The 57,671-nt window shown below is 72.6% G+C and carries 48 protein-coding genes (1 of these 48 running past the window's edge); 28 read left to right on the forward strand and 20 right to left on the reverse strand.

Features of this window, described 5'->3' with window-relative positions:
• Nucleotides 1–123: 123 nt before the first annotated feature.
• From serS to AB0924_RS34570, 12 genes are all read right to left on the reverse strand, one after another.
• On the reverse strand, nt 124–1,401 hold the full coding sequence (serS, locus tag AB0924_RS34515) for a serine--tRNA ligase (protein WP_358940105.1): 1,278 nt from the start codon (nt 1,399–1,401) through the stop codon (nt 124–126).
• A complete protein-coding gene (locus AB0924_RS34520) occupies nt 1,385–2,866 on the reverse strand; it encodes an APC family permease (RefSeq protein ID WP_358940106.1) in 1,482 nt (493 codons plus the stop codon). Before AB0924_RS34520 ends, serS begins: the two co-directional genes overlap by 17 nt.
• A gap of 113 nt (nt 2,867–2,979) precedes the next feature.
• Entirely contained in the window at nt 2,980–4,200 is a 1,221-nt protein-coding gene (locus tag AB0924_RS34525; RefSeq protein WP_351666680.1) for a beta-ketoacyl-[acyl-carrier-protein] synthase family protein, read from the reverse strand.
• On the reverse strand, nt 4,200–4,430 hold the full coding sequence (locus AB0924_RS34530) for a phosphopantetheine-binding protein (RefSeq protein ID WP_358940107.1): 231 nt from the start codon (nt 4,428–4,430) through the stop codon (nt 4,200–4,202). Before AB0924_RS34530 ends, AB0924_RS34525 begins: the two co-directional genes overlap by 1 nt.
• A 69-nt stretch (nt 4,431–4,499) precedes the next feature.
• Complete coding sequence (locus AB0924_RS34535; protein WP_366913574.1) at nt 4,500–5,507, reverse strand: beta-ketoacyl-ACP synthase III; 1,008 nt, start codon at nt 5,505–5,507, stop codon at nt 4,500–4,502.
• Entirely contained in the window at nt 5,504–6,484 is a 981-nt protein-coding gene (locus tag AB0924_RS34540; protein WP_366913575.1) for a VlmB-like protein, read from the reverse strand. The genes AB0924_RS34535 and AB0924_RS34540 overlap by 4 nt, the downstream gene beginning before the upstream one ends.
• Nucleotides 6,481–7,032 (reverse strand): flavin reductase family protein, encoded by a 552-nt coding sequence (locus AB0924_RS34545; RefSeq protein ID WP_358940110.1) that lies wholly within the window; start codon nt 7,030–7,032, stop codon nt 6,481–6,483. The genes AB0924_RS34540 and AB0924_RS34545 overlap by 4 nt, the downstream gene beginning before the upstream one ends.
• Complete coding sequence (locus tag AB0924_RS34550; protein ID WP_358940111.1) at nt 7,029–7,562, reverse strand: hypothetical protein; 534 nt, start codon at nt 7,560–7,562, stop codon at nt 7,029–7,031. The genes AB0924_RS34545 and AB0924_RS34550 overlap by 4 nt, the downstream gene beginning before the upstream one ends.
• A 21-nt stretch (nt 7,563–7,583) precedes the next feature.
• Nucleotides 7,584–8,066, reverse strand: a complete 483-nt coding sequence (locus tag AB0924_RS34555) for an SRPBCC family protein (RefSeq protein ID WP_358940112.1) — start codon at nt 8,064–8,066, stop codon at nt 7,584–7,586.
• Between the two features lie 2 nt (nt 8,067–8,068).
• Nucleotides 8,069–9,373 (reverse strand): aspartate aminotransferase family protein, encoded by a 1,305-nt coding sequence (locus tag AB0924_RS34560; protein WP_358940113.1) that lies wholly within the window; start codon nt 9,371–9,373, stop codon nt 8,069–8,071.
• 49 nt (nt 9,374–9,422) lie between these two features.
• Nucleotides 9,423–10,565 carry an acyl-CoA dehydrogenase family protein gene (locus tag AB0924_RS34565; protein ID WP_351666694.1) on the reverse strand — a complete coding sequence of 381 codons (1,143 nt, stop codon included), beginning with the start codon at nt 10,563–10,565 and terminating at the stop codon, nt 9,423–9,425.
• Between the two features lie 35 nt (nt 10,566–10,600).
• Entirely contained in the window at nt 10,601–12,238 is a 1,638-nt protein-coding gene (locus AB0924_RS34570; protein WP_358940114.1) for an aldehyde dehydrogenase family protein, read from the reverse strand.
• Between the two features lie 160 nt (nt 12,239–12,398).
• On the opposite strand from AB0924_RS34570, the gene AB0924_RS34575 reads away from it, so the two are divergent.
• The 8 genes from AB0924_RS34575 (at nt 12,399) to AB0924_RS34610 (ending at nt 25,731) form a co-directional block, all read left to right on the forward strand.
• Nucleotides 12,399–12,698: an acyl carrier protein gene (locus AB0924_RS34575; RefSeq protein ID WP_358940115.1), complete on the forward strand. Its 300-nt coding sequence runs from the start codon at nt 12,399–12,401 to the stop codon at nt 12,696–12,698.
• Nucleotides 12,699–12,709: 11 nt separating this feature from the next.
• Nucleotides 12,710–18,430: an SDR family NAD(P)-dependent oxidoreductase gene (locus tag AB0924_RS34580; protein ID WP_366913576.1), complete on the forward strand. Its 5,721-nt coding sequence runs from the start codon at nt 12,710–12,712 to the stop codon at nt 18,428–18,430.
• Between the two features lie 22 nt (nt 18,431–18,452).
• The gene (locus AB0924_RS34585; protein ID WP_366913577.1) at nt 18,453–20,066 is read left to right on the forward strand and encodes a fatty acid--CoA ligase; all 1,614 of its coding nucleotides are present in this window, start codon (nt 18,453–18,455) and stop codon (nt 20,064–20,066) included.
• Nucleotides 20,067–20,104: 38 nt separating this feature from the next.
• Nucleotides 20,105–21,106, forward strand: a complete 1,002-nt coding sequence (locus tag AB0924_RS34590; protein ID WP_366913578.1) for an LLM class flavin-dependent oxidoreductase — start codon at nt 20,105–20,107, stop codon at nt 21,104–21,106.
• A 29-nt stretch (nt 21,107–21,135) separates the two neighbouring features.
• Nucleotides 21,136–21,903: a thioesterase domain-containing protein gene (locus AB0924_RS34595; protein WP_358940122.1), complete on the forward strand. Its 768-nt coding sequence runs from the start codon at nt 21,136–21,138 to the stop codon at nt 21,901–21,903.
• A 99-nt stretch (nt 21,904–22,002) separates the two neighbouring features.
• Nucleotides 22,003–23,022 carry a ketoacyl-ACP synthase III family protein gene (locus tag AB0924_RS34600; protein ID WP_358940119.1) on the forward strand — a complete coding sequence of 340 codons (1,020 nt, stop codon included), beginning with the start codon at nt 22,003–22,005 and terminating at the stop codon, nt 23,020–23,022.
• Nucleotides 23,023–23,181: 159 nt separating this feature from the next.
• Nucleotides 23,182–24,201: a ketoacyl-ACP synthase III family protein gene (locus AB0924_RS34605; protein ID WP_358940120.1), complete on the forward strand. Its 1,020-nt coding sequence runs from the start codon at nt 23,182–23,184 to the stop codon at nt 24,199–24,201.
• A gap of 72 nt (nt 24,202–24,273) precedes the next feature.
• A complete protein-coding gene (locus AB0924_RS34610; RefSeq protein ID WP_366913579.1) occupies nt 24,274–25,731 on the forward strand; it encodes an MFS transporter in 1,458 nt (485 codons plus the stop codon).
• Nucleotides 25,732–25,809: 78 nt separating this feature from the next.
• On the opposite strand, the gene AB0924_RS34615 is transcribed toward AB0924_RS34610, so the two are convergent.
• Nucleotides 25,810–26,685 carry a maleylpyruvate isomerase N-terminal domain-containing protein gene (locus tag AB0924_RS34615; protein WP_366913580.1) on the reverse strand — a complete coding sequence of 292 codons (876 nt, stop codon included), beginning with the start codon at nt 26,683–26,685 and terminating at the stop codon, nt 25,810–25,812.
• A 308-nt stretch (nt 26,686–26,993) separates the two neighbouring features.
• On the opposite strand from AB0924_RS34615, the gene AB0924_RS34620 reads away from it, so the two are divergent.
• The 3 genes from AB0924_RS34620 to AB0924_RS34630 all read left to right on the forward strand — a co-directional run bounded on the left by AB0924_RS34620 (nt 26,994) and on the right by AB0924_RS34630 (nt 30,037).
• On the forward strand, nt 26,994–27,944 hold the full coding sequence (locus AB0924_RS34620; RefSeq protein ID WP_358934644.1) for a diacylglycerol kinase family protein: 951 nt from the start codon (nt 26,994–26,996) through the stop codon (nt 27,942–27,944).
• Between the two features lie 61 nt (nt 27,945–28,005).
• Nucleotides 28,006–28,374, forward strand: a complete 369-nt coding sequence (locus AB0924_RS34625; protein ID WP_351666716.1) for a nuclear transport factor 2 family protein — start codon at nt 28,006–28,008, stop codon at nt 28,372–28,374.
• Nucleotides 28,375–28,468: 94 nt separating this feature from the next.
• On the forward strand, nt 28,469–30,037 hold the full coding sequence (locus AB0924_RS34630) for an MmgE/PrpD family protein (RefSeq protein WP_358934641.1): 1,569 nt from the start codon (nt 28,469–28,471) through the stop codon (nt 30,035–30,037).
• 6 nt (nt 30,038–30,043) lie between these two features.
• Here AB0924_RS34630 and AB0924_RS34635 read toward each other — a convergent pair whose 3' ends face one another.
• Nucleotides 30,044–31,324, reverse strand: a complete 1,281-nt coding sequence (locus AB0924_RS34635; RefSeq protein ID WP_366913581.1) for an NB-ARC domain-containing protein — start codon at nt 31,322–31,324, stop codon at nt 30,044–30,046.
• Nucleotides 31,321–32,130 carry a GntR family transcriptional regulator gene (locus tag AB0924_RS34640; protein WP_358934637.1) on the reverse strand — a complete coding sequence of 270 codons (810 nt, stop codon included), beginning with the start codon at nt 32,128–32,130 and terminating at the stop codon, nt 31,321–31,323. The genes AB0924_RS34635 and AB0924_RS34640 overlap by 4 nt, the downstream gene beginning before the upstream one ends.
• 317 nt (nt 32,131–32,447) lie before the next feature.
• Here AB0924_RS34640 and AB0924_RS34645 point away from each other — a divergent pair, with 317 nt between their 5' ends.
• From AB0924_RS34645 to AB0924_RS34685, 9 genes are all read left to right on the forward strand, one after another.
• Entirely contained in the window at nt 32,448–33,728 is a 1,281-nt protein-coding gene (locus AB0924_RS34645) for an extracellular solute-binding protein (RefSeq protein ID WP_358934634.1), read from the forward strand.
• Nucleotides 33,729–33,835: 107 nt separating this feature from the next.
• Nucleotides 33,836–34,834, forward strand: coding sequence for a sugar ABC transporter permease (locus tag AB0924_RS34650; RefSeq protein WP_358934632.1), 999 nt, complete (start codon nt 33,836–33,838; stop codon nt 34,832–34,834).
• Nucleotides 34,831–35,661 carry a carbohydrate ABC transporter permease gene (locus AB0924_RS34655; RefSeq protein ID WP_366913582.1) on the forward strand — a complete coding sequence of 277 codons (831 nt, stop codon included), beginning with the start codon at nt 34,831–34,833 and terminating at the stop codon, nt 35,659–35,661. The genes AB0924_RS34650 and AB0924_RS34655 overlap by 4 nt, the downstream gene beginning before the upstream one ends.
• An 8-nt stretch (nt 35,662–35,669) precedes the next feature.
• Nucleotides 35,670–37,157 carry a glycoside hydrolase family 3 protein gene (locus tag AB0924_RS34660; protein WP_358934628.1) on the forward strand — a complete coding sequence of 496 codons (1,488 nt, stop codon included), beginning with the start codon at nt 35,670–35,672 and terminating at the stop codon, nt 37,155–37,157.
• 204 nt (nt 37,158–37,361) lie between these two features.
• Entirely contained in the window at nt 37,362–38,396 is a 1,035-nt protein-coding gene (locus tag AB0924_RS34665; protein ID WP_358934626.1) for a phytanoyl-CoA dioxygenase family protein, read from the forward strand.
• On the forward strand, nt 38,393–39,706 hold the full coding sequence (locus AB0924_RS34670; protein WP_358934624.1) for a DUF6271 family protein: 1,314 nt from the start codon (nt 38,393–38,395) through the stop codon (nt 39,704–39,706). Before AB0924_RS34665 ends, AB0924_RS34670 begins: the two co-directional genes overlap by 4 nt.
• Nucleotides 39,703–40,884 carry a type III PLP-dependent enzyme gene (locus AB0924_RS34675; RefSeq protein ID WP_358934622.1) on the forward strand — a complete coding sequence of 394 codons (1,182 nt, stop codon included), beginning with the start codon at nt 39,703–39,705 and terminating at the stop codon, nt 40,882–40,884. The genes AB0924_RS34670 and AB0924_RS34675 overlap by 4 nt, the downstream gene beginning before the upstream one ends.
• 1 nt (nt 40,885) lies before the next feature.
• On the forward strand, nt 40,886–41,392 hold the full coding sequence (locus AB0924_RS34680) for a GNAT family N-acetyltransferase (protein ID WP_358934620.1): 507 nt from the start codon (nt 40,886–40,888) through the stop codon (nt 41,390–41,392).
• A complete protein-coding gene (locus AB0924_RS34685) occupies nt 41,392–42,552 on the forward strand; it encodes an MFS transporter (protein WP_358934618.1) in 1,161 nt (386 codons plus the stop codon). The genes AB0924_RS34680 and AB0924_RS34685 overlap by 1 nt, the downstream gene beginning before the upstream one ends.
• A gap of 38 nt (nt 42,553–42,590) precedes the next feature.
• Here AB0924_RS34685 and AB0924_RS34690 read toward each other — a convergent pair whose 3' ends face one another.
• The 3 genes from AB0924_RS34690 to AB0924_RS34700 form a co-directional block, all read right to left on the reverse strand.
• The gene (locus tag AB0924_RS34690) at nt 42,591–43,082 is read right to left on the reverse strand and encodes an SHOCT domain-containing protein (protein ID WP_358934616.1); all 492 of its coding nucleotides are present in this window, start codon (nt 43,080–43,082) and stop codon (nt 42,591–42,593) included.
• Between the two features lie 93 nt (nt 43,083–43,175).
• Complete coding sequence (locus AB0924_RS34695; RefSeq protein WP_358934614.1) at nt 43,176–43,463, reverse strand: metal-sensitive transcriptional regulator; 288 nt, start codon at nt 43,461–43,463, stop codon at nt 43,176–43,178.
• 94 nt (nt 43,464–43,557) lie between these two features.
• Entirely contained in the window at nt 43,558–45,918 is a 2,361-nt protein-coding gene (locus AB0924_RS34700) for a PAS domain S-box protein (protein ID WP_358934612.1), read from the reverse strand.
• A gap of 378 nt (nt 45,919–46,296) precedes the next feature.
• Between AB0924_RS34700 and AB0924_RS34705 the strand changes: the two genes are divergently transcribed.
• Together AB0924_RS34705 and AB0924_RS34710 are read left to right on the forward strand one after the other, a co-directional pair.
• Nucleotides 46,297–47,145: a methyltransferase domain-containing protein gene (locus AB0924_RS34705; protein ID WP_366913583.1), complete on the forward strand. Its 849-nt coding sequence runs from the start codon at nt 46,297–46,299 to the stop codon at nt 47,143–47,145.
• Nucleotides 47,146–47,206: 61 nt separating this feature from the next.
• Nucleotides 47,207–49,717: a LuxR family transcriptional regulator gene (locus tag AB0924_RS34710; RefSeq protein WP_358934608.1), complete on the forward strand. Its 2,511-nt coding sequence runs from the start codon at nt 47,207–47,209 to the stop codon at nt 49,715–49,717.
• On the opposite strand, the gene AB0924_RS34715 is transcribed toward AB0924_RS34710, so the two are convergent.
• Together AB0924_RS34715 and AB0924_RS34720 are read right to left on the reverse strand one after the other, a co-directional pair.
• A complete protein-coding gene (locus tag AB0924_RS34715; protein WP_358934606.1) occupies nt 49,686–49,967 on the reverse strand; it encodes a phosphopantetheine-binding protein in 282 nt (93 codons plus the stop codon). The two genes, AB0924_RS34710 and AB0924_RS34715, sit on opposite strands and share 32 nt — an antisense overlap.
• Before the next feature lie 37 nt (nt 49,968–50,004).
• Entirely contained in the window at nt 50,005–51,036 is a 1,032-nt protein-coding gene (locus AB0924_RS34720) for a ketoacyl-ACP synthase III family protein (RefSeq protein ID WP_366913584.1), read from the reverse strand.
• Nucleotides 51,037–51,649: 613 nt separating this feature from the next.
• Between AB0924_RS34720 and AB0924_RS34725 the strand changes: the two genes are divergently transcribed.
• The 6 genes from AB0924_RS34725 to AB0924_RS34750 form a co-directional block, all read left to right on the forward strand.
• A complete protein-coding gene (locus AB0924_RS34725; RefSeq protein ID WP_358934602.1) occupies nt 51,650–52,402 on the forward strand; it encodes a response regulator transcription factor in 753 nt (250 codons plus the stop codon).
• A gap of 323 nt (nt 52,403–52,725) precedes the next feature.
• Nucleotides 52,726–53,214: a PhzA/PhzB family protein gene (locus tag AB0924_RS34730; protein WP_358934600.1), complete on the forward strand. Its 489-nt coding sequence runs from the start codon at nt 52,726–52,728 to the stop codon at nt 53,212–53,214.
• A gap of 32 nt (nt 53,215–53,246) precedes the next feature.
• Nucleotides 53,247–54,422, forward strand: coding sequence for a 3-deoxy-7-phosphoheptulonate synthase (locus AB0924_RS34735; RefSeq protein WP_358934598.1), 1,176 nt, complete (start codon nt 53,247–53,249; stop codon nt 54,420–54,422).
• 53 nt (nt 54,423–54,475) lie between these two features.
• Nucleotides 54,476–55,099: an isochorismatase family protein gene (locus tag AB0924_RS34740; RefSeq protein WP_358934596.1), complete on the forward strand. Its 624-nt coding sequence runs from the start codon at nt 54,476–54,478 to the stop codon at nt 55,097–55,099.
• Entirely contained in the window at nt 55,096–56,979 is a 1,884-nt protein-coding gene (locus AB0924_RS34745; RefSeq protein WP_366913585.1) for an anthranilate synthase family protein, read from the forward strand. The genes AB0924_RS34740 and AB0924_RS34745 overlap by 4 nt, the downstream gene beginning before the upstream one ends.
• Nucleotides 56,976–57,671 carry the 5' portion of a PhzF family phenazine biosynthesis isomerase gene (locus AB0924_RS34750; protein WP_358934591.1) on the forward strand. The gene runs 168 nt beyond the window's last position, so the window shows 696 of its 864 coding nt (coding positions 1–696); the start codon lies at nt 56,976–56,978; the stop codon falls past the right edge of the window. Before AB0924_RS34745 ends, AB0924_RS34750 begins: the two co-directional genes overlap by 4 nt.

Genomic DNA, 57,671 nt, shown 5'->3' on the forward strand with positions numbered 1-57,671 from the left:
GTTCGTCGAGCACTTCAACAAGTACGACGTGTACTGGAGCGGCGAACGCGGCCGCACGATCTTCTTCCAGAACGAGAAGGCGTACGACGCCCCGACCTCGGCTCCCGCCCCTTCCGCGTGCGGTCACTCGGTGGCGCCACCCGGCAGGATCCGCCGGAAGCCGGTGTACGGCACCAGCGCCTCGGGCAGGACCACGGAGCCGTCGTCCTGGACGCCCTGCTCCAGCAGCGCGGCCACCGTCCGCCCGATCGGCAGCGCCGAACCGTTCAGCGTGGCCGCCGGCGTCTTGCGGCCGTCGGCCCGCTTCACCCGGATGTCGGCGCGGCGGGCCTGGAAGGTGCCGCAGTCGGACACCGAGGAGATCTCCCGGAACGCGCCGCCACCGGGCAGCCACACCTCGATGTCGTACGTCATCCGGGCCGAGAAGCCCATGTCGCCCGCGGGCAGCAGGACGGTGCGGAACGACAGTTCCAGCCGGCGCAGGCACTCCTCGGCGTGTCCCACCATCAGTTCGAGCTGCTCCTGCGCCTGTTCCGGCGCGCAGATCCGCACCAGCTCCACCTTCTCGAACTGGTGCAGCCGCAGCACGCCCCGGGTGTCCCGGCCGTAGGCACCGGCCTCCGCGCGGAAGCAGGGGGTGCGGGCGGTGAAGGCGTACGGCAGCGTGCGCGCGTCCAGGAGCTGCCCGGCCACCAGATTGGTCAGCGGCACCTCGGCGGTCGGGATCAGGAACAGCTCCCGGTCGGCGACCTTCGTGCGGAACAGGTCCTCCTCGAACTTCGGCAGCTGCCCCGTGCCGGTCATGGTGTCCCGGTTGACCAGGAACGGCACCGACTGCTCGGTGTAGCCGTGCTCGCGGGTGTGCAGGTCGAGGAGGAATCCGCCGAGGGCCCGCTCGAGGCGCGCCCCGGCGCCGTGCGCGACGCTGAACCGGGCACCGGACAGCCGCGCCGCGGCGGGGGAGTCGAGGATGCCGAGCGCCTCGCCGATCTCGGCGTGGTGCCGGGCACCTTCCGCCGGACGCGGGGCCGGTCCGCCGCGCCGTACCTCCACCGCCTCCTTCTCCGAGTCGCCGTCCGGTACGGCGTCCAGCGGCAGGTTGGGGATGCCGAGCAGCAGCTCGGTCAGACCGGCGGCGGCGGACCGGGCGGTGGCCTCGGCCTGCTGCACCTCGGCCCGCAGCGCGCGGGCGGCCTCCTTCTCCGCCTCCGTGGGCGGCCCCGAACGACGGGCCTTGGCGGTGCGGTTCAGTTCGGTGCGCAGCCGGGTCACCTCGGACTGCGCGGCCGACCGGGCGCGCAGCGCGGTGCCGAGGGCGTCCAGGTCGAGGTCGTGGCGGCGGCGGGCCAGGCGCCGTACGGCGTCCTCGCCGGCCTCGATCAGCTCACTGGGATCGTGCATGACGGTCTCCTGACAGGGCGGGGGAGGAGGGGGCCGGGGCGGGTTCGGCGGTGTGCCGGGTGCCGAGCAGGCGGTAGCGCACCGGGTGGGCCGAGCGCAGCCGGGCCGCGTACAGCAGGCCGCCCGCGGCGACCAGCGGCAGCAGCCAGGGCAGCGCGGCGATCACCTCGGACGGGGAGCCGGTGAGCATGTCGAAGTTGCCGACCACCAGCCACACCGAGGCGGCGAGACCGGCGAAGCCCAGCAGCGGTGCGACGGTCTCCCGCCACCAGTGCCCGGTGCCGGTGCGCGCCCGCAGCCCGAGCACGGACAGCGCGGCCAGCGCCTGAAGGGCGACGATGCCCAGGGTGCCGAGGCCGAGCATGCTGGTGGTCAGGTCGGCGTACGGGTCGAGGCCCGCGACGGCGAAGCCGGCCACGACCACCGCGGTCAGCGCGCTCTGCGCGAGGCTGGCCCGGTGCGGGGAGCGGTGCCGGGCGTGCTCGGCGGCCAGCGCGCCCGGCAGCAGGCCGTCCTGGGCGAGGACCTGGGCGTAGCGTCCGGCGGCGCTGTGCAGGGCCAGCGTCGCCGCGAACAGGCTGGTGCACAGCAGGATCTGCAGCCCGGTGCTGCCCGCCTTGCCGAGGAAGTCGTCGCCGAGGACGAAGAACAGGTCGCCCATCTGCTTGCCCGCGACCTCGCGCACGTTGTCGCTGCCGACCGCGCCGACCGCCAGCCAGCTCGTGAGCGCGTAGAAGCCGGCGATCAGGGTGACGGCCACATAGGTGGCGCGCGGCACGCTGCGCCGCGGGTCCTTCGCCTCCTTGCCGTACAGCGCGGCCGACTCGAAGCCGATGAAGGAGACGAACGCGAACATCAGCGAGACGCCGACGCCGGGCCCGGCCGCGGTGTGCGGGGAGAAGGAGGCGGCGGGCAGGGCGTGCAGCCCGTGGCGGGCGAGGATCGCCACGTCCAGCGCGGCCAGCACCCCGATCTCGCCGAGCATCAGCAGGGCCAGCACCCGGGCGCTGAGCGCGATCTCCCGGTAGCCGAGCACCGCCATCAGGACGAGCCCGACGGCCGCGCACCACTCCCAGGACACCGTCAGCCCGTGGGCCGCCAGCACGAGCTGGGTGAAGTAGCCGAGGGCGCCCGCCAGTCCGATGGTGGCGCAGTTGTAGGAGAGCAGGGCGACGTAGCCGGCGGCGACCGCGGGCGGCCTGCCGAGCCCGTCGGCGACGGAGGCGTAGAAGCCGCCGGAGCCGCCGGTGCGGCGGGCGCTGACCGCGTACCCCACCGAGAAGCACAGCAGGGTGACCCCGGCGAACAGGAAGGCGGCCGGCACACCGGCCCCGTCCCCGAAGGCGAACGCGAGCGGGACGGTGCCGACCATCGCGGACAGCGGCGCGGCGGCGGCGACGATCAGGAAGAGGATGTGCCCGGTACCGAGCCGGCCGGACGGGGGCGGGGAACCACTGGAGGACATGACGACTCCGAGGAAATCCGAGGAAAGGGGAGAGGGACGGGGACAGCCGCCCGCCGAGACTTCTCGGCGGGCGGCTGCTGCGACGTGCCGGGCGGACCGGGCCCGGCGGGCGTCTACGCGGGGGCGATCGCCAGGGCCGTGTTCTGCCCGCCGAACCCCAGCGAGTTGCTCAGTGCCAGGTCGATCGGCATCGACGTGACCGTCTGGGCCAGCTTGATCTCGATCCGCGGATCGGGCATGACCAGGTTGGCGACGGGCGGGATGACCTCGTGCTCGACGCTGAGCACGGCGAACGCGGCCTCGACCGCGCCGGCGGCGCCCAGCAGGTGACCGGTGACTCCCTTCGTGGACGTGACCAGCGGGTCGCCGCGCAGGGACCGCTGGATCATGCGGGCCTCCGACAGGTCGTTCAGCGGGGTCGAAGTGCCATGGGCGTTGACGTGCTGCACGTCGTCCGGATCGGCCCCCGCGTCGGCGAGGGCCGCGCGTACCGCCGCCTCGATGCCGGCGCCGTCCGGGTGGGGTGACGTCATGTGGTGGGCGTCGGCGGTGGCGCCGTAGCCGATGATGCGGCCGTGCACGTGGGCGCCCCGGGCCCGGGCGTCCGCGACCCGCTCCATCACGAGGATCCCGGCGCCCTCCCCGGCCACGAAGCCGTCCCGGTCGACGTCGAACGGGCGGGAGGCGGACGCGGGGTCGTCGTGCCGCTTCGACAGCGCGCCCATCTGGGCGAACCCGGCCATGACCAGTGGGGTGATCATGGCCTCGCTGCCGCCCGCCAGGACGATGTCGCAGCGGCCGAGCGCGAGCAGGTCCCGGGCGGTCCCGATGGCGGTCGCGCCCGAGGCGCAGGCGGTGGCCACCACCAGGTTGGGTCCGGTCGCCCCGAACTCGATGGCCGTCTGACCGGCCAGCATGTTCGGCAGCTGCATGGGCAGCAGCAGCGGCGACACGCGGTCGGCGCCCTGCTCGCGCAGCACATGGTGCTGTTCCTCGACGGTGCCGGGCCCGCCGTCGGCGCAGCCCAGCACCACACCCACCCGCGCGCCGTCCCAGGTCTGCGGGTCCAGGCCCGCGTCGGCCACCGCCTCGTGCGCGGCGACCAGCGCGAACTGCACGAACCTGTCCAGACGATGGGCACGCCGCGCGCTGAGCAGCGTCTCGGGGTCGAAGCCGGGCACCCGGCAGGAGATCTGTACGGGGTTGTCCGCCAGTACCGGATCGAGGGCGGCGGCCGGCCTGCCGTCGCAGACCGCCGCCCAGCTCGGCCCGACCCCGATCCCACCCGGGGTGACCAGACCGAGTCCGGTGACGGCGATGTCCATGCCGGCCATCAGACCTTCGCGCTCCGCTCCTCCATGAGCGAGACCATGTCGGCCACGGTCTCGGCCTCCAGGAGGTCGTCGTCGCTGATGTCCAGGTCCAGCTCGGACTTCAGCAGCAGCGACAGCTCCACCACGGCGAGCGAGTCCAGCTCGATGTCCTCGCGGGTGGCCTCCGGGGTGATCGCCTCGGGCGACACCTTGAGCTTGTTGGACAGGATTTCCTTGAGCTGCTCCAGCATGTCCGTTCCTTTCGAAGGGCGTACGCACCCCGCGTACCGCTGAATTCGGTATGAGTGACTGACGGTCGGTCAGAAGGTCTGCAGCTCCGGCCAGACGACGGTGCCCGCGCCCCAGGCCAGCCCGCCGCCGAACGCGGTGAGCAGGACCCGGTCGCCCGCGGTGAGCCGGCCCTCGGCGGTGGCCTCGGCCAGCAGCAGCGGGATCGAGGCGGCACCGGTGTTGCCGACCCGTTCGATGTTGCTCAACTGCTTGTCCTCGGGCAGCCCGAGACGTTTGGCCACCGCTTCCAGGATCCGGGCGTTGGCCTGGTGCGCGGCGAACCGGTCGACGTCGTCGATCCGCCAGCCGACGCGTTCGGCGGCCTCGGTGGAGACGGACGTCATCCGCTCCACCGCGTGCCGGTAGGTCTCCCGGCCGAGCATGTGGAAGTACCGGTCCGCCGGGTCGACCGGACGGTCGGTGGAGCGCTGCCGGGAGCCACCGGCCGGCACCTCGATCAGATGGCTCAGCTCACCGTCGCTGCCGAGCACCAGCGGGCCGATCGCCCCGGGCTCGTCGGCCGAGCCGGCCCGCAGCACCACCGCGCCCGCGCCGTCGGCGAAGATCACCGCGGTGGTGCGGTCCTCGGGATTGATGATCGTGGTGAAGGCGTCCGCGGCGATCAGCAGCACGCTGTCCGCCACCCCGGCCGCGATGAGCCCGGCGGCCGAGGCCAGCCCGTACAGAAAGCCCGAGCAGACGGCCGCCACGTCGAAGGCGGGCACCTGCCCGAGCCCCAGCCGGGCCGCCACCTGCGGTGCCGTCGCCGGGCACGGCTGGTCGGGGGTGGTGGTGGCCAGCACCACCGCCCCGACCTGCTCGTCGCCCGCCGACTTCAGCGCCCTCAGGCCCGCCTCCACCGCCAGGTCGCCGGTGGAGGTGCCCGGGGTGATGAAGCACCGTTCGGCGATCCCGGTGCGGGAGCGGATCCACGCGTCCGAGGTGTCGAGCCGCTGCGACAGGTCGTCGTTGGTCACCACGTTGGGCGGGACGTACGAGCCGATCCCCGTGATGACCGCGGCCCGCCCGGTGCTCATGCGCCGGCCTCCGAGGCGAGGACCTCGACGGGCAGGCCCATGTACTTCATGCGGACCTCGGCCATCTCGTCGGTCCACCGCTCGGCCATGTCGTAGCGCTGCTCGGCGGTGGTGTCGAGCAGCCGCACGCCCGGCCAGACCTCGTAGTCGCCGATCTTGTCGGCGTGCTCGGCCATGCCCTGCTGGAACAGCTCCTCGCGGTGGATGACGAACTCCCGGTCCGGGATCTCGTCCCACAGCTTCACGCCCGAGCGCAGGATCTCCAGCAGCCGCGGCTTGTACTCCGGGTGCGCGATCACATGGTCGCGCAGGATGGTGCTGGCCACGGTGAGGTGGCGGATCTCGTCGATCGCGGTGCCCCGCGAGATCTCGCCGGTCGCCGGGGACAGCGGGGTCCACTTGCGCTCGCTCAGCTCGGCGGCCGGGGCGAGCACACCCTCGATGATGATGGCGAACACCGCGACGCCGCCGGGGAAGTCGGCCTGGTCGCGCACGATGTCCAGGGTGAAGTCCACCACCGGGTCCAGGACCCGCTTGCGGTAGTCCCGGGCCATCTCCTCGATGTCCTTCAGCAGGGTGGCCGCCGGGATGCCCAGGTCCACCAGGTGCTGCCGGAAGACCCGGGCGTGCCGGGCCTCGTCGAGGAGCTGGGTGGCGTAGAACTCCATCTCGGGGATGCCGGGCGCGATCGACACGTAGTGGCCGAGCAGCCGGGTGGCCAGTTCCTCCGCCAGCGCGCGGAAGCCGAACTCCAGCACCAGCGCCTCGCGCAGCGGGCCGGGTGCCTTCAGGAAGCCGGGCGTGATCGCGTTCTCGTGGTGGCCGGTCGCCCCGCGGTCGCGCAGGGTTCCCTGGGCCACCGAGGTGATCCAGTAGGCGAGGTCGCACTCCTCGGGGCCGAGGGTGAGTTCCTTCGCGCCGTCGAGCAGACCGGGCGCCTTGTCCCAGTCCGCCTCGGGGGCAACGGGTGCGGTCATGATGCGGCGGCCTCCTTCGCCGGACGCAGGGAGCCGGCGAACAGCCCGCCGGCGTAACTGAACAGCGGCAGACCGGGGTCGGCCGTGGCGCGGACGACATGGCCGAGCAGCAGTTCGCTGTCGCCCGCCGCGTGCGCCGAGTGGAAGCGGCAGACGTAGTGGGCGAGCGCGCCCGCGATCAGCGGGGCGTGCGCGTACCGGTCCGCCGTCCAGGCCAGGCCCGCGAAGGCGGCGTCGCCGTCCGGACGGCCGCTGTCGGCGAACCGCCGGGCCACGTCGGCCTGGTGGCCGCCGAGCACGTTGATCGCGAACCGGCCCTCGGCGGCGGCGAGCCGGGCGAACGACGAGCCCGACCGCAGCACGACGCCGACCAGCAGCGGCGAGCGCGAGACGAGGGTGACCGTGCTGGCGGTCGTGCCGTGCATCCGGTCCTCGGGGCCGGTGGTCAGCACCGACACCGGGGACGCCAGGTGGTACAGCGCCCGGCGGCGCTCGGCCGGGTCCTGGCGGACCGGCCGGGCGGCGCGTACATCGGTCGCGGTGGTCATCCCACGGCCTCCGTCTCCCGGACGGCCGGCCGCGCGGGGACGTGACCGACCGGCTCCGGGTCCATGGCGTGCCCGACCGGCTTGGGGTGGGGCAGGCCCAGGTCGTCCAGCAGCCGCAGGTAGCCCTGCTGGCGCACCGGCTCGAAGGGCAGCGCGAAGGACTTCATGAAGTTGCCGAACAGGCCGCGGTCGCCGAACAGGTGGAACGGCAGCACCAGCAGCGCCCACTCCGGCTTGACCAGCCAGCACCACAGCGCGGCCACCACGCCCTGCGTGATGAGGCTGTGCATGACGTTGTAGAGGACGTAGTAGGCCTTGTGGATCGGCCGGCCGCCGCTCTTCCTGAACGCGACGGCACCGGGGATGTAGCCGATCAGGTCGATGTAGAGGAACAGTCCGATCGCCGGCAGCCAGCGGATGTCGCCGAAGTGGTAGACGATCAGTCCGGTGGTGACGGCGAGGCCCACCAGGTACTCGGCGCGGTGCAGCGAGTACGTGCGCGGTGTCTCGAAGGGGTTCGCCTGGTCCATGGTCAGCTCCTCCGGCGGGTGCTAGGCGCCGACCGCGGCGGGCTCGGTGAGTTCGATGCCGCCCTGGATGCGCACACCCGGGAACAGGCCGGTCAGCGCCCAGGCGACGGTCTCCTTGATGACCCGCTCGGCGATCGGGTCGAGGATGCCCTCGAGGCTCGGGATGCCGAAGTCGAAGTCGGCGTCGAAGCGGACGGTGACGTCGTCCCCGGACTGCTGGACGGACCAGGTCCCGGCGAAGGAGTCGAAGTCGCCGTCGGACTGCTCGAAGCGGATCTCGCCGCTCTCCGGCAGCACCGTGTCGTCCTCGGTCCAGCGCAGCAGGCCGCTGCGGAAGTGCAGCTCCCAGCTGGAGGAGGCCTTGGGGTCGGGGTAGGAGGCGTGCACGGTGGTCGCGTTGACGTGGGGCGCCAGGTCCGGGAAACGCTCCCAGCGCCGTACGGCGTGCAGGACCGTTTCGGCCTGCTCCGCGGGTATCAGGGCATCGAGTTCGACGTGCCGCACGATCAGTTACCGCCTTCCGGCATTGTGGCCGCGCCCTTGATCAGGTCGCGGGTGGCCAGGTCGAAGGAGTTGACGAGGAAGTCCACGTCGGTGTCGTCCAGCACGGCGGGCGGGGTGAACCGCACCACCGAGCTGCCGTTCATGGAGTGGTTGGCGACCACGCCGTGGTTGAACAGTTCGATCAGCAGCTCGCCGGCCAGCCCGGCCTCGACGAGCTCCACGCCGATGAGCAGGCCCCGGCCGCGCACCTCGACGACCAGCTCGGGGATGTTGCGCTGCGCGACCTCCGTGATCCGCGGCAGCAGCCGGGCACCGAGGTCCATGGCGCGGGTGACCAGGCGCTCCTCCTTGACCGCCCGGATCGCGCCCTGCACCGCCGCCATCAGCACCGGCTGGCCGGAGAAGGTGGCGGTGTGGACGTAGGGGTCCTTGTCGAAGGGGCGGAAGGCCTTGCGGGTGGCGACGGCCGCCGACACCGGCATCACGCCGCCGCCGAGCGCCTTGCCGGTGAGCAGGACGTCCGGGACGACGCCCTCGATGTCGGCGCCCCACCACTCGCCGAGCCGCCCGAAGCCGGACTGGACCTCGTCGAGGATGAGGAAGCCCTCGTACTCCCGGACCAGTTCCTCGACCCGCTTGAGGTAGCCCTTCGGCGGGATGATGACACCGCCCTCGCCCTGCACCGGCTCGAGGATCACGCAGACCTCGCCCGGGTGGGCCCTCAGCTCCTCCTCCAGGGCGTCGGCGTCACCGAACGGCAGGTGCTGGAAGTCGGGGACGAGGGGGCGGAACGGCGCCTGGTAGACCTCCTTGGCGGTCGCCGAGAGGGCGCCCAGGGTCTTGCCGTGGTAGCCGCCGCGCATCGAGACGGTCCGCTTGAACCCGTTCGCGCGGGCCAGCTTCAGGCCCGTCTCCACCGCCTCGGCGCCGGACAGCGCGAAGTGCACGCGGTCCAGACCGGGCGGCATCACGGACACCAGGGACTCGGCGGCGCGGGCCACCGTCGGCTCCAGCAGGATGCGGGTCGCGGTGGGGTGGGTGCGCAGCTGGCGCTCCACCTCCTCCATGACGATCGGGTGGCGGGCGCCCATGACGAACACGCCGTAGCCGCCGGCGTTCAGGAAACGCTCGCCGTCGCTGGTGGTGAGCCAGGCGCCCTCGGACGCCGTCTCCATGTGGCTGCCGAACAGCTCGGCGAGCGTGGCCCGGCCCTTGCTGAGGTGGGCCCGGTAGAGGTTGAGGATGTCCGCCTCGTAGTCGGCGGCGGAGACCGGCGCCGGCGCCGGGGAGTCCTGGATGACGGTCACGTGTCGCTCACTCCAAGGGTGTGGGTGGGTCGGGAGGCCTTCGGTGGCGCTAGGCCAGCACCAGCGGGCCCCCGTCGAAGTACGTGAGCAGCGGCTCCGCGGCGGCGAGGCGCGACGGCGGGTGGAAGGCCAGGGCGCGCGTCGCGGCGGCTACCTGCGCGCTCGACGAGTTGACGATGAAGTCCAGGCCGCCGAGCAGCTCCAGCGCCCGTGCCACGATGTCCGGCAGCGCGTTCTGCACGGCGTACCGGGCGACCAGCACCCGGGCCACCGACTCCTCGTCGCCGGGCTCCTGGCCGGTGCCGCGGGCCACGCCCTCCAGCAGGGCGAGGGCGGCCTCCATGTCCACGGCGAGCGCGGCCCGCTCCGCGGCGCCGCCCCGCCGCCGCTCCAGCACCTGTTCCACCAGGGCGGCGGCACCGCCCGCGTATCCGGCGGAGATCAGCATCTCGAACCAGACGAAACCGGCCGACTGCAGGTCGTCGAGGCGGGTGGGGTCGTCGGCACCGGCCCGGACGACCATGTCCGCGGGGACGAACACGTCCTCCAGGCGCACCTCGTCGCTCTCCGCGCCGGCCAGCAGGTCGTTGCCCCAGAACGCGTGCACGGACAGTCCCGGCGCGTCGGACGGCACCAGCGCGAGGGCCAGCTCCGGCTCGCCGCCATCCTCGCCGTGGATCGCGATGGACGCGGTGAGCAGGCTCATCGAACGGGCCAGGCTGCACGGCTTCTTCGAACCGGACAGCAGGAACCCGCCCTCCACGGGCCGCGCGGTCACGGCCGGCTTCAGGATGTTCTGCGCGGTCCGGCCCTCGGCCCAGCCGGACGCCATCACCTGCTGGTCCGGGACGATCCGGTGCAGCAGTGCGGTCTGCGCGTCGGTGAGCCGGCCCGACTTGACCGCCAGCGAGTACAGCATCGCGGCGGTGAAGTGGTGCATCGAGACGGCCGCGACCAGCGACGGGGACAGCGCGCCGAGGGCGAGCTGCACCCGCAGCGCCTCCAGCGGGGCGGCGCCGTGGCCGCCGTAGCTCTCGGGTATGAGCAGGCCCACTCCGCCGTGGATGCGGAACAGATCGATCACCGGGCTGCCGGGCTGCTCCCGCTCGGCGTACGGGATCTGCTCCAGCTCCTTGAGCAGTCCGGGATGGAACCGCTCGCACACGGTCCGGGCAGCATCGAGGGAACGCAACGGAAACCTCCGGAAGACGTCGAAAGCGAAGGCGGTCAGGCGCCGAAGACCGCGTCGTACGGGCTCACGTCGCGGGCGATGCTGACTCCCTGGATGTGGGAGGTCTTGAGCATCGGGTAGTTGGCCTCGCCGAAGGCGCCGCCGGTGCGGCCGGTGCCGCCGTGGCTCGGCAGGTACGGCAGGAAGCCGATGTGGGAGTCGTTGACCTTCAGCAGGCCGCCGTTGACGACGCGGCGCACGAAGGTCTCGATGACGTGGTCCGAGCGCGACCACAGGGAGTTGCGCAGCCCGTAGTCGTTGCTGTTGACGAACTGCAGGAAGGCCTCCAGCAGGGCGTCGTCGTTGTCGCGTTCGGGGACCACGATCGGGATCAGCGGGAAGAACGTCTCCTCGCGGACCACGTCGTACGTCCGGGCCCGGTCCAGGCCGTCCACCCGCACCACCGTCGGCTGCAGGAAGACACCCGTCTCCGACACCGTGCCGTCGACCTCGGTGCGGTTGCCGCCGGTGAGCAGCTCGGCGCCGTTGTCCAGCGCCTGGCGCAGCAGCCGGAAGAAGCGCTCGCTGCGCCGGACCGGCGACAGCAGCACGTCCTCCTCCTCTGGCAGGCCCGGCCTGATGCCCTTGACCTGCTCCTTCACCTCGGCGATCAGCGTCTCGGCGATCTCCGGGTGGACCAGCACGTAGTTGGGCACCATGCAGATCTGCCCGGAGCCGTAGAACGACTCGGTGATGGCCTCGGCCGCCCACTTCACGTCGGCGTCCTTCCAGACCACGATGCCGTCGTTGCCGGCGAGTTCGAGGATGGGCTTCTTGCCGTGCGCCACGCAGCTCTGCTCGAAGCGCAGACCCTCCTGGCTGCCGCCGATGTAGAAGATGTCGTCGATCAGCGGGTCGGCGATCCAGCGGTCCATGGTCTGCTTGGGGTTGGAGCACACCGCGTTCAGCACACCGGCCGGCGCGTCGATCTCCTCCAGCAGCGGGGCGACGATGTCCCGAAGCAACCACATGGTGGACAGCGCGATCGAGCGCGGCGCCCGCACCACCACGGCGTTGCCCGCCATCAGCGCCAGCACGCACAGGGCGGCGCTCGGCAGCGGGGCGTTCTGCGGCGGGTTGAAGGCGACCACGCCGTCCGGCTGGCGGTGCAGGATCAGCTTGCGGCCGTTGTACTCCTTCTCCACCCGCATCTGCTTCATGTACCAGCGCAGGGAGCCCGGGGCGTAGATCTGCAGCAGGCAGCTCAGCTCCCACCGGGCGAGCTTCACGGGGTGGGACTCTGCGACCAGCATGCGCAGGAACTCGTCCTGGTGCTTGATCAGTTCCTCGCGGAAGCGGGTGCCCAGCTGCATCCGCCGCTCCAGCGGTACGGCCGCCCAGTCGGGGGCGGCGGCGGCCGCCGCCTGGGTGGCCAGGTCGATGGCGGAGTCGTCCGCGATCGCGCAGCGCCCGACGACGTACGGGTGCTTGGCCGCCTCGGACTCCGGGTCCTGCTCCAGGGAGCGCTTCAGGCTGACGCTCGTGAAAACGTCTTCCAGCAGGGAACGCCCGCTGACGGTGTAGACCCAGCCGTCACCGGCCACGTCCTTGCCCGCGATGTAGAGGTCGTAACTCTTCAATCCGGAAGGTGCCTCAGCACTCTCCTCCTGCTCCTGCGCGGCTTCGCGAAGCATCTTCAGCCTTTCGGATATGGCGTGTGGATTTCTTGAAGCGATCCGAGCCTGGCAGCGGAATCTGACCCGGCGCTGACGCCCGACTGACCGCGCCGATCCGGCCAACGCCGGCTCCGGAGCCTGTCAGTGGGGCGTCAGCCGGCGCTGCTTGCATGACCGCATGCCACCTGTCGACAGCACCATCCAGCGGTTGCGCGACCTGCCGCGCAGCGAGCTCACCGAGGAAATCGAGTCAATCGTCCTGGAGAAATTCAGGGCGGTCCTTCTCATGGACGATTCCGAGGAACTTCCCCTCGACATCAGCTATTTCGATCTCGGCCTCACTTCGCTGCGGCTGACCGAGATACGGCAGAGCCTGGAGCAGCTCCTGGACCTGTCGATCAACGTCAACGTGCTCTTCAACGAGCCGACCGTCGCCCATCTCGTGGACCACCTGACCCAGGAAATCCAGGACGCTTGAGGAGTCGTTCCATGCCGCGTACGGAATCAGAGCAGGCGCCCGAACCGGTCGCGATCGTCGGAATCGGTCTGCGGTTCCCCGGCGGCAGCGGCTCGCCCGACGAGTTCGACGCCTTCCTGCGGGAGGGCCGCAGCGGAATCGGCCCGATCCCCCGGGACCGCTGGGACGTCGAGGCGTTCACGCCCGAGGGGCCCGACGACAAGGGCAAGATCATCGCCAAGGCCGGCGGGTTCCTCGACCGCATCGACCTGTTCGACGCAGGCTTCTTCAACATCAGCCCGAAGGAAGCCCGTTACATGGACCCCCAGCAGCGGCTGCTGCTGGAGACCGCCTGGCAGGCCCTGGAGCACGCGGGCATCGACCCCGCGCCGCTGCGCCGCGGCAACGGCGGCGTGTACATCGGCGCCAGCTCCATCGACTACGCCCTCGAGCTGGACTCGCTGCCGTACGAGGAGCTGGACGGCCATCTCGCCTCCGGCATCACCATGTTCCCGCTGTCCGGCCGGCTGTCGTACTTCCTCGGCTGGCGCGGCCCGAGCATGAGCGTCGACACCGCCTGCTCCTCCTCGCTGGTCGCCCTGCATCTGGCCGTGCAGGCGCTGCGCGCCGGCGAGAGCGACATCGCGCTGTGCGGCGGCGTCAACGCCCTGCACCACCCGCGCATCCCGGTGATGTTCTCCAACGCCCAGATGCTGTCCCCCGACGGCCACTGCAAGACCTTCGACGAGGCCGCCGACGGCTACGCACGCGCCGAGGGCTGCGGCATCGTCGTCCTCAAGCGGCTCTCCGACGCCCAGCGCGACGGCGACCGCGTCCTCGCCCTGGTGCGCGGCACGGCCGTCGGCCAGGACGGCGACAGCGCCGGCCTGACCGTGCCCAACGGCCCCGCCCAGGAGAAGGTCATCCGCGCCGCGCTGGCCACCGCCCACCTCGGCCCCGAGGACATCTCCTACGTCGAGGCGCACGGCACCGGCACCCCGCTCGGCGACCCCATCGAGTTCGGCGCCATCGGCGACGTGTTCGTCGACTCCCACACCAAGGACCAGCCGGTGCTGGTCGGTTCGGTGAAGACCAACCTCGGTCACATGGAGCCGGCCTCCGGCATCGTCGGCGTCATCAAGACCGTGCTGCAGCTGCGCTCCGGCACGGTCTACCCGCACGTGGGCCTCAACACCCCCTCAGGGCGCATTCCCTGGGACCTGTACCCGCTGCGCGTGCCCACCGAGTGCGAGCCGTGGCGGGCCGAGGTGAAGCGGGCCGTCGTCAACAGCTTCGGCTTCGCCGGCACCATCGGCGCCGTCGTGCTGGAAGAGGCACCCGAGCCGGCCGAGCGCGAGCAGTCCTCACTCCCGTACGCCGCGCCGGTGTTCACCCTGTCCGCGAAGAGCGCCGGCGCCCTGCGCGAACAGGCCGCCCGGTACCGGCAGCTCCTCGACGACCAGCCCGGACTGCCGACCGGTGCCCTCGCCTACACCTCCAACGTCGCGCGCACCCACCACCCCTACCGGGTCGCCGCCCCGGTCGCCGGCCGCACCGCCCTCACCAAACTGCTGGACCGCGCCGCCGAGGCCGAGCACGAGGGCCCCACCGGCATCCGCAAGACCGCCTTCATGTTCACCGGACAGGGCTCGCAGTACGCCGGCATGGGCGCCGCCCTCTACGAGGCGCTGCCCGTCTTCCGCGCCCACGTCAACGAGTGCGACAGCCTCTTCGCCGAACCCCTCGGCCGCTCCGTGCGCGAGCTGCTGCTCGGCACCGCCGCCGACCCGGAGGCCATCGACCGCACCGAGTACACCCAGCCCGCGCTGTTCACCCTCGAATACGCCCTCGCCCAGCAGTGGATGGCCTGGGGCGTACGCCCGAACGTGCTCATCGGGCACAGCATCGGCGAGGTCGTCGCGGCCGCCGTCGCGGGCCTGTTCACCCTGCCCGACGCCGTGAAGCTGGTCGCCGCCCGCGCCCGGCTGATGCAGGCGGTCCGCGCCGAGGGCGGCATGGCCGCCGTCGCCGCGCCCGCCGAGGAGGTCGCCCCGCTGCTGGAGGGCCGCGACGACCTGGCGCTGGCCGCGGTCAACGCCCCCGACCAGACCGTGGTCTCCGGCGCCACCGCCGCCCTCGACGAGGTCACCGGCATCCTCGCCGACCGGGGCTTCCGGGTGGACCGGCTCACGGTCTCGCACGCCTTCCACTCGCCGTTGATGGCCGAGGTCTACGACGACTTCCGGGCCGCCCTGGACGGCATCACCTTCCACGAGCCGAAGATCAGCCTGATCTCCAACGTCACCGGGCGCCTGGCCCGCCTCCGCGAGATCGGCAACGCCGACTACTGGGTGCGGCACATCGGCGAACCCGTCCGCTTCCTCGACGGCATCCGCGCCGTCGCCAAGCGCGGCCGGCACGCCCTGATCGAGATCGGCCCGCAGGCGGCGCTCACCGCGCTCGCCCGCCGCGGCGTCACCGTCGAGGACCACGTGTGGCTGGCCAGCCTGCGCCGCCGCGACACCACCACGGCCACCACCCTGACCGCGCTCGCCGACTACTACGCCGCCGGCCTCGGCGTCTCCTGGGACGGCTACCACGCCGGGTACGCCACCCCCGCCAAGGTGGACCTGCCCACGTACGCCTTCCAGCGCAAGCGCTACTGGCTGCCCACGGTCACCCCCCGGCGCTCCGCCGGAGGCGGCAGCGCCCGGCACCTGCTGCTCGGCACCGAGGAGCGGTTCGCCAGCGGGGTGCGGGAGTTCACGGCGGAGTTCACCGCCGAGGAACTCGGCGCGCTCGCCGACCTCGCCGGCGGCGGCCGGGCCACCCTGCCCGCCGGCGCCTACGTCGACCTGCTGCTCGCCGCGCAGGACGCGGTCCAGGGCCACGCCCGCTCCGCGATCCGCGGCCTCACGCTGCTCGCCCCGCTCGAGCTGCCCGCCGAGACCACCCTCACCCTCACCACCCGCTGGCGGCCGCGCCCCGAGGGCGGCGCCGGCGTGGAGGTGTTCACCGTCGTCGGCGGTGAGGAGAACCTCCACGCCACCGCCGTGGTCGCCGCCGACCGCGAGGCACTCGTCCCGGTCTCCGAGCTGGCCGAGCTGGACGCCGCGCTCGCCCCGGCCGGGCAGCGCATCGACGACGAGGACATCTACACCGACCTCGCCTCCGTCGGCCGCCCCGCCGGCCCCCGTATGCGGCTGCTCCAGCACGTCACCCGGCACGGCGACGACGTGGTCTCCGCCGAACTCACCGGCCGCGACGCCACCGCCGTCGAACACGTCCCGGCGGAGCTGCTGGAGGCCGCCGCCCAGGCGCTGGTCGTCCTCGACCCCGAGGGCCCGGTGTTCGTGCCCCGCGAGATCGCCTCCGTGCGGCACTTCCGCAAGCCGCGCGGCGCGAACCTGCGCGTCCTCGCCCGGATCCGCGGCGAGCAGGACCGCCGCCTCGCCGACGTGCTGCTGCTGGAGAACGGCGACCCGGTCGCCGAACTCCTCGGCGTCCGGCTGGCCCGACCCGAGGACCGCACCGGCCGCCGCCGCTTCCTGCACCGCCCCGAGTGGATCCGCCGGGCCCTGCCCGCGACCGGGGCCGCGCCCGCCGAACGGCACGTGGTGCTGCTCGACCCGGCCGCCGCCCGCGCCGCCGAACTCGCCGGCGAGCCCGGCCTGAAGGTCACCTGGCTCGCCGACCCCGCCGAGCTCAAGTCCGTGCTGGACGACCCGACCGTCACCGACGTCGTCCGCGTCTGGCGCACCCGGCCCGGCGAGATGTCCGTGGACCGGCTGCGCGCCGAGTCCGAGGACAACTACCGCGAACTGCTCGCCACGGTCGGCGTGCTGGACGCGGCCGGCCTCTCCCGGCCGCCGCGGCTGTGGCTGGTCACCCAGGGCGCCCAGGCGCTGCCCGGCGACCCGGCGGGCGACGGCGGCCACCTCGCCGCCGCCACCCTGTGGGGCTTCGGCCGGGTGCTGCTCACCGAGTACCCGCAACTGCGCACCACCCTGGTGGACCTCGCCCCCGGCAGCGGCCTGACCCCGCTGCTGGAGGAGTGGCGCACCGAGCCCGCCGGCGAGTACCAGGTCGCCTACCGGTCCGGCCGCCGCTACGTGCGCCGGCTGCTCGCCGGTGACGAGGCGCTGAACTGGAGCGGCGACTTCGAACTGCGTGCCGCCGAGTCCGGTGACCTGTCCGACCTGGCACCCGCCCCGGTCACCGGCCGGGCGCCCGCCGAGGACGAGGTCCAGGTGCGCGTCAGCCTGGTGGGCCTGACCGGCGAGGACGCCCGGACCGCGCTGGACACCGGCCGCGCCGACCGCGAGGAGTTCGAGAAGGAGGACGGCGAGGACGTGCCGCCGCCCGTGCTCGGCCGCACCGCCCACGGCACGGTCCTGGCGGCCGCCGCGGGCACCGGCTTCGCGCCCGGCGACGAGGTCCTCGTCCGCCACGACGGCACCTTCCGCTCCACGCTCACCCTGCCGGCGACGGCCGTCGTGCACGCCCCGGCGCCCGAACCCGGCGACGGCGCCGCCCACTTCGGCCTCGACGAGACGGGCGAGGCGCTGCGCACCACCCTCGCCGACCCGGCCCGCCAGGTCTGGGTGACCCTGCCCGAGGACCCGGCGGACCGGCGGCGGGCACCCGCCGGGCGGCAGCCGGCCGGCCTGCGCGACGACCGCACCTACCTCGTCACCGGCGGCCTCGGCGGCCTCGGCCTCGCCACCGCCCGGAAGCTGGCCGAACTCGGCGCCCGGCACCTGACGCTGGTCAGCCGCAGCGGCAAACCCGCCCCCGAGGCCGCGGAACTGCTCGCCGGCCTCGCCGAGGAGGCGGAGGTCGACATCGTCCGCGCCGACCTCGGCCGTGCCGAGGACGTCGCCCGGCTGGTGCGTCACATCGAGACCGGACCGCGTGCCCTGGGCGGCATCGTGCACGCCGCCGGCGGCTCCTACGACGAGCGGCTGATCTCCGAACTGACCTGGGAGTCCATCGAGGACCAGCTGGAGGCGAAGGCCTACGGCGGCTGGCTGCTCCACGAGGCCACCGAACGGGCCTTCCCGGACCTGGAGTTCTTCGTCGTGTACTCCTCGGTCTCCTCGGTGCTCGGCGGTTTCGTCGCCCAGGGGCACTACGCCGCCGGCAACGCCGCCCTCGACGGCCTCGCCGGCTGGCGCGCCCGCCGCGGCCTGCCCGGACTCGCCCTCAACTGGAGTTCCTGGTCCCGGGTCGGCATGTCCTCCCGCATGAACGACGTCCTCATCCAGGAGCTGGAGCGCGGCGGCGTCCACCTGTTCTCGCCGACCCGGGCCCTGAACACCCTGGTCAGCCTCTGGGACCAGCCGCGCGGCCAGCGCGTGGTGGGCGACTTCGACTGGGACCGCTACATGGCGGGCCGGGTCACCGGCGACCTGTTCTTCGACCGCCTGGCCCGCCGGGCCCCCGAGGACGACGACGGCCTCGACGTCGCCGCGCTCGCCGCCCTGCCCCCGGCGGAACGCGCCACGGCCGTCACCGCCGTGGTCCGGGAGAAGGTCGCCGCCGTGCTGCACCTCGAGGAGGGCGACGAACTGGATCCGAACACCGAGTTCGTGTCGCTGGGCCTGGACTCACTGATGGCCCAGCAGGTCAGGTCCGGTCTGGAGCAGGCCTTCCGGCTGCCCCTGCCGGCCTCCCTCACCCACGACCACCCGACGGTACGGCAGCTCGCCGGCTTCCTCGGCGAGCGGATCGGCCCGGCACCGGCCGCGTGACGGACGACAAGGACAGACGACCATGACTGACATCTCCAGTGGCATACCGAGGGAGCGCTGGACGCTCCACCACTCCGCCCGCGCCCACGCCGGCAGCCGCCCGGACCATCCGGCGATCGTCTGCGAGGGCCGCGTCACCACCTACGAGAAGTTCCACCGGGACAGCAACCGCGCCGCGCACGCCCTGCGCGCCTGCGGTGTCCGGCGCGGCGACCGGATCGCCTACCTGGGCCGCGAGTCGGAGAACTACTACCTGGTGATGATCGCCTGTGCCAAGGCGGGCGCGGTCCTGGTACCGGTCAACTGGCGGCTCACGGCCGGCGAAGTGGACCACATCCTGCGCGACTCCGGGGCCGCCCTGATCTTCGTCGACGACGAGTTCTGGGACACGGTCGCCACCGTCCGCCACCAACTGCGCGGACTGCGCAAGGTGATCCGCGTCGACGGCACCGACGCCGACGGCGAACCCGCGCGCGGCGCCGGACTGCCCGCCTGGGCCGCCGGCCTGCCGGACACCGACCTCACCCCGGGCACCGGCCCCGACGACGCGGTCATCCAGATCTACACCAGCGGCACCACCGGCCTGCCCAAGGGCGCAGTCCTCGCCCACCGCAGCTTCTTCACCCTGCCGCACGCCAGCAGGGAGCGCGGCGTCGACTGGATCGACTGGCTGCCCGAGGACGTCGGCCTGATCTCCCTGCCGGGCTTCGGGGTCGCCGGCATCGGCTGGTTCCTGCACACCTTCAACGCCGGCGGCACCAACGTGGTCATGCCGCAGTTCGACCCGCAGGAGGCGGTGCGGCTCATCCGCGACCACCGGGTGACCACCACCTTCGCCGCGCCGGCCATGCTGCAGGCGATGGCGGCCGAACGCGGCGCGGGACCCGAGGCGTTCACCTCCCTGCGCAAGATCGCGTACGGCGCGGCCCCGATGTCCGAGACACTGCTCAACCAGTGCCTGGAGACCTTCGGCTGCGAGTTCGCGCAGATCTACGCCAGCACCGAGACCGGCAGCGTGGCGGTCTGCCTGCCGCCCGAGGCGCACCACCCGGGCAGCACCGTGCTCACCTCGGTCGGCAAGCCCTGCCCCGGCAACGAGATCAAGGTGATCGGACCCGACGGCGAGACCCTCCCGGCCGGCGCCATCGGCCAGATCTGCGTCCGCGCCCCCTCCCGGATGCTCGGCTACTGGAACCTGCCCGAGGCCACCGCCCGCACCCTGGTGGGGGAGTGGCTGCACATGGGCGACGCCGGCTACCTCGACGACGACGGCTATCTCCACCTCTGCGACCGGATCAACGACACGATCATCGTCGCCGGGCAGAACATCTACCCCGCCGAGGTCGAGAAGGCGCTCGCCGCGCACCCGGCCGTCGCCGACGCCGCCGTGGTCGGACTGCCCGACGAGCGCTGGGGCGAGAGCGTGCACGCGGTGGTCGTCCTGCGGCCCGGGATGAAGGCCACCCCGCGCGAACTCCTGCTGTCCCTGCGCGGCCGGATCGCCGACTACAAGATCCCCGGCACCTACCACTTCGCCGAGTCCCTGCCCCGCAACCCCTCGGGCAAGATCCTGCGCCGCGCGGTACGGGAACAGCTCACGGCACCGGCCCGGGACCCGCTCGCGAGCACCGTATGACACCGAACCGGCACCCCATGCCCGAAAGGGACCTGACCATGAGCACCGAGCCCCTGCGGATCGGCATCCTCCTGCCCACCCGGGAACAGGCCATCAACGGCAGCTACGCGGCCGCGCCGCTGCTGGACTTCGCCCGCCGGGCGGAAGCGCTCGGCTTCGACTCGCTGTGGGCCGGGGACTCCCTCACCGCCCGCCCGCGCCTGGACCCGCTCGTCGTCCTGTCGGCCGCCGCCGCGGCCACCGAGCGCATCGCGGTCGGCACCGCGGCCCTCACCCCCGCCCTGCGCCACCCGCTGATCGGCGCCAACATGGTCGCGAGCCTCAGCCATGTCGCCGCGGACCGGCTGATCCTCGGCCTCGGCTCGGGCTTCCCGATGCCCGAGACCGAGGAGGAGTTCGCCTCGGTGGGCGCCTCCTTCCAGGGCCGGGTGGGCCGCCTGGACGAGATCACCGCGCTGTGGCGCACCGCCTGGCGCTCCGGCGAGGACGGCGAACCGGACGAGTTCCAGGGCCGGTTCTGGCAGGCCGGGCACCTCGACCGGCTGCCCGCCCCGGCCGTCCCCGGCGGCCCCCCGCTGTGGCTGGCCGGCAGCGACACCCCGAAGGTCCTCGCCCGCGCGGCCACCCGCTACGACGGCTGGCTGCCGTTCCTGCCCGACGTCGAGGCCTACGGCCGCGCCCGCCGCCGTATCGCCGAACTCGCCGAGGAGGCCGGGCGCGGCGCCGGTGCCGTCACCCCCGCGCTGTACGCCACGGTCACCGTGAACAGCGACGAGACGGCGGCGAGGGCCGAACTGGAGCACTACATCAGCCACTACTACGGCCGCTCCCTGGACCAGATGCGCACCATCCAGGCCTACGCCTGGGGCAGCGCCGAGAAGTGCGCCGAGTGGCTCGGCGAGTACGTCCGGGCCGGCGCCCGGCACCTGGTCGTGCGGATCGGATCCCTCGACCCCGAACCGCAGTTGAAGGAGATCGCCGAGGTGCTGCTGCCCGCGGTACGCGCCCTCGGCCCCACCGTTGGGAGCACCCAGTCGTGACCAGTGCCATCGCCTCCGTCGGCCAGGACATGTCCCGTGCGGGGCAGTGGTTCCACCCCGCGGACCCGTCGCCCGACGCCTCGATCCGGCTGTTCATGCTGCCGCACGCGGGCAGCGGGGCCATCATCTACCGCGACTGGGAGCGGCTGCTGCCGCCCGACATCGCCCCGCAGGCGGTGACCCTGCCCGGCCGGCACAACCGCCGCGAGGAGCAGACGTACGAGGAGTTCGAACCGCTGCTCGAGGCGCTGCACGAGGCCGTGCTCGACGACCTCGACGACCGCCCGTTCGCCCTGTTCGGGCACTGCCTCGGCGCCCAGCTCGCGTTCCGGCTCACCATCCGCATGGAGGAGGAGGGCGGCCCGTCACCCATCATGGTCGGCACCTCCGGCTGGTCGCCCCAGGGCTTCTTCAAGCCCACGGAGGAGCAGAGCCGGATGCCCGAGCCCGAGATGGTCCAGTGGATCAAGAAGCTGGGCTCGTTCCCGGCGGAGATCTACGACAACCCCGAGATGCTCGCCCTCGTGGTGCCTGCGCTCCGCGCCGACCTGCGCGTCGCGGCCGACCACGACGACGACGGCGCCGGCGTCAACTGCCCGCTCGCCTCCTACGGCGGCCGCTCCGACCCGCTCCAGGAGCACCCGGACGCCATGTCCCACTGGGCCGGGCGCACCCCCGCCTACCTGGGCCACAACGAGTACCCGGGCGGCCACTTCTACATCGACACCCACGCCCAGTCCGTCACCGCCCACTTCGCCCACCGGCTGCAGCGCATCGCCGCGAACCGGCCGGCCTGAACACCCGTTCCACCAGGCAGCGGCCGACCGGGCCGGCCGCTGCCGCACGCGCTCGGAGCGAGCCGCGCCGGCGCCCCGAGAAGCGAAAGAGAGAGCCACATGAAAGCACCTCACGACCTGTACATAGCCTCGGCCGCGGCCTGGGTGCCCGGCACGCGTCCACTGGCCGAGGCCGTCGCCGCGGGACTCGTCGACGCGGAGCACCAGAGCCTCGGCTACGAGTCGATCGCCGTGGCCGAGGGCGTCTGCGGGCCCGACATGGCGGTGCGCGCGGGGCGGCTGGCGCTCGAGCGGGCCGGGACCGACGGGCACGAGGTCGGTCTCGTCCTGCACTCCTCGTGCGGCTACCAGGGCCACGACATGTGGCCGGCGGCCTCGTACGTCGCCAATGAGACCGTGGGCCGCGCGGCGGCCGGTTTCGACGTCCAGCAGCGCTGCAACGCCGGGCTCGGCTCGCTGTGGCTGGCCGCCGGGCAGATCGCCGCCGGCTTCACCGAGGCGGTGCTGCTGACCAGCGGTGACAACTTCGCGCCGCCGTGGGTGGACCGCTGGAACGTGCAGCTCAACTTCATCTTCGCCGACGGCGGCGGCGCGCTGCTGCTGTCCGGCCGCGGCGGCTTCGCCCGGGTGGTCTCGCTGTGCGTGGGCGCCGACAACTCGCTGGAGCGCTGGAACCGGGGCCTGGAGCCGTTCGGCACCGTGCCCGGCCGGGACCTGCCGCTGCGGCTGCGCGAACGCGGGGTCCAGCACGCCCTCACCCCCGAGGCCGAGGGCTCCTGGGAGCGCTTCGAGGCCGGTCTGCTGGACACCACGGCACGGGCACTGGCCGACGCCGGCGTCACCACCGAGGACATCGCCCGGACCGTCGTACCGCACATCCACCGGGGCGAGTCCCCGGAGAACTACGAACTGCTCGGTTTCGCCGAGAAGCAGAGCACCTGGGACCTGGGCCGCCGGGTGGGCCACATGGGCGCCGGCGACCAGTTCCTCGGCCTCGAACACCTCGTCACGCAGCGGTCCGTCGGCCCCGGCGACCTCGTCCTGCTGGTGGCCGCAGGCGAGGGCTTCAGTTTCTCCGCCGCCGTGGTCGAGATCCTCGACGTACCCGACTGGCAGTAGCGGGTGCCGCTCCCGCGGCCCGCCCGGCCGGCGCGTCAGCGCCGTGTCAGCGGGCTGCGGGACAGTGGCCGTCCGACGCACACGGGAGACCGCCGCCGTCCGCGCGCAGGCGGGCAGGGCATGCCACCCCCCCACCCCTGAGCGAAGGATCGAGAAGACATGAAGCTGGACACAGAGCTGTACATCGCCTCCGCCGCCTCCTGGCTCCCGGACGCCCGCCCGCTGAGCGAGGCCGTCGCCGCGGGACTCGTCGACGAGGAGCACCAGAGCCTCGGCTACGAGTCCATCACGGTGGCCGAGGGCGTCTCCGGGCCCGAGATGGCGGTGCGCGCGGGGCGGCTGGCACTCGAGCGGGCCGGGACCGACGGCCACGAGGTCGGCCTGGTCCTGCACTCCACGTGCGGCTACCAGGGCCACGACATGTGGCCGACGGCGTCGTACGTCGCCAATGAGACCGTGGGCCGCGCGGCGGCCGGCTTCGACCTGCAGCAGCGCTGCAACGCCGGGCTCGCCTCGCTGACCCTCGCCGCCGGTCAGATCGCCGCCGGCTTCACCGAAGCCGTGCTGCTGACCAGTGGTGACAACTTCGCGCCACCCTGGGTGGACCGCTGGAACGTCCAGCTCAACCTCATCTTCGCCGACGGCGGCAGCGCGCTGCTGCTGTCCGGCCGCGGCGGCTTCGCCCGGGTCGTGTCCGCCCGCGTCGGCGCCGACAACTCGCTCGAGCGCTGGAACCGGGGCCTGGAGCCGTTCGGCACCATACCGGGCCGGGAGATGCCGGTGCCGCTGCGCGCACGCGGCCGCCAGCACGCCCTCACCCCCGAGGCCGAGGGCTCCTGGGAGCGCATCGAGGCGGGGCTGAAGAGCACCACGGCCGGCGCGCTTGCCGACGCCGGCCTCACCGGTGAGGACATATCCCGCGTGGTGACCCCGCTGATACACCGCGGCGAGTACCCCGAGAACTACGACGTGCTCGGCTTCACCGAGAAGCAGAGCACCTGGGACCTGGGCCGCCGGGTGGGCCACATCGGCGCCGGCGACCAGTTCCTCGGCCTCGAACACCTGGTCAAGCAGCGGGCCGTGGGGCCCGGTGACCTCGTCCTCATGGTGGCGGCGGGGGCCGGTTTCAGCTTCTCCGCCGCCGTGGTCGAGATCCTCGACGTCCCCGACTGGCAGTAGCCGCGCGTGCCCGACGGTTCCGGTCCGCCTTGCCGGCCGGGCACGCGCAGGACAAGAAAGGAACCGTCAACCATGTCCCTGCAGCAAGCGCGGACAGCCGGCGCCAAGACCCGGGAGCGGGTGCCGGCCGGCCCGCACTGGGCGACGCTGCCGCTCATCCTGGTCGGTACGTTCGTGATCACGCTCGACGTGTTCATCGTGAACGTCGCCATCCCCGAGACCCAGCGCGACCTCCACGCGAGCGCCTCCGCCGTGGAGTTCGTGGTCGCCGGGTACGCCCTCGCCTACGCCGCCGGCCTCATCACCGGCGGCCGGCTGGGTGACCTGTACGGCCGGCGGCGGATGTTCCTCCTCGGCGTCGCGCTGTTCACCCTCTCCTCCGCCTGGGCGGGCATGGCGCCGACCGCCGGTCAGCTCGTCGTGGCCCGGATCGCGCAGGGCCTCGCCTCCGCCCTGATGGGCCCGCAGGTGCTCGCCATCATCGGCGTCACCTACGAGGGCCAGGCCCGGGTCAGGGCCTTCAACGCGTTCGGCCTGACCATGGGTCTCGCCGGTGTCTTCGGGCAGCTCATCGGCGGCCTGCTGATCCACGCCGACATCGCCGGCCTCGGCTGGCGGACCTGCTTCCTGGTCAACGTGCCGGTCGGCATCGCCGCGCTGCTGCTCGGACCGCGGCTCATCCCCGAGTCCCGTGCCGAGGGCCGGTCCCACCTCGACCCGATCGGCATGGTGCTGGTCTCGGCCGGCCTGGTCGCGGTGGTCCTGCCGCTCGCCGAGGGCCAGCAGAAGGGCTGGCCGCTGTGGACGTGGCTGTGCCTGGCCGCGTCGCCCGTGCTGCTCCTGCTGTTCGCGGTGTACCAGCGGCGTCTGGCGAACACCGGCGGCAGCCCGCTGGTCAACCCGGTGCTGTTCCACAAGCGGCCGTTCACGGTCGGCGTCGTCACCGGTGTCGTGTACTACTCCGGCATGGCGTCGTTCTTCCTGGTCCTCGCCCTGTACCTGCAGGCCGGGGTCGGGCTGACCGCCCTGGAGTCGGGCCTGGTCTTCCTGCCGCTCGGCGTGGGCTTCCTGGCGACCTCGCTGCTGGCCCGCAAGGTGGCGGCGCTGCTCGGCCGTCAGGTCCTCGCGGTCGGCGCCCTGGTGCTGCTGGCCGGGCTCGGCGGGCTGTGGGAAGCGGTGGACCACATCGGCACCGACGGCGCCGTGGCCTGGCTGGTGCCCGGACTGCTGGTGGGCGGCTCGGGCATGGCGATGGTGATGGCCCCGCTGGCCTCCATCGCCCTGGCCGGCACGGACCCGCGCTACGCCGGAGCCGCCTCGGGCGTGCTCTCGACGGCCGCGCAGGTCGGCGGCGCGGTGGGCGTGGCCGCGGTCGGCGTGGTCTTCTACCACGTCCTCGGGCAGGGCACCGGACCCGGTGCCTACGCCGACGCCTTCAAGGCCAGCGTCTACCTGCTGGCGCCGCTCGCGCTCGCCGTTGCCGCGCTGGTCCAGTTCATCCCCCGTCCCAAGCCGGCCCCCGCCGCCTGAGCGCGGCGGGGCCCCGCCCGGGGCCATGGGAGAGGGCGAACACGCGGCCGCGTGCTCGCCCTCTCCCATGCCGGGCGGTCAGGAGACGGCGTGCTCCAGCCAGAAGTCCAGCAGCTCGCGGTCGCCCGACACCGTCACACGCGGGCCCCGCGGCCGCAGCCGCCCCTTGACCACGAGCAGCAGGTCCGAGGGCGAGGCGACCACGGTGGCGTCGGCCGGGGTGCCGACCGGGGCGTCCCGGGTGACCCGCACACCGTCCGGGGCGCAGGTGACCAGCCAGTTCGAGACCCGGCCCGGAGCGGCCACGGCCGAGCGGAAGCTCAGCGTCTCACCGCCGCGCGGCACCTCGGCGAACAGAGGGGAGTGGAACGGCCGGGCCTCGGGCACGCCGAAGGCGGCCACGCAGAAGTCCACGCAGTCCAGGGCGACGTCCGTGGCCAACTCGAAGGGATGGCCCGACAGCAGGTCCACGTCGGCCCGGTGCACGGTCGTCTCGTACATCGCCCAGCGCGGCCAGAACTCCTTGTTCTGCTTGCCGTGCGGTGCCCAGATGGGCACCTCGGGGGCGATCCCCTCGATCGCCTCGACCAGCCGGTCCGCGCCCTCGGTGACGAACCGCGCCCGCGGCCCGGGCTCCAGCAGCCGGTTGTCCTGCGCGGCCTCCCGCGTCACCAGCCCGGCCACCCGCTCGGTCCAGCTCGTGTCGGCGCCGGCGCCGGCGGGGTCGCCGCCCGGCAGGACGAACTCGGTGCTCCGGGTGGCCAGGATGGTCGTCGCCCACTCGTGCCCCTGGCGTAAGTGCCGCACCAGGTCACCCAGGTTCCATCCGGGACAGGTCGCAACCGGCTCCGTCAGCTCGAGGTCCCGGGCGGCGGCCGCGAAGCGGGCCGCCTCCCGGCGGAGTTCCGAGGTACAGCGGCCCATGGGCAGCGGAACGTACGTCTGTGCGGTCATGAGATCTCACTCCGGTCGATGGAACGTGCACGGAAACGGTGCCCCGACGGTCCGCGGGCCGCCGGGGCGCCCGCCCATTCGAACCGGGCATCCTGACACGTTACTGATCATTCCGGGCGACCCGCTTTGTGGTGTCAGGCGGGTGTCAGAGGCGGGTCAGCGGCACTTGGCAGAGTCGTCCCTGTCGCACGCTCCTCCTCGCCCGGGACGGGGCCGCATCCGTGGCCCGCGACCGCCCGTGGCGGGGACACCCCCCATCGTTGCCGTGCCGGTCCACCGGCGCGTCCGACGTGAGGAGAACGCTCGTCATGGCAGACACCGCAGCCCCGGGGCCGACCCGGGCCCTGATCGTGGCAAACCCGGCCTCCGGCAGTCACAGTCCCGAACTGGTCCGCCAGGTCGCGGAGCTGTGCGAGTCCTGCCTGGAGCGCGCCGAGGTCCACCTGACCAGCGCGCCGGGCGACGCGACCGGCGCGGTGCGCCGGGCGCTGGAGCGCAAGGACGGCGCGCCCGACCTGGTCGTCGCCATCGGCGGCGACGGCACGGTCCGCGAGGTCGTCCAGGGGCTCGTCCCCGTGGCCGGCCGGGCGACCCTGGCCGTCGTGCCCGGCGGCACCGGGAACTCCGGCTACAAGATGCTGTGGGGCGACCGCCCCTGGACCGAGTCGCTGAAGGCGGTCCTGACCGACTCCGGCATCGGCGGCAGCGCCCGCCTGCGCCGGCTCGACCTGGCCCGCCTCGCCGAGACCCGCAACTACGTCTACCTGGGCGCCTGTTCGGGTGTGATCGCCGACGCGCTGATCACGGCCCGGGAGCTGCCGCTGACCGGGCGGGAGCGCTACGCCCGCGCCTTCGCCGACACGGCCGACGGCTACCCGCCCTATCCGGGCCGGGTCACCGTCGACGGCCGGGTGGTGCACGAGGGCCCCACGGTCCTCGCCAACGTCGGCGGCGGCCCCTACCGCGGCGGCCGGTTCAAGGTGCTGCCCGACTCGCTGCTCGACGACGGACTGCTCGACGTCTGCGTCATCGGCGGCGAGGTCCCCGCGGCCGACGTGCCCGGACTGACGCTGGAGGCGGCGCACATGGACCACCCGGCGACCGTGTACGCGCGCGGCCGCCGGATCACCGTCGAGCGCACCGACGGCCACCGGCTGCCGCTGGAGCACGACGGCGAGTACCAGAACGGCATCGGCGGCTCGGCCACCTTCGAGGTGCTCCCCGGAGCCCTCCCGGTCTGGGCGCCCGCCACCCCCTGAAGCCCGTACCAAGCCACCTGCCGGAATCACAAGTAAGCAAGACACAGAGGAGAACGCCCGCATGAGCGACCTGACCACCACCGTCTCCCGCTACCTCGACATCTGGAACGAGGCGGACGCCGACAAGCGCGCCGCGGCCATCGCCGAGCTGTTCACCGCCGACGCCCCGTACATCGACCCGCTCGCCGCGGTCGAGGGCCACGAGGGCTTCGGGGCCGTGGTGGCCGGCGCCCGCGACCAGTTCAAGGGCCTCACCTTCGAACTGCACGGCACCGTCGACGCCCACCACAACCAGGCCCGCTTCCAGTGGGGCCTGGTGACCGAGCCGGGCGCCGAGCCGATCGCCATCGGCTTCGACGTCCTCGTCACCAACGACCAGGGCAAGATCCAGGGCGTCTACGGCTTCCTGGACAAGGTCCCGGCCGCCTGATCACGCACCCAGCGCGGGAGCACCGGGACCGCCGGTGCTCCCGCGTTCGTGCGCACACCGCCGACGCACGCACGGCAAGGAAGGTAGCCGCCTCATGACCGCTGTCCTCGGGGAGAGCGTGGCCCAGGCCCTGTGCGCCGACTGGGCCGAGCAGGCACACACCCTGCCCCGGGCCGCCCCCGGCCGCGCACCGGCCGACACCCCCTTGCGGGAACTGTCGCACTGGGCCGCGTCCTTGCGCCCGCAGCACATCCCGTGCCGGGTGCTCAAGCTCGCCGCGAGCCAGGTGCTGTCGCAGATCGCCTCCATCCGGGCCGGTCTCCAGCACCCCCTGGGCAGAAAGCTGGTGGCCGCCTTCGGGCACCCCATGCAGCGCGACCCCCGGCAGGCGGCCGGCGTGTTCGCCGCGCTGGGCTCCTGGCTCAACCTGGACGACACCGCCTACGCCGGGCACCTGTCGAACTCCACGGTGGCGGTCCCGCTCGCCTTCGCCTACGCCCGCGGGCTCGACGGGCTCTCGCTGCTCACCGCGGTGGTCGCGGCCAACGAGTGCGCGGCCCGCATCACCGCCTCCGCGACCCTCGGCCCGCTGCGCGGACAGAGCGCCGTCCACACCCATCTGGCCGGCGCGGTGGCGGGACGGCTGCACAGCGACCGGGCCTCCGCGAACCTCTTCGAGAACGCCTTCGGGCTGGCCTTCGCCATGCCCAACTGGCCTCTGATGCGTGCCTTCCTGGCCAGCGACGCCCGTCTGTTCAACACCTTCACCCCGGTGCGCACCGCGATGGACGCCTGCGACGCGGCGTACGCCGGGCTGCGCGGCGCGCCGGACATCATGGAGCACAGCGACGGCTTCCTGGCCCGGTTCGCCACCGTGCCGCTGCCGCAGGCGTTGGCGAAGGGGCTGGGCCGCCGCTGGCACACCGACACCCTCTCGTTCAAGATGCACCCCGGTGGCCCCGGTATCGACGCGGCGGTGGACTGCGCGACCGAGATCCACCGGGAACTCGGCGCGCTCAGGCCCCGGGACGTGGCCGAGGTGGTCGTCGAGGCCTCGCTGTACACGCTGTTCGCGGGGGAGCGGGCCGCTCGCTACGTCACCGGCCCCGGCTCCCCGCTGGGCGCGCTGGTCCTCGACGTGCCCTACCCGGTGGCCACCACCCTGCTCACCGGCGAGTTCTCGGTGAACGACTTCTCCTCGCCCGCCGTGGACGACCCCGACCGCTGGGCGCTCGCCAGGCGGATCCGGCTGGAGCACGACACCGAGATGACCCGTGAACTGTTCCTGTCCGACGCGCCGTTCGGTGAGGCGGTGCGCGAGGCGGGGGAGTCGGCCGTGCCCTGGCTGCGCGGCTTCGGCGGGGAGGAACTGGTGGACCTGATCGGGGCGCTGCAGGCCGACGACCGGGACTTCTCCCGGTCCACCAAGGCCACCGGCGCCCGGGTCACCGTACGGCTGACGGACGGCCGTACGGTCTCCCGGACCCGGCTGATCCCGGTCGGCGCCGCCGGTCCGGAGACCCGGGCGGACCACGCCGGACTGGTGCGGGAGAAGTTCCTGTCGGTGGGCGGCTCGCACGAGGTCGCCGACACGGTCGGCGGGCTGCACCGGATGCGCCCGCGGGCGGTACGCCGCTGGATAGAGACGGCGTTCCTGGACTGAGCCGTCTCACGCACCGTGCGCCACGTACAGGCGCACCGCCTCGTGCAGCCGGTAGCGGACCCGGCCGGACCGGTCCGGCTCGCCGGCCCGGATCATCTGGCGGTGCAGGAGTTCCTCCAGCAGGTCCACGGCGAGCCGCCGGGACGGGGTCACCCGGGCCAGCATCTCCTCGACGCCGAAGTCGCCCTTCAGATCGCGGAGTTGGTGCAGGGAGGCCTTCAGCGGGGGCGGCAGGGGCCGGTGGTAGGCGGCCACGCTCGCCCGCAGGGACAGGTCGCCGACGGACAGCGTGGCCAGCCGGTCCCGCTCGTCCGCCAGCCGGTCGGCCAGGTCGCGCGGCGACCGGCGCGGCCGGGCCGAGAGCCACAGCCCGGCGAGGTGCAGGGCGAGCGGCAGCCCGCCGCAGTACCGCACGATGTCCAGCGCGGCCGGCCGGTCGGCCCGGACCCGGGCCGCACCCGCCAGGTCCTCCAGCACCCGGCAGGCCTCCGGCCGGCCGAGCGCGCCGATCCGGTGGGCCGGCCACCCCGGCAGGGCCGGCAGTTCACGGCGCGCGGCGACCAGGACGGCGCTGCGCCCGCCGTCCACGAGCAGTGGACGCACCTGCGCCTCGGTGACCACGTTGTCGAGCACCACCAGCACCCGCCGTCCGCTGAGCGCGTCCCGCAGCCGGGCCCGCGCCTCCTCGGGGCCGCGGACGCCGACGCTCCGGCCGAGGGATCGCAGGACGCGGTGCACCAACTGGTCGGAGGTGAAGGGGAGGCAGGAGGTGGGGTGCAGGTCGACGTAGACCTGGCCGTCCGGGAACCGGTCGCGCGCCGCGTGCGCGGTGCGCAGCACCAGGGCGGTCTTCCCGGCGCCCGGCGGCCCGACGACCACGGCGGGTCCGCCCCGGCCGGGCAGGCCCGCCGCCAGCGTGTGCGCGAGTCCCTCCCGTCCGGCGAGGCGGTGCCGGGGCGCCGGGGGCAGTTCGGCCGGCGCCCCGGAGCCCGGTGGAGCGCCGGCACCGGCCGGCCGCTCGCCGCCCCCGGGCAGCCGTAACAGCCGCCGCGCCTCGGCGGGCGCCAGCCCGAGCGCCTCGGCCAGCAGCACCAGCGACTGCCTGCGCGGCCGGGCGGTGTGCCCGGTCTCCAGGTTCCGTATGGCCCGCACGCTCAGCCCCGACCGCACCGCCAGCTCGTCCTGAGTGAGACAGGCCGCCTCGCGTGCCCGCACCAGCGCCACGGCGAGGCTCGGACCGGGCCCCGGGGGGTGCGGCCCGGCCCCGGAGGGAGGCGGGAACGTCACCCGTTCTCCCGGACGGACACCACGGACGGTCCGGCCGGCGGCCCGCTGAGCGGCCGGCGCAGCGCGGCGACGAACTTGTAGCGCGAGCCCCGGTAGACCGAGCGCACCCACTCCACCGGAGTGCCCTCGGCGTCCCGCGAGTGCCGGGACAGCAGCAGCATCGGCAGGCCCACGTCGGTGGCGAGGAGATGGGCCTCGCGCGGTGTCGACAGCGAGGTCTCGATGGTCTCGTCGGCCTCCGCCAGGTGCACGCCGTACACCTCGGCGAGGGCCGTGTAGAGCGAGGGGTACGTGGTCAGCGAGCGCCGCAGCCCGGGGAAGCGCCGTACGGACAGATGCGTCGTCTCGATCGCCATCGGGTCGCCGCTGGCCAGCCGCAGCCGCTCGATGCGCAGGACGCGCTCGCCGGCGTCGATGCCGAGGAGGGCCGAGAGCCGGGCGTCCGCGGGCACCTCGCCGATGTCCAGCACCTGTGAGGCGGGCTCCAGGCCCTGGGCGTGCATGTCCTCGGTGTGCGAGGTGAGCTGCAGGGTCCGGTACAGCTTGGGCTGGGCGACGAAGGTGCCCTTGCCCTGGATGCGGTCGAGCCGGCCCTCGCCGACCAGTTCCTGCAGGGCCTGCCGGACGGTGGTGCGCGAGGTGCCGAGCCGGACGGCGAGCAGGCGCTCCGCGGGCATCGCCGAGCCGGGCTCGAGCGCCTGCGTCATCTCCAGCACCTGCTGCTTGATCCGGTAGTACTTCGGCACGCGCGCGATGCGGCCGGGCGCCCCCCTGGGGTGCTGGGCGCTGCTGACGTCGGTGGCCATGCCTGCCTTCCCGGCTGTGGGTGTGGGGGCTCCCGTTATAGCGACCAACTGCCCTATGGTCTAGTCCAACTGACGCGAGAGGTCTAGTCCAGCGGACGCGCCGGGCGGGAAGGGGACGGATGCGCTCCGGTGACTTTCTCGTAACGGCCGGAACGCCTTTCCGAACCACCCTTGACACTCAAAAAGGTCTAGGCCAAGCTCCACCGTACTGGTCTACACCATTAGTGACCAGGTCCCGAGCCCTACGTGCAACAGCGTCGTACGCAGGTCACCGCCGAGGGCGTGGGGGGATTAGTGGCATCCCTGAGGAGGGTGGCGTGAAGCGCAAGCTTGCTGCCGCGATCGTGATCGCGGGCATGATGGTCTCCGTCTCGGCGTGTGGCGGCGACGACGACAAGGACACGGGCAAGAACGCGGGACCGGACAGCTTCAAGGGCCAGACCCTGACGGTCTGGACGATGGACGGCTCGGCGCCGCCGCAGTGGTCCAAGGACGTGCAGGCCGCCTTCGAGAAGAAGACCGGCGCCAAGCTGAAGTTCGAGACCCAGAAGTGGGACGGGATCCAGCAGAAGATCACCACCGCCCTCTCCGAGTCCAACCCGCCGGACGTCATCGAGGTCGGCAACACCCAGACCCCGGCCTACGCCGCCACCGGCGGTCTCGCCGAACTGGGCGACCTGAAGCAGGAGATCGGCTCGGACTGGACCCCGTCCGTCTCCCAGTCCTCCGTCTTCGACGGCAAGCAGTACGCCGCTCCCTGGTACTTCGCCAACCGCGTGGTCATCTACAACAAGAAGATCTGGGCCAAGGCCGGCATCAAGGACACCCCGAAGACCCGGGACGAGTTCTTCAAGGACCTGGACGCCATCGGCAAGAAGACCGACGCCGAGCCGCTCTACCTGCCCGGCCAGAACTGGTACTTCTTCGACGGCCTGACCATCGGCCAGGGCGCCGACCTGGTGAAGAAGCAGGGCGACAAGTACGTCTCCAACCTCGGCGACCCGAAGGTCTCCGCGGCCATGGAGCTGTACAAGAAGTACGCCGGGTACTCCAAGGCCCCCAAGGACAAGGACGAGGCCACCCCGCAGCAGGCCACGATCTTCGCCAAGGGCAAGACCGGCGCCTTCATCGGCATGGGCTGGGAGGCCGGCACGGCGATCCAGGCCAACAAGGCCATAGAGAAGGACCTCGGCTACTTCACCATCCCGGGCGAGAGCGCCGACAAGCCCGAGGGCGTCTTCCTCGGCGGCTCCAACCTCGCCGTCGCCCAGGGCAGCAAGAAGCAGGCCCTGGCCAAGGAGTTCCTGAAGATCGCCCTGTCCGACCAGTACGAGGGCCAGCTCGCCAAGCTCAACGGCGTCATCCCGAACAAGAAGTCGCTGGAGAGCAACCTCAAGGGCAACGGCGCCGCCGAGGCCGCCGCTCCCGGCGCCGCGGCCGGCGGCACCACCCCGCTGATCCCCGAGTGGGCCGCGGTGGAGAACACCCCCAACCCGATCAAGTCCTACATGACCGCGGTGCTGAACGGTAAGTCCCCGGCGGCCGCCGCCAAGCAGGTCGAGGGCGAGATCAACAAGCGCCTGGCCCAGCAGAACTGACGACCCGCGCCGGGGGCGTCGGCGGACGCCCCCGGCTCAGTCGTCCGTACCGCCCGTAACGCCCGTACAGCCCACAGCCCGTACGGTCACGGAAGAGATGGCAACTCATGTCAGTGCAGACCGAAGGCACGGACACGGCCGGGGAGCCCGCTGTCCACAAGGCCCGGGTGCCGGCGCCGCCGACGGGTGAGGACGGCGGCTCCGGCCCCTCCGCCCGCCGCGGTGCCGCGGCTCCCTATCTGCTCCTGCTGCCGGCGCTGCTGGCCACACTGATCCTGCTCGGCTGGCCGCTGGTGAAGAACGGCATGCTGTCGTTCCAGAACCTCAACCCGCGGCAGCTCATCCAGCACCTCACCGAGTGGAACGGCGGCGACAACTACAAAGAGGTCCTGTCCGGTCCGGACTTCTGGCACGTCGTCGAACGGTCGGTGGTCTTCACGGCGGTCAACGTCGTGCTGATCATGCTGTTCGGCACCCTGACCGGGCTGCTGCTGGCCCGGCTCGGCAAGAAGATGCGGCTGCTGCTCCTGCTGGGCCTGGTGCTCGCCTGGGCCATGCCCGTGATCGCGGCCACCACCGTCTACCAGTGGCTGTTCGCCCAGCGCTACGGCGTCGTCAACTGGGTGCTGGACAAGCTCGGCTGGCACTCCATGGCCGACTACAACTGGTTCGGCTCCCAGCTCTCCACCTTCTCCGTGATCACGCTGCTGATCGTCTGGCAGTCGATCCCGTTCGTGGCGATCAACCTGTACGCGGCCACCACCACGATCCCCAGGGAGCTGTACGAGGCCGCGTCCCTGGACGGCGCCGGCGCGTGGAAGAGCTTCACCTCGGTGACCTTCCCCTTCCTCAGGCCGTTCCTCTACGCCACGACGTTCCTCGAGGTCATCTGGGTGTTCAAGGCGTTCCCGCAGATCTTCGCGATCAACGAGGGCGGCCCCGACCACCTCACCGAGACCCTGCCGATCTACGCCTTCGTCGAAGGCGTCGGCAACCAGCACTTCGGAGTCGGCGCGGCGATCTCCTTCCTGACCATCCTGGTGCTGCTCGTCATCACCTCGTACTACCTGCGCATGGTGCTCAAGCAAGAGGAGGACGAGCTGTGAAGCGCTCGGTCTTCGGCCGTATCTGGCCCAACGCGACCGCCGTCGTCCTCTTCGCCGGCTTCGTGTTCCCCGTCTACTGGATGTTCGCGACGGCCTTCAAACCGACCGGCGACATCATCTCCGAGGACCCGGTGTGGTTCCCGACGAACATCACGGCCGGCCACTTCTCCAAGGCCGCGGACGCCGACCACTTCTGGACGCTGGTCCTCAACTCCGTCACCGTCACGGTCAGCGCGGTGCTCCTCTCGCTCGTCATCGCCCTGTTCGCCGCCTTCGCGCTCGCCCGGATGCGGTTCAGGGGCCGGCGCGGCTTTATCGTGACCTTCATGCTGGCGCAGATGGCGCCCTGGGAGGTCATGGTCATCGCCATCTACATGCTGGTCCGCGACAACGACATGCTCGACAGCCTGGTCCCGCTCACCGTCTTCTACGCGATCATGGTGCTGCCGCTGACCATCCTGACGCTGCGCGGCTACGTGGCCGCCGTGCCGAAGGAGCTGGAGGAGTCCGCGATGGTCGACGGCTGCACCCGTACGCAGGCCTTCGTCCGGGTGATCTTCCCGCTGCTCGCCCCCGGTCTGATGGCCACCTCGCTGTTCGGCTTCATCACCGCCTGGAACGAGTTCCCGCTGGTCCTGATCCTCAACAAGGACATCGAGAAGCAGACCCTGCCGCTGTGGCTGTCCCAGTTCCAGACCGCCTTCGGTGACGACTGGGGCGCGACGATGGCAGCCTCGTCCCTGTTCGCGCTGCCCATCCTGATCCTGTTCATCTTCCTGCAACGCAAGGCTGTCAGCGGTCTCACCGACGGCGCCGTGAAGGGATGACGCCCCCGATGACCACACTCACCACTGGGTCCGGCACCCTCACCCGGGACGCGCTCGCGGTGCTGCAGCCGGGGTTCGACGGCACCACCGCCCCGGACTGGGTGCGCCGCCGGCTCGGCGAGGGCCTCGCCTCCGTCGCCCTGTTCGGACGCAACGTCGTCACCGAGGAGCAGGTCACCGCGCTGACCGCGCAACTGCGCGCGGAGCGGGACGACCTGCTGGTGGCCATCGACGAGGAGAGCGGGGACGTCACCCGCCTGGACGTGCGCACCGGCTCGTCCTTCCCCGGCAACCACGCGCTCGGCGCCGTCGACGACCCGGGCCTCACCCGGGGCGTGGCGCGCGAGCTGGGCCGGCGCCTGGCCGCGTGCGGCGTCAACTTCGACTGGGCGCCGTCCGCCGACGTCAACGCGAACCCCGACAACCCCGTCATCGGGGTGCGGGCCTTCGGCGCGGACACCGCACTGGTGGCCCGGCACACCGCCGCCTGGGTCGAGGGCCTGCAGTCCACCGGCGTCGCCGCGTGCACCAAGCACTTCCCCGGCCACGGCGACACCAACGTCGACTCCCACCACGCGGTGCCGCGCATCGACGTGGACGCCGAGACGCTGTACGCGCGTGAACTGCCCCCGTTCCGCGCCGCGATCGCGGCCGGCAGCCGGGCCGTGATGAGCGCGCACATCCTGGTCCCGGCCCTCGACCCCGACCGCCCCGGCACCCTCTCCCGCCGCGTCCTCACCGACCTGCTGCGCGGCGAACTCGGCTACCAGGGCCTGATCGTCACGGACGGCATGGAGATGCGGGCCATCTCCGGGACGTACGGCCTGGAGCACGGGGTGGTCCTCGCGATCGCGGCGGGCGCGGACGCGATCTGCGTCGGCGGCGGCCTGTGCGACGAGGCCACCGTGCTGAACCTGCGCGACGCGCTGGTGGCCGCCGTGCGCTCCGGCGAACTGCCGGAGGAGCGGCTGGCCGACGCGGCCTCGCGGGTACGGGAGCTGGCGCGCTGGACGGCCGCGGCCCGCAAGGACGCCGGGACCGTCGTGCCCGAACCGGAGATCGGCCTGGTCGCGGCCCGCCGCGCGCTGACCGTGACCCGCGGCGCCGCCGCCGCGCCGGTCACGGAACCGGTGTACGTGGCCCGGTTCGACCCGGCGCCGAACATCGCCGTCGGCGACGAGACGCCGTGGGGCGTGGCCGCCGAGCTGACACGGCTGCTTCCGGGCAGCACGGCAGGCTCGTTCACCGGGCCGGAAGCGGGCCGCGAGGCCCTCGCGGCGGCGGCCGGCCGGCGGGTCGTCGCCGTGGTCCGCGACGAGCACCGGCACGGCTGGATGGGCTCCGCCCTCGACGCCCTGCTCGCCGCCCGCCCGGACACCGTCGTGGTCGAGATGGGCGTACCGCAGGCCGCGTCGCGCGGCGCCGCGCACATCGCCACCCATGGCGCCGCCCGCGTCTGCGGCGTGGCGGCGGCGGAGGCCGTCGTCGCGGGCTGAGCGGCCGCGCCGGAGCCGTCACCAAGGCCGGCACCGAGCCCCTCACCGGGGCCCGGTGCCGGCCTTCCCCATGTCCGGGCGGCGGCAGTACAGCGGCAGTCGGGCGGCACTTTGCCGGGGTACCGACCGGTAGTCGTTGACACCTTCAATTGGTCTAGTCCAGCTTGGGAGGGCGCTTCTGTTCGATCACCACGGAGTGACGGCATGCACCAGCCCACCACCCCCTACCTCCACCGAGCGGCCTCCGGCCGCCCCTACTTCAGCGCGGACGGCGAGACCTACCTCGCCCCGGCCCCGCTGCGCGACCTGGAGAAGTCCCGGCCCCTGCGGGTGCTGTCCGAGGAGGACTTCGCCTTCTGGCAGACCTACGGCCACGTCGTCGTCCGGGAGGCCATCACCCCCGGCGAGGCCAAGGGCCTGCTCGACCTCGCCCTCGACTTCCAGGGCCTCGACCCAGACCGCCCCGAGACCTGGTACGAGGAACCGGAGTTCCGCTCCGAACTCGACCGGCACCTGTACATCTACGGCTTCGTCGAGGCCTACCACCACCAGCTCCTCTGGGACAGCCGGCAGACCCGCCGTGTGTACGACGCGTTCGTGGACGTCTGGGACTGCGAGGAGCTGTGGGTCACCCTCGACCGGCTCAACCTCAACCCGCCCAACGTGGGCACCCGTTCCCGCTCCCTGATCGAAGCCACCGACGAGGGCTTCGACATCGAGCTGCACTGGGACGTCGACACCACCCTCGCGGTACTGCCGCAGCGGGTCCAGGGCATCATCGCGCTCACCGACACCCGCCCCGAACTCGGCGGCTTCCAGTGCGCCCCCGAGCTGTTCCGCCGCTTCGAGGAGTGGCGCCTCGCCCAGCCGGCCGGCCGCGACCCGGTCCGCCCGGCCGTCGACCGCGCCGAGTTCCCGGTGGTCCGGCCCGAACTCCGGGCCGGCGACCTGCTCATCTTCAACGGGCTGCTGGCGCACGGCGTGGCACCCAACCGCTCCGAGCGCGGCCTGCGAGCCGTCCAGTACCTGTCGATGATGCCCGCCCTGGAGGAGCACACGGAGTTGCGCCGGTCCCGCGTCGAGTCCTGGCGCACGCTCAGCACCCCCGACTGGAACGCGACGCTGCTCGGCGACGCCCGCCGGCCGGAGGCCCTGCGCTACGGCCCCGCCGAACTCGACGCGCTCGGGCGCAAGGTGCTCGGCCTGGACTCCTGGTCCGACGTGGAAGGGGACCGGTGAACCGCGTCTGCCTCTGCCTGCCCACCAACCGGGCCTGCCCCGCCACCATCCGCGCCATCCACGAGGAAGCGGCCTACGCGGCAGGGCACTTCGGCGCCGACGTCCAGCTGCTGATCCTCGACTCCTGCGACGACCGCACCCGGGCCGCGCACGCCCGCGTGGTCGCGCAGCTCCCGACCACGGCCGGGGTCACCGTGCACCACCTCGGGGAGGTGGCACAGGCCCGCTTCCTGCGCCGCGTGATCCGGTGCGCCGGCCTGCCCGAACCCGGCCGCGTGCTCGACCTCCTGCTCCCCGCCTCGGTCTCCTACGGCTCCTGCACCGACCGCGCCTTCCTGCTGGCCGCCGCCCTCGGCTGCCGGTCGGTGCACCGCAGGGACTCCGACAGCACCTACCAGGTCCGGCACGGGGAGAAGGTCTTCCCCGTCCACCACGAACTGCCCGCGCTCGGCCTGCGCGCCGCCGACGCCTCGGCCCGCGTCACCGTCACCGACCTCGACCCGGCCCACACCGGCCGCCCGGTGTCCCTGGCCGGAGCCTCCTTCATCGGCGAACTCTCCGTCGACGTGGGCGAGATACGGCGCCTCGACGAGGGGACCTACCACGACGTCGTCGGCCTGTGGGCGCCCACCGGCTGCGACCCGGAGGCCAGGCACCGGCTGGTGGAGGAGTCCTTCACCGGAGCGGGCACCACCCCTTTCACCGGCGACCACTCCACCCTGACCCTGGTGGACCCGATGCGGGTGGACATGTGCAACATCGCCCTCCACCACGACGTGTACGAACGGATCCCGCTGCCCCCGGCCACCGACACCATCGGCAGCGACTACTTCCTCACCCACCTGGTCCACGACGCCACGCTCCCCGGCGTCCTGCACAACCGGCACATCGAGAACTTCCACACCCCAGAACGCCGCACCGACGCGGGCTTTCACGCGTACCAGACCCGCTTCGTGAAGTTCCTGCTCTCGATGCTGTACTTCCACCACGTCTACGAGCGCATGGCCGCGGCGGGCGCCGCTCTCCTGGACGACCGGCAGCGCGTACGGGCCGAACCGGTCGTCGCGTTCCTGCGCGAGAGCACCGCCCTGGACCGCGCCGAGAACGTGTGGCGCCTGGACCGGATCGACACCGCCTACCGCAAACTCGGCGGCCGCTACGAGGAGTTCGCCGAGCGGCTGACGCACCGGCGCGCGGAACTGCTGGACCGGGCCCGCCGGGACATGGACGACTTCGCCCTGCTCACCGAGGTCTGGCCCGCGCTGGTCGACGCGGCGCGCGACACCGCGACCGGAAGCGGGGCACCGTGAAACCCGGCCCGCGACTGGCCGCCGCGCTGGCCGACGCCCCGGCGGACCGCATCGTCTACGACCTCGTCGGCATCGAGGAGCAGCTCGACCGGCTGCGCGCCGAACTGCCGGGTGTCCAGGTCCGCTTCGCCCTGAAGGCCTGCCCCGTCGACGAGGTGCTGCGGTGCCTGGCGGACCGGGGCGCCGGCTTCGACGCGGCGAGCCCCGCCGAGATCCGGCAGGCCCTGCGCACCTCGGTCCCCGCCGGCCGCGTGCACTACGGCAACACCGTGAAATCCGACGCGGACATCGCCGAGGCCCACCGGCTGGGCGTCCGCACCTTCGCCACCGACAGCCTCCAGGACGTCCTGGCCATCGCCGAACACGCGCCCGGCTCCCGGGTGTTCTGCCGCCTCGCCACCAGCGGCGACGGCGCCCTGTGGGGGCTGAACCGCAAGTTCGGCTGCTCCGCCGGGGACGCCGTGCGCATCCTCACCACCGCCCGTGCCTCCGGACTCACCCCGGCCGGCCTCTCGGTGCACGTCGGCTCCCAGCAGATGACCGGCGAGGCGTGGCAGCAGGCCGTGGACCTGCTGGCCGGGGTGCTGATGACGCTGGACGGGCTGGGGATCGCACCGGACCACGTCAACCTCGGCGGGGGACTGCCCGCACTCGGCTACCTCGACCGGCACGGCGAGCCCCTAGACCCGCCCCTGGACAAGATGTTCACCGTGATCCGCGAGGGCATGGAGCGCCTGAGCGGGCTCACCGCGGGTCCGCTCGGCCTCGTCATGGAACCCGGGCGGCACCTCGTCGCCGACCACGGAGCGATCCGCGCGCACGTCTACCGCCTGACCGGGCGGAGCCGGCCGGACGGCGGCCACGCCCGCTGGCTCTACCTGAGCGTGGGCCGGTTCAACGGCCTGTACGAGATGGACCAGGTGAGCCACCGGCTGTACTTCCCCACCCACCCGGACGGGGACCGCGTACCCGCCGTCGTCGCGGGCCCCACCTGCGACAGCGACGACGCCTACGGCGGCGGCCGGCACCCGGTGCGCGTCCCCCGCGCCGCGGCCTCCGGCGACCCGGTCTGGATCCTCTCCGCCGGCGCCTACGCCACCAGTTACACCACCCGGGGCTTCAACGGCATCCGCCCGCTGCCGTGCGTCTGCACACCCGGTCCGGAAGGACAACACTGACATGACAGACCTGATACGCGGCATCACCGAGGCCGACTGGCCCCAGGTCGCGGCCCTGGAGGCCGGGGCGTACGCGGACACCCCGCTCACCGAGGGCGAGGCCGGCCTGCGCTCCCGCGCCGCGGCGGGCACCTGCTTCGTGCTGGACCTCGACGGCCGCCTCGCGGGCTACGTACTGGCCCTGCCCTACCCGATGTTCCGCTACCCGGACCTGACCCGGCCGGAGCGCGTCGCCCACCGGTCGCCCAACCTCCACCTGCACGACCTCGTGATCGGCGCGCCCCTGCGGCGCAGGGGACTGGGCAGCCGCCTGGTGCGCCACCTGACCCACGCGGCGGGCGCCCGCGGCTACCGCACGATGTCGCTGATCGCTCTCGCCGGCAAGGAGCCCTTCTGGCGGGCCAACGGCTACCGGCCGCACCCCGGGGCCCGGCTTCCCGCCGGCTACGGCGGCGACGCGGTGTACATGTCCGCGCGGGTGACCTCCGAGCACCGGAGGGCCGGCTGATGGGGGACGCCGGCTTCCGCCGCGCCAAGTGGTCCATCGCCGCGCTGTTCTGCTTCCTCGGCCTGCAGTACGCCACCTGGGCCGCCCGGCTGCCCGCGCTCAAGGCACGGCTGGACCTGGGTGCCGGCGAGGTGGGTCTGCTGCTGATGGCCTGCGGCGCGGGCGCGGCGGCCTCCTTCCCGCTGGTCGCCCACCTGATGCGCAGGTTCGGCTCCCGGCGCCTGTCCCTCGCCTCCGCCCTGTGCCTCACCGCGCTGCTCGCCGCCCTCTCGGTGGTGCCGGACTACCCGCTGGCCCTGCTGGTCGTCGGCGCCGACGGTGTCGCCGTGGGCTGCCTGAACGTCGCGATGAACGCGCAGGGCGCGGCCCTGGAAGCGGCCCACGGCCGCACCGCCATGTCCCAGCTGCACGCCACGTTCAGCGCGGGCCTGCTCGCCGCCGCGCTCCTCGCCTCCGGCGTCACCGCCGTCACCCCGTCCGTACCGGCCCACTTCGCGGTGGCGGCGGCGCTCCTGCTCCTGCTGCTCGCCGCCGCGCGCCGGGGCCTGCTGCCGCACACGGACCCCGGCCCCGGGACCCCGAAGAAGCGGTCACGCCTGGCCGCGCCCTCCGGGAAGACCCTGCTCATGGGCTGCGCCATGGCGTTCGGCACGATCACCGAGGGTGCCATGAACGACTGGTCCACGCTCTATCTGAAGGACGTCGTCAGGGCCTCGCCCGCCGTCGCCCCGATGGGCATCGCCGTCGTCTCGGCCATGATGCTGCTGGCCCGGGTGCGCGCGGACCACTGGCGCGACCGCTGGGGCGACGCCCGCGTGGTGCGCACCGGCAGCGCGGTGGCCGGTCTCGGCCTGGCCCTCGCCCTGCCGGCCGGCGGGGTGGCGCCCACCCTGCTCGGCTTCGCCTGTGTCGGCCTGGGCGCCGCCGCGGTGACCCCGTGCGTGTACGTGGCCGCCGCCGAACGCGGCCCGGACGCGCTGTCCCTGGTCGCCGCGATGGGAACGACGGGCCTGCTGGCCGGCCCCGCCCTGATCGGCTTCGTCGCGGGAGCCGCGGGCCTGACCCTCGGCATGGCCACGGTCGCGGCGTCGGCCCTGATCGTCACCCTGTCGGCCACCTGGATCCCGTGGCGGGAGCGGGCGGGTGTGCCCGCGGGCTAGACCGGCGCCCCGGCGCGGGCCCCCGGGGCGCCTTCGCGTCATCCGTCGAGGAGCTGCCGCTTCTGCCGCTCGAACTCGGAGTCGCTGAGGACGCCCCGGTCGCGGAGAGCGGCCAGCTTGGCCAGTTCGTCGGCGACCGAGGCCGGGGGAGCCGGGGCGGGCGTGGGCACCGGCGCGGGCGGCACGGCGGACGGGGCGTGCCCAGGCACGGCGGACGCGGCCGGAGCCGGCCTGACCGCCCAGCGCGCGGCGAACACCGCGAGGCCGATACCGGCGATGACCAGGCCGAAGGTCTTGTCCTCCTCGGCGACGCGCTTGGCCTGCTCGGCCTCGAACCTCTCGTCCTTGGCGGACTGGGAGGCCTCGTAACCGAGGGCGTCGGCCCAGTCGGCGGCGGAGGCGTCGACGGCGGCCTGGTCGGCCGCGTCACTGTGACTGTCGGCGTCGGCGTAGATGATCAGCCCGATGACGGCGATGAGCAGACCGACGAGGGTCAGGGCGAGTCGGGCGCGTCTCTTGGCGGTGGTCACGTGCGGTCTCTCCGGAGGTACGAGTACTGGTGACCACCAGACCTCCGGCGCGATCAAGAGGTTGTACGGGAAGCCCCGCCCGGCGGGCGCCGCTCAGGCGAGCGAGAGGAAGAGCTTCTCCAGCCGCGTCCGCATCTGCTCGGGGTCCTCGCCGTTCTTGCGGCCCGCCTCCATGTCCGTGATGCATTTCTGCAGGCCGGTGGCGATGATCGCGAAACCGGCCCGGTCCAGCGCCCGGGACGCGGCGGCCAGTTGCGTGACGACCTCCTCGCAGTCCCGGCCCTCCTCGATCATGCGGATCACGCCCGAGATCTGGCCCTGCGCGCGGCGCAGACGGTTCAGGACGGACTTGAGTTCCGCACCCGCGAGATCCAGTTCCACGATCACTCCTCGAGAAATACCCCTAGGGGTACTGTACGTCCCGGTTCGGGACACCGTCGACCACCGGTGAACACAACAGCGGCGGCCGCCTCCGTCATCCCGGTGTGTCTCCGGAGCCCGGGGCCGGGCCCCGGAGCTCGAGGCTGAACCAGGTCGTCTTGCCCTCGTCGGTCGGGCGTACGCCCCAGTCGTCGGCGAGCGCGCGGACCAGCAGCAGACCGCGGCCGGACTCGTCGTCCTCCGTCGCGAGCCGGGGCTGGGGCAGATGCAGGCCGCGGTCGCTGATCTCCACGGTCAGGGCGGTGTCCGTGCGGCACACATGCACCCCGATCGGGCCCTGGGCGTGCTGCACGGCGTTGGTGAGGATCTCGGAGAGCAGCAGGAGCGCGTCGTCCGCCGCGCCCGTGCAGTCCCAGGCCACGAGTGCCTTGCCCAGGAAGTCGCGGCCCGTCCGGACGGACTCGGCCTCGGCGGGCAGATCCGTCGCGACCGTGGCCAGCGGAGCCGCGGGCAGCTGGGTCAGCAGCAGCGTGACGTCGTCGTGCCCGTCCGCGTCGGGGAGCAGCGTGGACAGGACGTGGTCCGCGGCGGCCTCCAGGTCGGGCGGCGTGTCCGGCAGTCCGTCCAGCGTGGCGACCAGCTCGCTGAGCTGGTCCTCGATGTCGGCACCCGGCGTCTCGATCAGCCCGTCCGTGTAGAGCACGAGGGTGGCGCCGGGCGCGACGGTGGTGCAGCGCTGCTCGTAGATCACACCGCCGACCCCGAGGGGGGCGTTCACGGGTGCCGGGAGCACCTGGGCGTTCCGGCCGGGCGCGGTGACGAGGACCGGCAGGTGACCGGCGGAGCACATCGTCACCTCCCCGGTGTCGGCGGCGATCACCAGGTAGCAGCAGGTGACCAGCTGGTCCGGGACGTCGAGGTCGGCGACGACGCTCTCCAGGGTCTGCATGAGCTGCCGCGGCTGCACTCCGGTCTTGGCCAACGCGTGTGCGGCCGAGCGCAGTTGGCCCATGACGGCGGCGGCTTCGAGGCCGCGGCCCATGACGTCGCCGATCAGCACCCCCACCCGGCCGGCGCCCAGCGGGATCAGGTCGAACCAGTCGCCGCCCACGCCCGCGCCCTGGGTCGCCGGAAGGTAGCGGCTGGCGGTGGCGAGGCCGGGGATCGCGGGCGGCGTGCCCATGAGGCTGCGCTGCAGCGTGAGCGCGATGTGCCGCTGCTGCTCGTACAGCTCCGTCAACTCGGCCTCGGCGCGCTTGCGGTCGCTGATGTCCCGGACGATCGCGCACGCCCCGACGACCCTGCCGTTGCGGCCCCGGGTCGGCCACAGGGTGACGTCCACGTCCAGCAGGTCCCCGGAGCGGGTGACCCGCAGCGTCTCGAAGTGCTCGACCTTCTCGCCCCGGCGCAGCCGCTTCAGGAGCGCCGTGATCTCGTCCCCGCGTTCGGGCGGTGCCAGCAGGGCCACGTGCCGCCCCAGCACCTCGTCCGCCGTGAACCCGTACAGCCGCTGGGCCGCGGCGTTCCAGTACGTGATGTGACCGTCGAGGGTCTTGGCGAGGATGGCGTCCTGCGAGGACTCGACCAGCGCGGCGAGCTCGGTGATGCGTTCCTCGGCGGCCTTGCGTTCGCTGACGTCGCGTACGGCGGCGGAGACGAGGAGGCCGTCGGCGGTCTCGAGCGGGCTGAGGCTGATCTCGACGGGGAACTCGGTGCCGTCCTTGCGCAGTCCGTAGAGGTCGAGTCCGGCGCCCATGGGGCGGACCTGCTGGTTGTGGGTGTAGGCGTCGCGGTGTTCGGTGTGGTGGGCGCGGAAGCGTCCGGGGACGAGGAGTTCGACGGGGTGGCCGAGGAGTTCCTCGCGGCGGTAGCCGAAGAGGGCCTCGGTCTGGGCGTTGACGAGGCGGATCATGCCCTTGTCGTCCACGATGACCATCGCGTCCGGCGCCGCCTCCAGCAGCCCCCGGAACCTTTCCTCGGCGGCCTTGCGTTCGCTGACGTCGCGTACGGCGGCGGAGACGAGGAGGCCGTCGGCGGTCTCGAGCGGGCTGAGGCTGATCTCGACGGGGAACTCGGTGCCGTCCTTGCGCAGTCCGTAGAGGTCGAGTCCGGCGCCCATGGGGCGGACCTGCTGGTTGTGGGTGTAGGCGTCGCGGTGTTCGGTGTGGTGGGCGCGGAAGCGTCCGGGGACGAGGAGTTCGACGGGGTGGCCGAGGAGTTCCTCGCGGCGGTAGCCGAAGAGGGCCTCGGTCTGGGCGTTGACGAGGCGGATCATGCCCTTGTCGTCCACGATGACCATCGCGTCCGGCGCCGCCTCCAGCAGCCCCCGGAACTTCTCCTCGGCGGCCCCCGGTCCCGCCGCCCCGTCCGGCGCGCCGCCGCACCGGCACGTCCACTGCGGCACCGGACCGGCGGAGTCCGGTGGTCGTGCCGCGGCCGGCTCACTGATCGTCATCATCGCCCCCCAGGCATTGAGACGGGCCATTCCAGTGCAGTCCGCGCGGCCACGCGCCGACATGTCGCTTAGTGACACCACACCGCCCGAACCTGTCGCCCCTGATCAACAAGCTGATCACTCCGCGTCCACGTCCGTTCGCCACCGGCCCGGCGGCACGGCACCGGCGGGGACGTGCCGACGCCTCAGCCGGATTTATTAATTCCGGATACGCGGCGCGCGACGTCATAACGATTCCTGATGGCTGAGAGTATGCCTTTGTATTGGACAGGTGGCTGAAATTGTGTTGATATTGCCCGGAAAATGCGGTGGGTGGCCATGGTGCCGGCCCCATGAACTTTGGAGACTCGCATGGGAACCGTAGAGAACACCGAAGAAATGTACAATCTTTTCAACAAAGCGGCGAAGGCCTATGACCAGAGCGGCGTGGAGTTCTTCCGCCCCATAGGGCGCCGTCTCGTCGAGTTCTCCGGAATACCCGCCGGGGCGTCCGTGCTCGACGTCGGGGCCGGCCGCGGGGCCGCGCTCTTCCCGGCCGCCGCCGCCGTCGGCGCGAGCGGCGAGGTGATCGGCATCGACATCTCCGAGGAGATGGTCAAGTACGCGCAGGCGGACGCGGCCGAGTTCGGCCTGACCCAGGTCGGCCTGCGGGTCATGAACGGACAGCGGCCCGAGTTCGAGGCGGCCCGGTTCGACGCCGTGATCGGCAGCTGCAGCCTCTTCATCTGGGTCAAGGGCCCCGACGACGTGCGCCCCTACTTCGAGCTGCTGCGCCCGGGCGGCCGGTTCGCGACGGCCGCGCCCTCGTTCTTCTCGACCGCGCGCGGCAAGTGGGCGCTCTTCCCGGAGATCGTCAACGAGCTGCTGATGCCCTACATGCTGCAGTCGCTGAAGCAGAGCGGCGCCTACGACTCGCAGTTCGCCAACGCCGGCGCGAACTGGCTCATCACGGCCGAGTCGATCGAGAAGACGCTCGCGGACGCCGGATTCGTCGACATCGAGGTGGTGGAGGAGGAACTGCCCGTCGTCGTGAAGTCGGGCGAGCAGTGGGTCGAATTCACTTACACCACTGGAATGCGCGGAATGTGGGAGCGAATCGAGGAGAACGAGCGCCGGCAGGTGATCGCCGAGGTTTCCCGGCGACTGGACACGCTGCGGGACGAGAGTGGCGTCATCACCGTTCCGGTGCCGATCGTCTACATGCGGGCGAGCGCCCCGAAGGCCTGATGCCGGCCTTTTGGTAATTCGCGATATCGAGCGCGACGACCGCGGTCCGTATGGGGGAGAAGTGGCAGCAGGGGTCGAAGGCGATTGGCCGTTCACCGCGAGGGAGGCGGAACTCGCGGAAATCCGGGAATGGGCGGCCGCCGGGACCGGTGCGCTGCTGGTCGGTGATCAGGGGGTGGGGAAGACCACCCTGCTGAACGCCGCGCTGGAGCGGGCCGAGCGCGGTGGGGCGCGGGTGGTGCGCGGGGACGCCGTGCGCGACCAGCTGCACGGCGACGCGCGGCCGCGGGCCGCGCGCCGCCGGGTCATCGTGGCCATGGACGACGTGCACAGGGTCGATCCGGTGACGCTGGCGCTGGTGTGCCGGCTGGTGGACAGCGGCCGGGCGCTGCTGCTGGCCACCGCCCAGCCCGGCGCCGCCCTGCCCAGGGCCCTGCGCCGCCTGCTCATCGACAAGCGCCTGAGGCGGCTCGCCGTCGACGCCCTCGACCGCTCGGGCACCGTGCGCATGCTCGGTGCCCGGCTCGGCGGCCCGGTGGCCGTCGACACGGCGGAGCGCTTCTGGGAACTGACCCGCGGAAACGCCCTCGTCCTGCGCGAGCTCGCCGACCAGGCCCTGGCCGTCGGAACCCTGCGCCGGGTCCGGGGCCGCTGGCACTGGCCCGGCCTGCCGGGTGTGCCCGACAGCCGGCTGACCGACCTGTGCGACCTGCTCCTGGGCGACCTGGACGCGGACGAGCGCGAACTGGTGAACCTGCTCGCGCTCGGCGGGCCGCTGGAGGCCGGGCTGCCCGTCGTCGAGGCGCTGGGAGAGGCGGCGGAGTCGCTGAACCGCCGTGGCGTCCTCGTCGCCGAGCACGCCCGGTTCCGGCTCTCCCTGAGACTCGCGCACCCTGTCTGCGCGGTCGTCGTCGCGGCGACCCTGCCCGAGCTGACGGCCCGTCGGCTCCGGCAGGAGATCGCCGACGCGATCAGGGGCACCGGTGCCCGCCGGCACCACGACGCCGCCCGTCTCGCCCGGCTCGGCCTGGGCAGCGGCACGCTGCCCGAGCCCGCGAGGCTGCGCGAGGCCGCCGTCGACGCCCTTCGCGGCGAGGACCACCCGCTCGCCGAGCGGCTGAGCCGCGCGGCGCTGACCGCCGGGGCCGACGCGGGCACGGCGCTCGTACTCGGCGAGGCCCTGGCGGGCCAGGCCCGTCACGTGGAGGCCGAGGCCTGCTTCGCGCGGGCCCCCCGGTCCGCCGCGCTGCCGCGCCCGCGAGCCCTCAACATGGCTCTCGGCCTGGGGCGGCTCGCCGAGGCGGAGGCGGTCGCCGAGACGGACCGGGCGGCGCGGGCCACCGTGCGGCTGCTCAAGGACCGGATCGGCGAGGCACGGCGGCTGGCCGCGACGGCGGTGGGGGCCGAAGCGCTGCTCGCCCTGCTCTGCCACGAGTCGGGCGACGACGACGGCGCCCTGGCCGCGCTGGCGGCCGCCCGGCCGGCCCTGGCGGGCCGGAGCGGGTCGGCACGCATGGAGCACCTCTATGTCGGCGGATGCGTCACCGTCGCGGCCAGGGGCCCGGCCGAGGCCGGGGCGGTGCTGGAGGAGCTGCGTGAGCTGGCCGTGAGCGGCGGCCCGCGCGCCGGTACCTACGCCCGTCTCCTCGGGGCGCGCGTGCTGCGCGCCGAGGGCCGCCCGGCCGAGGCGGTCGAGCTGCTCCGGCAGGCGGCCGCGTACCGCGGGACCGCCGACTGGCTCAGCACCCGCTCCCTGCGCCTGGCCCGGCTCGCCGGGGCGGTGGCCGAGTCGGGGGACGCCCCCGAGGCCGCGTCACTGCTCGCGGAGGCCCGCGAAGCACAGCGGGAGGAGTGCGCGTACCCGCTGATGGCGGATGCCGTGGAGCTGGAGGCGGCGCTGGTGACGGCATACCTCGGCGACCGCGCGGCGGCGGCCGGCCAGGCGTGCGACGTCGCCGAGCGGGCGCTGGCCGCCGGCCGGCGGGCCCAGGCGCTGGCCGCCCTGCACCTCGCGGCCAGGGCGGGCGAGGCGTCCCGGGCCGCCGCGATCTGGACCACCGCGGGCCTCGGCGCGCCGACGGCCGGCCAGGTGGTGCTCAGGCACCTGTTCGCGCTCGCGGAGCCGGACGGGAACGCACTCGACGAGATCGCCCGGCGGTTCGGGGGCCTGGGGCTGCTGCCGCTGGCCGCGGAGGCCGCGGCGCAGGCGGCCCACGTCCGTCAGGCGTCCGGCGACCGCCGCGGCGCCCGGGCGGCACAGGCCGCCGGCGCCGGGCTCGCCGCCCGTGGCGGCGCCGAGCCGCCGGCGTGGGCCGTGCCCGCGGACCGCCGGGAAGCGGGTGCCGGGACCGAACTGACCGCCCGGGAGCGAGAGGTGGTGACCCTCGCGGTGTGCCAGCTCTCCAACCAGGAGATCGCCGACCGGCTCGTGCTCTCCGTACGCACGGTGGAGAACCACCTCTACCGTGCGTACGGCAAGCTCGGCGTCACCGCCAGGACGCAGCTCGCTCCCGTGCTGGGCATGGGGCAGCCCGCACCGGTCACCCGTCGGTCCTGGCCAGTTCCCGCGTGATCCGCTCGTTCCACGCGGCGAACGTCGGGGTGCCGGTCAGGTCCCCGAAGGCGACCGCGAGACCCGCGCGGCGCCACTTGGTGACCAGCCGCATCATCTGCAGTGATTCCAGGCCCAGTTGGATGAGGTTGGCGTCGTCCTCGATCTCGGACGGGCTGACGCCGATCAGCTCGGCCAGGGCCGCGCGCAGTTCCTCGCCCGTGAGGGCGGCCGGGGCCGTGACGTCCGTCCGGTTGCCGCTGTCGCTCATGGTGGTGGGATCTTCCTTTCCGGCCTGATGTGGTGGGTCATTCGGCGGCTTCGGCGACGATCTCCAGGATCGCCACACCGGCCTCGAAGCCGGGGCTCCCGGTGAAGAGCATCACCTTGTCGCCCGGTCCGACCTGACGGGTGCTCCACAGGTGCTCCAGACCGATGAAGACATCGGCGGCGCTGATGTGGCCGACCTTGCTGGTGTGCTCCCAGATCCCGCTGTCGACGGTGAAGCCGATCGGGTCGAGGAACTGGTCGCGCAGGGCGTCCATGGTGGCGCTCGGGTGGCACACCCGCTTGATGTCGGCGGCGGTGATGCCGGCGTCCTCCAGCGCCTCGTCGAGGGCCTTCTGCAGTACCTCGCCCGGGTGCTCCATGGGGGGAGTGTTGCCCTTGGCCCACTCCTCCATCCAGAACTTGACCCGGGCCTCGTAGTCCAGCGCCTTGCCGAGCGTCACCGCCGGCGGGAAGATCGGCTCGCTGCCGCGGTGCAGCGCCTCCATGCCGGGGGCGGAATACGTGCCGACGGACAGCAGCCGGGCGATACCGCCGGTGCGCGAGACGACCGCGGCCGCCGCGCCGTCACCGAAGATGGAAAGACGGGACGTGGTCCAGCGGTCGACCAGCGGAGTGGAGTAATTGTCCGCCGCGGTGAGCAGAACCGCCGACTTGCGCGTGTCGCAGGCGAGCCGGTGCGCGGAAATGGCGAGGGAGGAAAGCATTCCCTGGCAGCCCTGCTTGACTTCCAGCGCCGTTATCGGGGTGTTCAGAGTGTTGTTGAGAATGTAGTGGGCCGGGGACCAGCCGTCGGGGCCCTGGTGGTAGGCGGAGCTGTGAAACAGCGCGCCGAAATCGTCTTTCGCGTGTCCCGACCGCTGGATCGCCTCCTTGGCGGCCAGTACGGCCATTTCGGGGGCCGACAGTGAATCGGAGACGGCGACGGACTCGAGCTGCGAGGCCTCGCGGACGTCCGCGCCGTACCAGCCGGACTCCACGGCCTGCTCTGTCGTGACCAGGCCGGGCACGAACGTGCCCAGGCCCGACAGGTAGACGTCCTCAAACTTCATCGTGGTTCCCTTCCGATGCGCACCGATGCGGATGCTGCGCTGCCGAGGTGTGCTGCGCCGTCCCAAGACGACCACGGTCCGCGGCCCGGCGCCTGAGTAACCGCTACTCAGTTCCCCGGCGGACGACTGGACCCCTGCGCGGGCGGGCTCCGCGAGCCGGTGCGGAACAGGGAACCGGACGGCGATTTCGCGCCACTTCAGTTCAGGCCCGGCCATGCCGCCGGCCGGTGATTCCACCGAGAGCCGGCTTCGGCTTTATCCGCGCTTAACGGTTCGGCATGCAATCTGATGGAACGTCAGCTACCGCTGTGTAAGATGGCCACGGAGTCGAGGTTCCCTCACCGTCTTGCCGGGGAGGTATCTCGATCGGGCCCGACTCGGGTCCGACGGAGAAGGTTTCGCCCGGAATTCCAGGCCTTTCCGTCCGCTTCGGGCGGGAAGGCCAAGGCCTGCACTATTCCGGTTTGTGGTACGGGGGAGAGTATGTGCTTGGCATTTGGTCGACCAGGTGTGCGCGGTTTATCCGGGCTCGGCGAGAGTCCGGGAAGAACTTCGCGCGCGCACGCACCCGCGGGGGCCCGGCCCGCTGCCCGGACCGTCGGAAGGGGGGACCGTGGTCGCCCGTTCTGACCTGATGAGCCGTCACCGTGCCTCCCTGGCCTCCGCGGAAGCGCCGGGACCGCGGCCACAGCATCGCGGAGCGCCGGCCGTCTGGCGCGTCCTCGTCGTGGAGAACGACGACGAGGACGCCGAGCCCCTGATGAGGAGACTCGCGCGGCACGGGCACCACGTGGACCGGGTGTCCGGCGGCATCGCGGCCCTCGACAGCTACGGTGAGGCCGACCTGGTCCTGCTGGACCTGGAACTGCCCGACCTGGACGGGCTGGAAGTGTGCCGGCAGATCCGCGCCGCGGGAGACACGGCGGTCATCGCCGTGACCGCCCGGGGCACGGAACTCGACCGGGTCCTCGGACTGCAGGCGGGTGCCGACGACTACGTCGTCAAGCCCTACGGCTTCCAGGAGTTGCTGGCGCGCATGGAAGCGGTCATGCGCCGCGTCCGGATCTCGTCCACCGATCCGTCGCTGATCGTCAGGGGCCCCCTGTGCATCGACGCGGCCGCCCGCCGGGTGCGCCTGCACGGCCGGCTGATCGACGTCACCCGCAAGGAGTTCGACCTGCTGTACCTGCTGGCGGTCCAGCCCGACACCGTGGTCTCGCGAAAGACGATCATGCAGACCGTCTGGGGCGACGTCTGGTCCCGGCGCACCATCGACACGCACATCAGCAGCCTGAGGGGCAAACTCGGCAGCAGTGAGTGGATCCGCAACGTCCGCGGCGTCGGTTTCCAGCTCGGCTGCGCCTGAACCCCGTCACCTCCACCACCCGCGAAGCGGCCCCCGGGACACGGTCCCGGGGGCCGCTTCGCGTGCGCCGACGCCAGTACAACTCCTGTTGATAACAAGGGAGTTGACACTCCTCTGACGAAAACCGCAAGCCGTCTGAGGAACGTGCACTGACTCTGACGCCGAGTTGAGTGTCCTTTCCTTGAACGCGTCCAGGCCACCGGGCAGTATCAGTGGCGCGTCAGCGAGCCCCACCCGTGTCCTCCCGTACCGGTCGACCGCCCTGGCGCCTTCACCCTCTCCCGCAGGAAAACGACCGTCAGCGCACCCTTTGGAGTTCTTCCATGGCTGAATCCGCCCAGAGCAACGTCCGCACCGACGAAGCCGAACTGCGCCGCCTCAACCGCGCGACGGTGGAGAAGTACATGGCCGCCCTCGGTCCGGCCCGCCTCGAGCGCCACCTGCTCTTCACGGAGGACGGCGTCGGCGGTCTGTGGACCACGGACACCGGGGCCCCGATCGCCATCCGCGGCCGGGACCGGCTCGGCGAGCACGCGGTGTGGTCGCTGAAGACCTTCCCGGACTGGGAGTGGTACAACATCCAGATCTTCGAGACCCAGGACCCGAACCGCTTCTGGGTGGAGTGCGACGGCCGCGGCAAGATCCGCTTCGCGGACTACCCCGAGGGCTGGTACGAGAACCACTTCCTGCATTCGTTCGAGCTGGACAACGGCCGGATCAAGCTGCAGCGGGAGTTCATGAACCCGTTCGAGCAGCTGCGCTCCCTCGGTATTCCCGTCCCTGAGATCAAGCGCGCCGGCATACCCACCTGACCGGCCGTCGCTCCGCCGCAGAGGAGGATCCCATGGATGAAGTCGTGCGCGACATCCGCGTCCGAAAGGCACTGCAGCAGCCCGAATGGCCCGACCTGGCCCAGGCCGAGCGGGTGGGGGACATGCTGGCGGCCAGGCCGGCGCTCGTACGCGCCCGCGACCTGGAGGTGCTGCGCGCGGCGCTGGCCCGGGTCGCGGCCGGCGAGGCCGTGGTGATCCAGGCCGGCGACTGTGCGGAGGACCCCGCCGAATGCTCCGCCGCGGACGTCTCCCGCAAGGCGGCGCTCCTCGACCTGCTCGCCGGAACACTGCGCATGAACGCGCTCAAGCCCGTCATCCGGGTCGGCCGGATCGCGGGCCAGTTCGCCAAGCCCCGCTCCAGCACGGCGGAGCCGGTGGGCTCCGCCCTGCTGCCCGTGTTCCGGGGCCACATGGTCAACGGGCCGGAACCGGACCCCGAGGCCAGGCGCGCCGACCCGCTGCGCATGCTCACCTGTCACATGGCGGCGGACGAGATCATGAAGCATCTGGGCTGGCAGCGGGAGGTGTCGCCGCACGACCCCCTCGGGCCGTCGGTGTGGGCCAGCCACGAGGCACTGCTGCTCGACTACGAACTCTCCATGGTGCGCACGGCCGAGGACGGCAGGCTGTTCCTCGGCTCCACGCACTGGCCCTGGATCGGGGAGCGCACCCGCCAGCTGGACGGAGCGCACGTGGCACTGCTCGCCAAGGTGAGCAACCCCGTTGCCTGCAAGGTGGGCCCCTCGATGGACCCCGCCGAGCTGGTGGCGCTGTGCGAACGCCTCGATCCCGCCCGCGACCCCGGACGGCTGACGCTCATCTCCCGGATGGGCGCCGAACGCGTCTCTCAGCGGCTTCCCCGGCTGGTCGAGGCGGTGCGCGAGGCCGGCCACCCGGTCGTCTGGCTGACCGATCCCATGCACGGCAACACCGTCACGGCGCCGGACGGCAACAAGACCCGCCACGTCGAGACGGTCGTGGACGAGGTCCGGCGGTTCCAGGAGGCCGTCACCGGCGCCGGGGGCGTGGGCGGCGGGCTCCACCTGGAGACCACCCCCACCGACGTGACCGAGTGCGTCTCGTGCCAGGCGGACCTCGGCCGTGTCGGCGACAAGTACACGACGTTCTGCGATCCGCGGCTCAACGCGCAGCAGGCCGTCTCCGTCGTGTCCACCTGGAACGTCTGACCACGCGTCGAACCCCGCTACCTCCGAGTCAAGCCGGACATCGAAAGGCAGTCATGGCCGGGATTCCTCCCATCGAGCCCTATGTGTTGCCGACGGCGGACACCCTGCCCGCCAATACCGCCCAGTGGACCGCCGACGCCGACCGCGCCGTGCTGCTCGTCCACGACATGCAGCACTTCTTCCTGGCACCCTTCCCGGACGGCGTCCGCGGCCCGCTGATCAGCAACGCGACGGCCCTGCGCGACCGCGCCGCCGCCCTCGGCGTCCCCGTGGCGTACACCGCCCAGCCCGGCAGCATGACCCAGGAGGAGCGCGGTCTGCTGGCCGACTTCTGGGGCGCCGGCATGCGGCGCGATCCCACGGACCGCGACGTCGCCGACGATCTGGCTCCGCGCGAGGGCGACTGGCGGCTGACGAAGTGGCGCTACAGCGCCTTCCACAACTCGTCGCTCCTGGAACGGATGCGGGAGGCCGGCCGCGACCAGCTGATCCTGTGCGGCGTCTACGCCCACATCGGCGTCCTGATGACGGCGGTCGAGGCCTTCACGAACGACATCCAGCCGTTCCTGGTCGCCGACGCCGTCGCCGACTTCGACGAGAGCCACCACCGGATGGCACTCGGGTACGCCGCCGGGCGCTGCGCGATGGTCGTCACGGCCAAGGAGGTCTTCGCATGACCGGCGCGACCGGCGACCTGCTCGATCACGTACTGTCCGGCCGCGCCGGCGCCTTCGCCCTGCTGCACCGGCCGGAGGCCGGCGGCCGCGGCGGTCTCGACGTGCTGGTCGGCGACGTCACCACACCGGCGACGCTCTCGGAGATCCCGCTCCCGGACGCCCCGGTCCGTCCCGCCGGCGCCCACCACGAGGTCCTCGCGGTCGTGCCGTACCGTCAGATCGCCGAGCGCGGCTTCGTGGCGGCCGACGACGGCTCGCCCCTCGTCGCGCTCAGCGTGACCGGGCAGGAACGGGTCCTGCTGGCGGACGCCCTGCGCCGCATCCCCCAGGTGCCGACCGAGCTCACGGACGCCCACTTCGACGTGGACGACGAGACCTACCAGCGACTCGTCCGCAGGGTCGTCGACGAGGTGATCGGCACGGGCGAGGGGGCCAACTTCGTCATCAAGCGGTCCTTCGTCGCCACCATCACCGACTACCGGCCCGACAGCGCCCTGTCGTTCTTCTCCCGGCTCCTCCAGCGAGAGGTCGGCGCCTACTGGACGTTCCTGATCCACACGGGGGAGCGCACCCTCGTCGGCGCCTCGCCCGAGCGCCACGTCAGCCTCGACGCCGGCACGGCCGTGATGAACCCGATCAGCGGCACCTACCGCTACCCGCCGTCCGGCCCCACCCTGCCGGGCGTCATGGACTTCCTCGCCGACCGCAAGGAGGCCGACGAGCTGTACATGGTCGTCGACGAGGAACTCAAGATGATGGCCCGGATCTGCGAGGCGGGAGGCCGGGTCAAGGGGCCGTACCTCAAGGAGATGGCCCGCCTCGCGCACACCGAGTACTTCATCGAGGGCCGCACCGGGCACGACGTGCGGGACATCCTGCGCGAGACCATGTTCGCCCCGACCGTGACCGGCTCCCCGCTGGAGAGCGCCTGCCGGATCATCGACGCGTACGAGCCCACGGGGCGCGGTTACTACAGCGGCGTCGCGGCGCTCGTGGGGCGGGACGAGAACGGCGACCGGGCCATGGACTCCGCGATCCTCATCCGCACCGCGGACATGGACGCGTCCGGCCGTGTCGAGATCGGTGTCGGTGCCACTCTGGTGCGGCACTCCGACCCCGCCCGCGAGGCCGCCGAGACCCGGGCCAAGGCGGCCGCCCTGGTGAGCGCGCTGGAAGCCGGCGGGACCGGGGGCTTCGCCGACCATCCCGAGGTGCGCGGCGCCCTGGAGCGGCGCAACGACTCCATCGCCGGTTTCTGGCTGGACGGCGGTGGGGACGGACTGCGGACGTACCCCGGGCTCGCCGGCCGGCGCGTCCTGGTCGTCGACGCGGAGGACACCTTCACGTCCATGATCGCCGGCCAGCTGCGCGCCCTCGGCCTGGACGTCGCGGTGCGCCGGTTCGACGAGGAGTACGCCTTCGAGGACCACGACCTCGTCGTGATGGGCCCCGGGCCCGGCAATCCCCGTGACACGGCCCACCCCCGGATCGGCCACCTCCACACCGCCGTGCGCACCTTGCTCGCCGAACGCCGGCCCTTCCTCGCGGTGTGCCTGAGCCACCAGGTGCTCGGTCTCGCGCTCGGCCTGGACGTGTCCCGGCTGCCCGTTCCCAACCAGGGACTGCAGCGGGAGATCGACTACTTCGGGGCTGTCGAGCGGGTGGGCTTCTACAACGCCTTCGCCGTGGTGAGCGACGACGACAAGCGCGCGGTCGAGGGCGTCGGCGTGGTCGAGGTCAGCCGGGACCCGGTGACCGGCGAGGTCCACGGGCTGCGCGGACCGCACTTCATGTCCATGCAGTTCCACGCCGAGTCCGTGCTCACCCAGAACGGCCCGCGCATCCTGGCCGCCGCCCTTCAGGACGTTTTCACCCCATGACGAAAGAACAGCGGGAGATCTCCATGCACCCCTACGTGGTCGTCGACGCCTTCGCCACCGAGGTACTGAAAGGCAACCCGGTCGCCGTCTACTTCGACGCGGACGACCTGACGGCAGCTCAGATGCAGGCGGTGGCACGGGAGATGAACCTCTCCGAGACCACCTTCGTCCTCGCCCCCGAGCAGGGCGGCGACGCACGCGTGCGGATCTTCACCCCGGTCAACGAACTGCCCTTCGCCGGGCACCCGCTCCTCGGCACCGCCATCGCGATCGGCAACCGCGGCCCGCTGGACCAGCTCAAGCTGGAGACGGCCAAGGGCGTCATCCCCTTCGAGCTGGTCCGTGAGGACGGCACGGTCACCTCCGCCTGGATGCAGCAGCCCATACCGGAATGGGAGCCCTTCGACCGCTGCGAGGAACTGCTGGCCGCGCTCGGGGTGCGGGACACCGCGCTGCCGGTGGAGATCTACCGCAACGGGCCCCGGCACGTCCTGGTCGGGCTGAGCAGCGTCGCGGAGCTGTCCGCGCTCCGCCCCGACCACCGCGCGCTGGGCGCGTTCGAGGACATGGCGGCCAACTGCTTCGCCGGTTCCGGCACGCGGTGGCGCAGCCGGATGTTCTCACCCGCGTACGGCGTCGTGGAGGACGCGGCCACGGGCTCCGCGGCCGGCCCCATCGCGATCCACCTGGCC

Source organism: Streptomyces sp. NPDC047869 (assembly GCF_040704065.1).
Lineage (GTDB): Bacteria > Actinomycetota > Actinomycetes > Streptomycetales > Streptomycetaceae > Streptomyces.

Bases quoted from the DNA above. Each gene is read 5' to 3' on its own strand.
- serS (WP_358940105.1), bottom strand. From the start codon at position 1,401: ATGCACGATCCCAGTGAGCTGATCGAGGCCGGCGAGGACGCCGTACGG.
- AB0924_RS34520 (WP_358940106.1), bottom strand. From the start codon at position 2,866: ATGTCCTCCAGTGGTTCCCCGCCCCCGTCCGGCCGGCTCGGTACCGGG.
- AB0924_RS34525 (WP_351666680.1), bottom strand. From the start codon at position 4,200: ATGGCCGGCATGGACATCGCCGTCACCGGACTCGGTCTGGTCACCCCG.
- AB0924_RS34530 (WP_358940107.1), bottom strand. From the start codon at position 4,430: ATGCTGGAGCAGCTCAAGGAAATCCTGTCCAACAAGCTCAAGGTGTCG.
- AB0924_RS34535 (WP_366913574.1), bottom strand. From the start codon at position 5,507: ATGAGCACCGGGCGGGCCGCGGTCATCACGGGGATCGGCTCGTACGTC.
- AB0924_RS34540 (WP_366913575.1), bottom strand. From the start codon at position 6,484: ATGACCGCACCCGTTGCCCCCGAGGCGGACTGGGACAAGGCGCCCGGT.
- AB0924_RS34545 (WP_358940110.1), bottom strand. From the start codon at position 7,032: ATGACCACCGCGACCGATGTACGCGCCGCCCGGCCGGTCCGCCAGGAC.
- AB0924_RS34550 (WP_358940111.1), bottom strand. From the start codon at position 7,562: ATGGACCAGGCGAACCCCTTCGAGACACCGCGCACGTACTCGCTGCAC.
- AB0924_RS34570 (WP_358940114.1), bottom strand. From the start codon at position 12,238: ATGCTTCGCGAAGCCGCGCAGGAGCAGGAGGAGAGTGCTGAGGCACCT.
- AB0924_RS34575 (WP_358940115.1), top strand. From the start codon at position 12,399: ATGCCACCTGTCGACAGCACCATCCAGCGGTTGCGCGACCTGCCGCGC.
- AB0924_RS34580 (WP_366913576.1), top strand. From the start codon at position 12,710: ATGCCGCGTACGGAATCAGAGCAGGCGCCCGAACCGGTCGCGATCGTC.
- AB0924_RS34585 (WP_366913577.1), top strand. From the start codon at position 18,453: ATGACTGACATCTCCAGTGGCATACCGAGGGAGCGCTGGACGCTCCAC.
- AB0924_RS34590 (WP_366913578.1), top strand. From the start codon at position 20,105: ATGAGCACCGAGCCCCTGCGGATCGGCATCCTCCTGCCCACCCGGGAA.
- AB0924_RS34595 (WP_358940122.1), top strand. From the start codon at position 21,136: ATGTCCCGTGCGGGGCAGTGGTTCCACCCCGCGGACCCGTCGCCCGAC.
- AB0924_RS34600 (WP_358940119.1), top strand. From the start codon at position 22,003: ATGAAAGCACCTCACGACCTGTACATAGCCTCGGCCGCGGCCTGGGTG.
- AB0924_RS34605 (WP_358940120.1), top strand. From the start codon at position 23,182: ATGAAGCTGGACACAGAGCTGTACATCGCCTCCGCCGCCTCCTGGCTC.
- AB0924_RS34610 (WP_366913579.1), top strand. From the start codon at position 24,274: ATGTCCCTGCAGCAAGCGCGGACAGCCGGCGCCAAGACCCGGGAGCGG.
- AB0924_RS34615 (WP_366913580.1), bottom strand. From the start codon at position 26,685: ATGACCGCACAGACGTACGTTCCGCTGCCCATGGGCCGCTGTACCTCG.
- AB0924_RS34620 (WP_358934644.1), top strand. From the start codon at position 26,994: ATGGCAGACACCGCAGCCCCGGGGCCGACCCGGGCCCTGATCGTGGCA.
- AB0924_RS34625 (WP_351666716.1), top strand. From the start codon at position 28,006: ATGAGCGACCTGACCACCACCGTCTCCCGCTACCTCGACATCTGGAAC.
- AB0924_RS34630 (WP_358934641.1), top strand. From the start codon at position 28,469: ATGACCGCTGTCCTCGGGGAGAGCGTGGCCCAGGCCCTGTGCGCCGAC.
- AB0924_RS34640 (WP_358934637.1), bottom strand. From the start codon at position 32,130: ATGGCCACCGACGTCAGCAGCGCCCAGCACCCCAGGGGGGCGCCCGGC.
- AB0924_RS34650 (WP_358934632.1), top strand. From the start codon at position 33,836: ATGTCAGTGCAGACCGAAGGCACGGACACGGCCGGGGAGCCCGCTGTC.
- AB0924_RS34660 (WP_358934628.1), top strand. From the start codon at position 35,670: ATGACCACACTCACCACTGGGTCCGGCACCCTCACCCGGGACGCGCTC.
- AB0924_RS34665 (WP_358934626.1), top strand. From the start codon at position 37,362: ATGCACCAGCCCACCACCCCCTACCTCCACCGAGCGGCCTCCGGCCGC.
- AB0924_RS34680 (WP_358934620.1), top strand. From the start codon at position 40,886: ATGACAGACCTGATACGCGGCATCACCGAGGCCGACTGGCCCCAGGTC.
- AB0924_RS34685 (WP_358934618.1), top strand. From the start codon at position 41,392: ATGGGGGACGCCGGCTTCCGCCGCGCCAAGTGGTCCATCGCCGCGCTG.
- AB0924_RS34700 (WP_358934612.1), bottom strand. From the start codon at position 45,918: ATGACGATCAGTGAGCCGGCCGCGGCACGACCACCGGACTCCGCCGGT.
- AB0924_RS34705 (WP_366913583.1), top strand. From the start codon at position 46,297: ATGTACAATCTTTTCAACAAAGCGGCGAAGGCCTATGACCAGAGCGGC.
- AB0924_RS34715 (WP_358934606.1), bottom strand. From the start codon at position 49,967: ATGAGCGACAGCGGCAACCGGACGGACGTCACGGCCCCGGCCGCCCTC.
- AB0924_RS34720 (WP_366913584.1), bottom strand. From the start codon at position 51,036: ATGAAGTTTGAGGACGTCTACCTGTCGGGCCTGGGCACGTTCGTGCCC.
- AB0924_RS34730 (WP_358934600.1), top strand. From the start codon at position 52,726: ATGGCTGAATCCGCCCAGAGCAACGTCCGCACCGACGAAGCCGAACTG.
- AB0924_RS34735 (WP_358934598.1), top strand. From the start codon at position 53,247: ATGGATGAAGTCGTGCGCGACATCCGCGTCCGAAAGGCACTGCAGCAG.
- AB0924_RS34740 (WP_358934596.1), top strand. From the start codon at position 54,476: ATGGCCGGGATTCCTCCCATCGAGCCCTATGTGTTGCCGACGGCGGAC.
- AB0924_RS34745 (WP_366913585.1), top strand. From the start codon at position 55,096: ATGACCGGCGCGACCGGCGACCTGCTCGATCACGTACTGTCCGGCCGC.